Annotated in this window: 36 protein-coding genes and 2 pseudogenes (1 of these 38 cut by a window edge); 17 read left to right on the top strand and 21 right to left on the bottom strand. The window is 71.7% G+C overall.

The features are described 5' to 3' along the window. The 4 genes and pseudogenes from SM450_RS26950 to SM450_RS26935 all read left to right on the top strand — a co-directional run. Positions 1-99: pseudogene (locus tag SM450_RS26950) on the top strand (IS982 family transposase); the annotation flags it as partial. 116 nt (positions 100-215) lie between these two features. Beyond that, the gene (locus SM450_RS26945; RefSeq protein ID WP_474622578.1) at positions 216-431 is read left to right on the top strand and encodes a hypothetical protein; all 216 of its coding nucleotides are present in this window, start codon (positions 216-218) and stop codon (positions 429-431) included. A gap of 446 nt (positions 432-877) precedes the next feature. Next, complete coding sequence (locus tag SM450_RS26940; RefSeq protein ID WP_474622577.1) at positions 878-2,071, top strand: hypothetical protein; 1,194 nt, start codon at positions 878-880, stop codon at positions 2,069-2,071. After that, entirely contained in the window at positions 2,068-4,899 is a 2,832-nt protein-coding gene (locus tag SM450_RS26935; RefSeq protein WP_474622576.1) for a hypothetical protein, read from the top strand. The genes SM450_RS26940 and SM450_RS26935 overlap by 4 nt, the downstream gene beginning before the upstream one ends. A gap of 468 nt (positions 4,900-5,367) precedes the next feature. Here the strand turns inward: SM450_RS26935 and SM450_RS26930 are convergent, their stop codons facing one another. The 4 genes from SM450_RS26930 to SM450_RS26915 all read right to left on the bottom strand — a co-directional run bounded on the left by SM450_RS26930 (position 5,368) and on the right by SM450_RS26915 (position 9,973). Further along, positions 5,368-6,798 (bottom strand): GH1 family beta-glucosidase, encoded by a 1,431-nt coding sequence (locus SM450_RS26930; protein ID WP_474622575.1) that lies wholly within the window; start codon positions 6,796-6,798, stop codon positions 5,368-5,370. Then, positions 6,795-7,694, bottom strand: coding sequence for a carbohydrate ABC transporter permease (locus SM450_RS26925; RefSeq protein ID WP_091427581.1), 900 nt, complete (start codon positions 7,692-7,694; stop codon positions 6,795-6,797). The genes SM450_RS26930 and SM450_RS26925 overlap by 4 nt, the downstream gene beginning before the upstream one ends. Positions 7,695-7,704: 10 nt before the next feature. Continuing rightward, positions 7,705-8,637, bottom strand: a complete 933-nt coding sequence (locus tag SM450_RS26920; protein WP_030500465.1) for a carbohydrate ABC transporter permease — start codon at positions 8,635-8,637, stop codon at positions 7,705-7,707. Positions 8,638-8,701: 64 nt separating this feature from the next. Continuing rightward, positions 8,702-9,973 carry an ABC transporter substrate-binding protein gene (locus SM450_RS26915; protein ID WP_474622574.1) on the bottom strand — a complete coding sequence of 424 codons (1,272 nt, stop codon included), beginning with the start codon at positions 9,971-9,973 and terminating at the stop codon, positions 8,702-8,704. Positions 9,974-10,240: 267 nt separating this feature from the next. Here SM450_RS26915 and SM450_RS26910 point away from each other — a divergent pair, with 267 nt between their 5' ends. From SM450_RS26910 to SM450_RS26895, 4 genes are all read left to right on the top strand, one after another. Beyond that, positions 10,241-11,254, top strand: coding sequence for a LacI family DNA-binding transcriptional regulator (locus SM450_RS26910; RefSeq protein WP_474622573.1), 1,014 nt, complete (start codon positions 10,241-10,243; stop codon positions 11,252-11,254). Positions 11,255-11,800: 546 nt separating this feature from the next. Next, a complete protein-coding gene (locus tag SM450_RS26905) occupies positions 11,801-14,197 on the top strand; it encodes a PEP/pyruvate-binding domain-containing protein (RefSeq protein ID WP_474622572.1) in 2,397 nt (798 codons plus the stop codon). Positions 14,198-14,225: 28 nt separating this feature from the next. After that, positions 14,226-14,780, top strand: a complete 555-nt coding sequence (locus SM450_RS26900; RefSeq protein ID WP_474622571.1) for a PH domain-containing protein — start codon at positions 14,226-14,228, stop codon at positions 14,778-14,780. A 55-nt stretch (positions 14,781-14,835) separates the two neighbouring features. After that, the gene (locus SM450_RS26895; RefSeq protein ID WP_474622570.1) at positions 14,836-15,417 is read left to right on the top strand and encodes a TetR/AcrR family transcriptional regulator; all 582 of its coding nucleotides are present in this window, start codon (positions 14,836-14,838) and stop codon (positions 15,415-15,417) included. A 106-nt stretch (positions 15,418-15,523) separates the two neighbouring features. Here the strand turns inward: SM450_RS26895 and SM450_RS26890 are convergent, their stop codons facing one another. Next, entirely contained in the window at positions 15,524-16,981 is a 1,458-nt protein-coding gene (locus tag SM450_RS26890; RefSeq protein WP_474622569.1) for an SDR family NAD(P)-dependent oxidoreductase, read from the bottom strand. A 185-nt stretch (positions 16,982-17,166) separates the two neighbouring features. On the opposite strand from SM450_RS26890, the gene SM450_RS26885 reads away from it, so the two are divergent. The 3 genes and pseudogenes from SM450_RS26885 (at position 17,167) to SM450_RS26875 (ending at position 19,484) form a co-directional block, all read left to right on the top strand. Then, the gene (locus SM450_RS26885) at positions 17,167-17,658 is read left to right on the top strand and encodes a hypothetical protein (RefSeq protein WP_474622568.1); all 492 of its coding nucleotides are present in this window, start codon (positions 17,167-17,169) and stop codon (positions 17,656-17,658) included. A 64-nt stretch (positions 17,659-17,722) separates the two neighbouring features. Next, positions 17,723-17,908: pseudogene (locus tag SM450_RS26880) on the top strand (RidA family protein); the annotation flags it as partial. A gap of 121 nt (positions 17,909-18,029) precedes the next feature. After that, on the top strand, positions 18,030-19,484 hold the full coding sequence (locus tag SM450_RS26875; protein ID WP_474622567.1) for a family 43 glycosylhydrolase: 1,455 nt from the start codon (positions 18,030-18,032) through the stop codon (positions 19,482-19,484). A gap of 15 nt (positions 19,485-19,499) precedes the next feature. Here the strand turns inward: SM450_RS26875 and SM450_RS26870 are convergent, their stop codons facing one another. Then, positions 19,500-21,743 (bottom strand): HelD family protein, encoded by a 2,244-nt coding sequence (locus SM450_RS26870; protein ID WP_474622566.1) that lies wholly within the window; start codon positions 21,741-21,743, stop codon positions 19,500-19,502. Between the two features lie 324 nt (positions 21,744-22,067). Between SM450_RS26870 and SM450_RS26865 the strand changes: the two genes are divergently transcribed. Continuing rightward, the gene (locus SM450_RS26865) at positions 22,068-23,567 is read left to right on the top strand and encodes a phosphoesterase (protein WP_474622565.1); all 1,500 of its coding nucleotides are present in this window, start codon (positions 22,068-22,070) and stop codon (positions 23,565-23,567) included. A gap of 144 nt (positions 23,568-23,711) precedes the next feature. Further along, positions 23,712-25,892, top strand: coding sequence for a hypothetical protein (locus SM450_RS26860; RefSeq protein WP_474622564.1), 2,181 nt, complete (start codon positions 23,712-23,714; stop codon positions 25,890-25,892). Between the two features lie 44 nt (positions 25,893-25,936). Here SM450_RS26860 and SM450_RS26855 read toward each other — a convergent pair whose 3' ends face one another. After that, positions 25,937-28,276, bottom strand: a complete 2,340-nt coding sequence (locus SM450_RS26855; protein ID WP_474622563.1) for a lysylphosphatidylglycerol synthase domain-containing protein — start codon at positions 28,274-28,276, stop codon at positions 25,937-25,939. Between the two features lie 294 nt (positions 28,277-28,570). On the opposite strand from SM450_RS26855, the gene SM450_RS26850 reads away from it, so the two are divergent. Then, complete coding sequence (locus tag SM450_RS26850) at positions 28,571-29,251, top strand: hemerythrin domain-containing protein (RefSeq protein ID WP_474622562.1); 681 nt, start codon at positions 28,571-28,573, stop codon at positions 29,249-29,251. An 18-nt stretch (positions 29,252-29,269) separates the two neighbouring features. Here the strand turns inward: SM450_RS26850 and SM450_RS26845 are convergent, their stop codons facing one another. Both SM450_RS26845 and SM450_RS26840 read right to left on the bottom strand, forming a co-directional pair. Continuing rightward, positions 29,270-32,578, bottom strand: coding sequence for a BTAD domain-containing putative transcriptional regulator (locus SM450_RS26845; RefSeq protein ID WP_474622561.1), 3,309 nt, complete (start codon positions 32,576-32,578; stop codon positions 29,270-29,272). Between the two features lie 110 nt (positions 32,579-32,688). Continuing rightward, entirely contained in the window at positions 32,689-33,480 is a 792-nt protein-coding gene (locus tag SM450_RS26840) for a hypothetical protein (RefSeq protein ID WP_474622560.1), read from the bottom strand. A 144-nt stretch (positions 33,481-33,624) separates the two neighbouring features. On the opposite strand from SM450_RS26840, the gene SM450_RS26835 reads away from it, so the two are divergent. Continuing rightward, positions 33,625-34,395, top strand: a complete 771-nt coding sequence (locus tag SM450_RS26835; RefSeq protein WP_474622559.1) for an SDR family NAD(P)-dependent oxidoreductase — start codon at positions 33,625-33,627, stop codon at positions 34,393-34,395. Between the two features lie 22 nt (positions 34,396-34,417). Here the strand turns inward: SM450_RS26835 and SM450_RS26830 are convergent, their stop codons facing one another. From SM450_RS26830 to SM450_RS26780, 11 genes are all read right to left on the bottom strand, one after another. After that, positions 34,418-35,605 (bottom strand): dipeptidase, encoded by a 1,188-nt coding sequence (locus SM450_RS26830; RefSeq protein WP_474622558.1) that lies wholly within the window; start codon positions 35,603-35,605, stop codon positions 34,418-34,420. Continuing rightward, positions 35,602-36,438, bottom strand: coding sequence for an alpha/beta hydrolase family protein (locus tag SM450_RS26825; protein WP_474622557.1), 837 nt, complete (start codon positions 36,436-36,438; stop codon positions 35,602-35,604). Before SM450_RS26825 ends, SM450_RS26830 begins: the two co-directional genes overlap by 4 nt. Next, positions 36,435-37,619, bottom strand: coding sequence for a M20 family metallopeptidase (locus SM450_RS26820; RefSeq protein ID WP_474622556.1), 1,185 nt, complete (start codon positions 37,617-37,619; stop codon positions 36,435-36,437). The genes SM450_RS26825 and SM450_RS26820 overlap by 4 nt, the downstream gene beginning before the upstream one ends. Then, on the bottom strand, positions 37,616-38,356 hold the full coding sequence (locus tag SM450_RS26815; protein ID WP_474622555.1) for an SDR family NAD(P)-dependent oxidoreductase: 741 nt from the start codon (positions 38,354-38,356) through the stop codon (positions 37,616-37,618). The genes SM450_RS26820 and SM450_RS26815 overlap by 4 nt, the downstream gene beginning before the upstream one ends. Further along, complete coding sequence (locus SM450_RS26810; protein WP_474622554.1) at positions 38,353-39,030, bottom strand: cysteine hydrolase family protein; 678 nt, start codon at positions 39,028-39,030, stop codon at positions 38,353-38,355. Before SM450_RS26810 ends, SM450_RS26815 begins: the two co-directional genes overlap by 4 nt. A gap of 12 nt (positions 39,031-39,042) precedes the next feature. Then, positions 39,043-39,999, bottom strand: coding sequence for an amidohydrolase family protein (locus SM450_RS26805; RefSeq protein ID WP_474622553.1), 957 nt, complete (start codon positions 39,997-39,999; stop codon positions 39,043-39,045). 2 nt (positions 40,000-40,001) lie between these two features. Next, on the bottom strand, positions 40,002-41,732 hold the full coding sequence (locus SM450_RS26800) for a CocE/NonD family hydrolase (protein ID WP_474622552.1): 1,731 nt from the start codon (positions 41,730-41,732) through the stop codon (positions 40,002-40,004). An 8-nt stretch (positions 41,733-41,740) separates the two neighbouring features. Next, entirely contained in the window at positions 41,741-42,781 is a 1,041-nt protein-coding gene (locus tag SM450_RS26795) for an ABC transporter substrate-binding protein (RefSeq protein WP_474622551.1), read from the bottom strand. A gap of 84 nt (positions 42,782-42,865) precedes the next feature. Then, positions 42,866-43,654 (bottom strand): ABC transporter ATP-binding protein, encoded by a 789-nt coding sequence (locus SM450_RS26790; RefSeq protein WP_474622550.1) that lies wholly within the window; start codon positions 43,652-43,654, stop codon positions 42,866-42,868. Further along, positions 43,651-44,511, bottom strand: a complete 861-nt coding sequence (locus tag SM450_RS26785) for an ABC transporter permease (protein ID WP_474622549.1) — start codon at positions 44,509-44,511, stop codon at positions 43,651-43,653. Before SM450_RS26785 ends, SM450_RS26790 begins: the two co-directional genes overlap by 4 nt. A gap of 298 nt (positions 44,512-44,809) precedes the next feature. After that, the gene (locus tag SM450_RS26780; RefSeq protein ID WP_474622548.1) at positions 44,810-45,493 is read right to left on the bottom strand and encodes a GntR family transcriptional regulator; all 684 of its coding nucleotides are present in this window, start codon (positions 45,491-45,493) and stop codon (positions 44,810-44,812) included. Positions 45,494-45,749: 256 nt separating this feature from the next. Here SM450_RS26780 and SM450_RS26775 point away from each other — a divergent pair, with 256 nt between their 5' ends. Beyond that, positions 45,750-47,705 (top strand): GTP-binding protein, encoded by a 1,956-nt coding sequence (locus SM450_RS26775; protein WP_474622547.1) that lies wholly within the window; start codon positions 45,750-45,752, stop codon positions 47,703-47,705. A gap of 57 nt (positions 47,706-47,762) precedes the next feature. Continuing rightward, on the top strand, positions 47,763-49,223 hold the full coding sequence (locus SM450_RS26770; protein ID WP_474622546.1) for an aminotransferase class V-fold PLP-dependent enzyme: 1,461 nt from the start codon (positions 47,763-47,765) through the stop codon (positions 49,221-49,223). 24 nt (positions 49,224-49,247) lie between these two features. Here the strand turns inward: SM450_RS26770 and SM450_RS26765 are convergent, their stop codons facing one another. Then, positions 49,248-50,517, bottom strand: partial view of an NACHT domain-containing protein gene (locus tag SM450_RS26765; protein WP_474622545.1) — the 3' portion only. 452 nt of this gene lie beyond the right edge of the window; only the last 1,270 of its 1,722 coding nucleotides appear in the window; the start codon falls outside the window, past its right edge; it ends in the stop codon at positions 49,248-49,250.

Genomic DNA, 50,517 nt, shown 5'->3' with positions numbered 1-50,517 from the left:
ATCGCTCCGAAGATCACCGACGCTGAACTGATCACCCTGTCGGTGTTGCAAGCCCTGTCGGGCTACCACAAGGAAGCCCGCTGGATCCGTCACGCCCGCCCGGCCAACCCGTCATGCGCTCCCTCATCGCCTACGACCACTGAACCCTCGGAATAGATCGTCTAGGGGATCTCGGAGACGACGAGTGGAACCTTCGGACGGGCGCCGACGCCGAGGTGGCCCGGGCCTTTGCCGTCCGCCTGCGCGACGACGTCGTCCCAGCAGTCCACGCATCCTGGCATCAGCTCGACGCCACTGCGGCCGAGCTTGCCGCCGCGCGCTCGGCGTTGGTGGAGTTCGCCTACGGCACCACGCGGATCATGCCAGCCGCCGCCAGCCGACTCGAGATAATCGACATGCTCGAGGAGTTGAATCGACAGCTTGGTCGCTGACGCCAACGCCAGTCACGAACTGCTCGACCGGAGGGCGTGGCCGACCCGGGCCGCCGCCCGTGTGGCGATCTTCGAGTGGATCGAGGGTGGTACACCACCCGCCGCCGCCATTCCACCCTCGACTACATGAGTCCGGCCGAGTATGAGGCGACGGCCCGCAGGCCAGCGAGCAAGGTGGCGTGAGATCAACTTACCGACCCTGTCCGTCAAACCGGGTCAACCCCACGCCTTGCCGTTATAAGCCGGCTGCGCCCCGGTGCTAGACGCAAGACGCATACAACACCAAGTATCGGTCCGCTGAACAGGGATGACATGGTGCACTCCCGAAGAGTCGACGACTTCCGGAGTGAGTCTTCACCGAGCGGCGGCATAGGTCGGATCCTTGATCCGGCAGGGATCGGGTTCACGACTGCCTGGGGTGACCGAGGGCTCCTACGCTGAATTTTGTGGAAGATGTCGATGACGCCCGCGAGCTCGTTGAGCAGCGGATGCGCGCCACAGGGTTCGAGGAGGACATCCTCGACAAGGTCTTGGATCTGCTGGAACGCTTCGACACCGATCGGGAAAAGCTGTTCGAGGAGATGCTCTCCAAGCTGGAGCAACCGGGCTATGACGGCCTGACCGACCGGTGGGAGACCAACTGCGAGCAGGCCGAGGCGCTGATGGAGCGCCTCGAATCGGACATCCGGTCGGTGCTGGAGGACAGCCAGGCCAACGCGATGTCCGTCGACGAACGGTGGACCGCGGTCGGCCCGCGTGACTTCCTCGCCGGGGAGCGCAAGATCTGGGCGCAGGTCGCCCGGCTCGACGTCCCCGAGGTCGCCACGCTGATGAGCAAGGTCCTGGAGGCCGACCTCGCGCTCATCAAGAAGTGCGAGGAGGACCTCCAGAACGCGCGCAGCAACGACGCGATCGTCGAGCAGTTGCTCCTCAAGAACTTCGGCTCCATCCAGGACACGGTCAAGAGCCTGCTCGTCAAATATCTCCCGACCTCGGGCGCCCGCCTGATCGTCCTCTTCATGAAGGACCCGTCGTCCAAGGAAGCCGCCAACGAGGCGATCAAGAACTTCGAGAAGCTCACCGCGGAGAACCTCATGGCGGCGAAGCAGAAGCGGGCCGCGAAGCAGACGGTGGTCGACAACATCAAGCTGCTGACCGCGGCCCGCGAACAGCTCGACGAGGACTGGATCGACAAGCTCCTCGCCCGCGGCGCCGAGGCGGCGGGGAACTGGCGCGGCATCGGCGCGTCCGGCGACTACCGGGCCACCGACTGGGACTGGATGAAGGAGAACGTCCTCGACCGAGGGCTCGACACGCGGGCCGAGGCGGCCAAGGAGCAGTCCAGCGAGCTCTACGACGAGCTCTTCCCCACGCTCGTGGAGGAGAGCACCAACGCCTTCGCCCAGCTGACCGATGATCCGGGCACGCTGGCGAAGTTCAACGAGGAGCTGGAGAAGGCCTCGGAATCCCTGGAGTCGCTGCTGGCGACCGAGGAGGAATACGTCAAGGACCTGGCCGAGGGACCCTACAAGCAGACGGGCCTCGCCGCGTTCGCACAGGTCAGAGACGCGGTCAAGGTGGGTTTCAAGCTGCTCGCGGACAAGACGGAGGAAGCCGACGACGAGGTGAAGAAGTCATGACCGACCTCTTCGTCGCGGCGGGCGGCCCGGTCGGCGACGGCACCCGGGCCCGGCCGTTCCACGACCCGTGGCTCGCGCTGCGGCAGGCTGCGCCCGGCGACCGCATCCACATCGCGGCGGGCACCTATACCGGGCGTGGCGAGCGCTCCTCGTGGGTCGTCGACACCCCCGAGCTGACCCTGCTCGGCGGATACAGCCCCGACTTCGCCAGCCGTACCCCCTGGCAGACACCGACGGTCTTCGCGGCAAAGACCGGCCTGCGCGTCCCGAACGAGCCGAACATGCTCCAGGGCATCGGCGGCCACGACGGCCTCGTCCTGGACGGGCTGTTCTTCGACGGGGCCGGGCGCGACGACTACGACGAGCAGGGCGGCCTGCAGCGCGCCTCCTACGGGGACGGCCCGCTGGTGAGCCTGCGCGGCGAGCGCATCACCGTCCGCGACTGCTGCTTCGCCAACGGCAGCTCCGGCGCCGTCGAGCTCGGCGGCGATTCCGTGGTCTTCGAGAACAACATCGTCGTCAACTGCGTCGGCCTCAGCCTGCTCACCGTCCGCGACGGCGCCCCCGAAACCCCGGCCGCGGTCAGTCGCAACACCTTCGCCTTCGCCCACGACGACTCCGACCCGCCGCGCGGCTCCGGCGCCGACCGGGCCGTCGGCGTACGGGTCGACGGCGCTGCCGCGATCGCCGACAACGTGTTCGTCGGCTGCGGCAACGCGGCCGTCGCCTGCCTGCGCGACGTCGGGCAGATCGCCGTCGACCGCAACCTGTTCTTCGCCACACCGCGCGACATCGTGCGCAGCCGGGTGTCGGGCGCGGAGGCCGAGCTCACCGAGGAGTACGCCGCGGAGCTCGAAGATGTCGGCCTGCGCTCGGCGGCCGGCAACACCGTCGGCGACCCACAGCTGACCGGGCTCCCGGCGGCGTGGCTCGACACGTACACGGTGGACGTCGCCGTCACGTACGAGCGCCCGCCGATCGCCGCCCTCAACGCGCTGCGGAAATCGGCCGGCCTCGGCGAACTGCCGTCCACATCAGACCGCGATGTTCAGCGGCCCGTCATGCGCCGGCTCGCCCCGGCCGAGGTGCTCGCCCTCGCGGTCGGCGCGGCGCCGGGCGCGCACCCCGCCGACCTGGCGGCGCCGGAGCCGTTCACCGAGCTCCCGGCCGGTCCGGCATACCAGGCCGTCGACTGGGCGCGGCTCTACGAGGCCGACCCGGCGCTCGCCGGAGCCCCGGTGCAGGTGCGGGCCGGGGTCGGCTTCGACCAGAACACGCAGATCCTCCCCGAGCTCGCGGAGACGCACATCGGCGTCGCCGTCTACGAGCCCGGCACCGACAACAGCCCGTGGTGGGCGCTCGCCCCGCGCTACGGCCTCGTCCATCACCAGACTGAGGAGGCCGTACGGTATTCGCGCGGCCTCGACGTCGAGTCCACGTACCTGCTCCGCGGCACGTATCGCCTCACGCCGCCCGGCGGGCGTCAGAGCGCCACCATCGTCCTCGACTCCCTCGCGCCCGTGCTCGACGTCACGGCCCCCGAGCCGCCCCGGCCGGCCGGCCGCGACTGGTTCGTGCGGGCCGGATCCTCCGGCGGGGACGGCAGCCGCGAGGCGCCGTTCCGCGACCCGTTCCAGGCCCTCGAAAAGGCCGCCGAGGGCGACCGCATCCTCGTCGCCGCAGGTGAGTACACGGGCCGCCTGCGGTCGGGCACGTGGCGCATCCCCGTACGCAACCTGACGCTGCTGGGCGGGTGGGACGCCGAGTTCGCCGCGCGCGACCCCTGGCGACACCCCGTGCGCTTCGTGCTCACTCCGGAGACCAAGGCGAAGGGCATCTTCGGCGATCCGGTGCTCACCGGCGAGGACTCGGGGGAGGGCCTCATCCTTGACGGGTTCATGTTCGACGGGGCGACCTACAACGCGTACGCCGACAGCGGCGCCCTCGACGCGGGCCATTCCCAGTCGGCGGCGCTGCTCGACCTGCGCGGCGGCAGCGGCGGCATCACCGTGCGCAACTGCGTCTTCGCCAACGCGGCGTACTGCGCCGTGCAGCTCAGTGCGGCGTACGGAACGTTCGAGAACAACGTGGTCGTCAACACGAGCGGCACCGCCGTCCGTATCCAGGCACCCGGCGCGGGCCCCTGGACCATCCGCGGCAACACGGTCCTGTTCGCCGCCGACCCCACCGGCCGGGCCTCGACCGGGCAGTCCACGACCGGCTGCCTGCTGGACATCTCCGGCCGGGGTGTCATGCGGGTCGAGGCCAACGTGCTCGCCTTCGCCGACAGCATCGCCGTCCGCGCGACCGTGCCCGGCCAGAACCTGCTGCTCGACGGGAACGTGCTCGCCGCCAACCTGTACGCCGACCTCCACGACGGCCGCCACGTGCTCGTCGACGCCGAGAACCGCGACCGGGTGTTCCGCGACGCCCCGTTCGGCGCTCAGACCGGAACCCGGTTCGAGCTGCCGGCGGTGCCGGTCGACGCCGCGTACGCCGACCAGGCCGTCGGCCGCCTCTCGGCGCTGGCCGCCGCGATGCCGAAGGACGGGCTCAACGCCGCCGCGGCGGCGCTCGGCGTCTCGATCACGGCGCCGAAGACGGAGGCACCCGTCGAGGCGGCGCCCCCGGAGCCGAAGAAGGAACCGTCAGTGGCCGACCTGCTCGCGGACCTCGGCCGGGCCCGCAAGGCGTTCGAGGCGAAGGACGCGGCCCCGCCGGCCACAGACACTCCGCTGTACTGCCCGGTCTATCCGGTCGAGGCGGCGCTGAGGCTGGCCCTCGACGCCCCGCCAGGCGAGCCCGGCGCCCACGCCCCGCCTTCATGATCGAAGAACTTGTTACCTCCTGATCCGCAGCTCATCTGGCTTGCTCCACCCACTCGTTCGAATCCGCGAGTAAGACGCGACGCACGTGGACCGGCAGGTTCGGGTGGCCGGCGACCGCGTGGCGAACCGTGCAGACGTTCTGCCAACTCGACGGGCAGGTCCGGATCGCGGGGAAGGTGAACACGTCGGCCGGACGCCAGCGCGTCTTTTGGTCCGGCCCGAACTCACGGTCGATGCGCGTCGGTCGGCAGTGTCCGCTGCGTGCGGCGGAGTGCCGGAAGCAGATGTATGGCGAGGACACGTGCGGTAGTGGGTCTGCGCTGGCCCAGTCCAGCCGCATCCGTACGGCGTTCGGCAACTGGCGGTTGAGCGCCTGACGAGTCAACCAAACCGACTCCACCGAAACCGGGGCGGTTCGTTGCCGGGTGACCGCGCATACCGTTGCCGCCACGAGCCGCGGGCGGCGCTTCAGGTGGAGGTGCGTTCCCGCCACGCCCGCAAGCGGTCACGCAACCAGTGGTAGCTGGCCTTGGGCGTACGGGATCCGGTGCCGTAGTCGACGTGGGCCATACCGAAGCGGGGCCCGTACCCGCGGGCCCACTCGAAGTTGTCGATGAGCGACCAGTAGAAGTACCCCCGCAGATCGAGCCGGTCGTCGACGGCGGCCGCACGGGCCGCCGTCGCCAGGTGCCCGGCCACGAACGAGATCCGTTCCGGGTCCGGCTCGGGTCCGTCCCGCAGGTCGGCGCAGCCGTTCTCCGTCACGTACACGGCAGGCAGGCCCGGGTAACGGTCCGCGAGCCCGGTCAGGGTGTCGAACAGCCCTTGCGGCTCCACCGGCCAGCCCAGGTCGGTGGTGGGCAACCCGTCCGGCCGTAGCTGCCGGACCCCGATGTCGAATGCGCTGCGCAGCGCCGGGTCGGGCTGCTCGTACGGGGCGTCGGCGACGTGCACCCGGTAGTAGTAGTTGACACCGAGGAAGTCCAGCGGCGTGGAGATCACCGCCAGGTCACCGTCCCGGCGGAACGACAGATCGCTCACCCCGGCGTAGAGCCGCTCGAACCCGGGCGGGTACGCGCCGCCCAGCACCGGATCCGTGAACTGCCGGTTGAGCATGAGGTCCTGCCGATCCGCCGCCGCCCGGTCGGCCTCGGTATCGCTGGCCGGCACGGCGGGGGAGAGGTTGAGCGTGATGCCGACGCGCGACCGCGGGCCGGCGGCGGACCGGACTGCGGCGACCGCCCTGCCGTGCCCGAGCAGCAGGTGGTGGGCGGCGGCCAGGGCACCGTGTCCTTCGGCGGTGCCGGGCGCGTGCCGGCCCTCCGCGTAGCCGACCATCGACGAGCAGTACGGCTCGTTCAGCGTGATCCAGTCCTGGACCCGGTCACCGAGGACGCCCGCCACCGCGGCGGCGTACTCGGCGAACCACTCGGCGGTGTCCCGTACCCGCCAGCCACCCTCGTCCTCGAGCGCCTGGGGCAGATCCCAGTGGTACAGCGTGACGAACGGCCGGATGCCGCGCCCGCACAGGGCGTCGACGAGCCGGTCGTAGTAGTCGAGGCCCCGCCGGTTCACCGCGCCCCGCCCGGCCGGCATGACCCGTGGCCAGGCGACCGAGAAACGGTAGGCGTCCACGCCGAGGCCGGCCAGCAGGTCCACGTCCTCCCGCCAGCGGTGGTAGCTGTCACAGGCGACCGAGCCGGAGGTGCCGTCGTCGACGGCACCGGGGCGACGGCAGAAGGTGTCCCAGATCGACGGCCCGCGGCCGTCCTCGTCGACCGCTCCCTCGATCTGGTACGCCGCGGTGGCCGCGCCCCAGATGAAGCCGGCCGGCAGGTCCGGCAGCTCGGGCAGGTCCGGTCGGGTTGCGGCGGCGGCGCCTTGGGATGTGGTGGTCATCCCTTCACCGCCCCCTGCATGATGCCGTCGACGAGATGCCGGCCGAGGAGCATGAAGACGACGAGGATCGGCAGCGTGGCGAGCAACGTGCCGGTCAGCGTCAGGGTGTAGTCGGTGGTGTAGCCGCTGGCCAGTGCGGAGAGCGCCACCTGCACGGTCGCGTTGTTCTGCAGCACGACCAGCGGCCAGAAGAAGTCGTTCCACGCCTGCATGAAGGTGAACAGCCCGAGCACCGCGGCGGCGGGGCGGGCCGCCGGCAGGACGATGTGCCAGTACAGGCCGAACGTGCTGGACCCGTCGACGCGGCCGGCCTCCAGCAGTTCGTCGGGTACGGCGCGGCCGAGGTACTGGGTCATGAAGAAGACGCCGAACGCGGTTACCAGCCCGGGCACGATCACGGCGGTGAGGCGCCCGGTCCAGCCGAGGTCGGCCATCAGGATGTACAGCGGGATGATGCCGAGCTGGTGCGGCACCATCGAGGTCGCGATGGCCACGACGAGAAGCGCCTTTCGGCCTCGGAACCGCAGTTTGGCGAAGGCGAACCCGGCCAGGGTCGAGAAGAACACCACGGAGACGGTGATCGAGCCGCTGACGATGAAGGAGTTCACCAGGGCTCGGCCGAAGTCGGTCGTGTCGAACACGCGCGCGATGTTGTCGAAGAGGTGCCCGCCGGGCACCAGGGCCGGCGGCACCTTCGTGACGGCGTCGCTGGTCTGCGAGGACACGACGATGGACCAGTAGAGCGGGAAGACCGACCCGGCCACGACCGCCAGCAGGGCGCCGTAGCTCCAGACCGAGCCCTTGCGTGGGTACCCGAAGCTCCGGCGCCGGTGGGACCGGCGTGGCGGCGGCGAGGGTGTGGTGCCGGTCTGAATGGGGTCCGCGAGGGTGGTCACGGCGTTCTCCTCAGTCCTCGTCCTTGGCGATGCGCCGGGTGAGCAGGAAGTTGATGATCGCGAAGATGGCGATGACCAGACAGAGCGTCCAGGCGACCGCCGAGGCGTAGCCGAAGCGGAACTCCCGGAACCCCTGCTCGTACATGAACAGGGCGACGGTCTGGAACTGCCGGTCGGAGCCGCCGGTGGGCGTCTGGGAGCTGGCGAACAGCAGGGGTTCGGCCATGATCTGCAGGCCGCCGATCGTCGAGATCACCGTGGTGAAGATGATCGTCGGCCGCAGCATCGGGACGGTGATCCGCCTGAACTGCTGAGCCTGCGACGCCCCGTCGAGGTCGGCGGCCTCGTACAGGTGGTGCGGAATCGCCTGCATCGAGGCGAGGTAGATGAGGGCGTTGTAGCCGGTCCACCGCCAGGCGACGATGAACGAGATGGCCAGGTGGGAGCTCCAGGTGTTGGCCTGCCAGTCGATCGGGCCGATGCCGACGAGGCCGAGCGCCCAGTTGACCATGCCGAAGTCGCGGCCGAAAAGCTGGGTGAAGACGATCGTCACTGCCACGATCGAGGTGACGTTGGGCAGCAGCACGCCCATCCGTAGCGCGGTGCGGGCCCGCAGCCGATGGTTGAGCAGGTGGGCGATCCAGAGCGCGGCGAGCAGTTGCGGCACGGTGGACAGCACCCAGATGCTGAGTGTGTTGCCCAGGGCGTTCCAGAAGTACGCGTCCTGCAGCATCTCGCGGTAGTTCGCGAGGCCGACCCAGCGGTGCGACCCGGAGTCGAGCAGGTCCCAGTCATTGAACGAGACGTACGCCGTGTACAGCAGCGGGAACAGCCCGAACGCGCCGAACAGCAGGAAGAACGGCAGGATGTAGAGGTAGGGCGAGCCCTTGGTGTCGAGCCGGCTCAGGCCGGCCCGGCGGGCCTGGTGGAGGTAGGTGGCCATCGTCGATCCTTCGTCGCCGGGCGCCGCCGGCGGTCAGGGGCGACCGCCGGCGGCGCGGGTCGAGTTACTTGGCGAGGCGCTCGACGTCGCTGACCATCTGCTTCCAGGACTCGTCGGAGCTTTGCTTGCCCTGTTCGATGCGGACGAGGGCGTCGCGGATGGTGGTCTGCACGTCTCCGGCTCGCGGGCCCTGGTACTGGGGCTTGAGCTGCTTCGCCGCAGTGGTGAAGAGCTGGCCCACCGGTGCGTTGTTGAAGAAGGCGTCCTTGTACTGGGCAATGTCGGGCTTGTCGTACAGAGCCGGGATGGACGGCAGGTTGCCCCGCGCGGTGAACACCTTGGCCTGCTGTTCCGGGGCGGTCAGCCACGCCGCGAGCTTCTTGGCCTCCTCGATGTGCTTGCCCTGCTTGGGAACGGTGAGGTATGAGCCGCCCCAGTTGCCGCCGCCGCCCGGGACGCTCGCCACGTCCCACTTGCCGGCGGCGTGCTTCGCCTGGTCCTTGATCTTGGCCATCATCCAGGCCGGGCACGCGATCGTGGCGAACTGGTCCTTCGCGAAGCCGTTGTTCCACTCCTGTGAGCTGCCGATCAGCCTGGCCGACAGGCTGCTCTGGATCGCCGTCACCGTCAGGTCCCAGGCCTTGCGGACATCGGGGTTGGTGCCCACGACGATGCCGTTGTCCTCGTTGTAGTACCCGACCGGGGCCTGGCCGATGATGGCGTTGAACAGTTGGCCTCCGCCATCGAAGAAGGCGCTGCCGGCCGGGGCCTTCGCCGCGTACTGCTTGCCGAACTCGATGTACTTGTCCCAGCCGCTGCCCCAGGCGGCCGACACCTGGTCGCGGTCGAACGGCATGCCGGCCTTCTCGAACAGGTCACGCCGATAGCAGATGGCCAGGCCGCCGACGTCGGTGCCGTACCCGATCTGCTTGCCGTCCTTGGCCAGCGACGCCGCCCACTTCCAGTCGAGGTACTCGGACTGGCGGTCCTTGCCCAGGTCGACGAAGAGGTTGCCCCGCTCGCGCATCTGCGCGATGAAGCCCGTGTCGACGCCCTCGATGTCGCCCGCGCCGGAGCCGGTGGCCAGGTGGGTGATCAGGTCGCGATGATGGTCGTTGTAGGCGGCCGTGTGCTCCTGGATCGTGATGTTCGGGTGCGACTTCTGGTACTCGGCGTACAGGTCCTGGTACCCGAAGTTGCCGAACAGGTTGACGTTCAGGGTGATCTTTTCGTTGCCGCCGCCGGAGCCTCCCTCGGTGCCGGTGCCACACGCGGTCAGCAGTACTCCGGCGGCCAGGGTGGCCGCCGCCAGTCGCAACAGTCGGTTTGGGTGCATGCCAGGGAACCCTTTCGTGCGATGTAACCGGTTACCTGAAACCGGTTACATTGTCGGCGAAGCGATGGTGGTGGGGGTGGGTGGAGTTGGATGAAGATCGGATGTCGGCCGAGTTACGGGCGACCGCCGGCGAGCGCCTTTCCTGGGAAGTGTGAACGGTTTCGGCTAGGGGGTGTCAAGTTACGAAACGATAACAGTCGATGCGGCTTGACCGGCGGACATGGCTGACGCTACGGTCGTGAAACCGGTTACAGAGAAGGCACCACATTGACCACAATCAGGGAGTTGGCGCGCCGCTCCGGCGTGTCCGTCGCCACCGTGTCCCGCGTCTTCAACACCCCCGAGGTCGTCAGCCAGCACACCCGCCAGCGCATCCTCGACCTGGCCGCCGAGATCGGCTACCTGCCGAACGGGTCCGCACGGACGCTCGCCACGAAGAAATCCAACATGGTGGGCCTGGTGTGGGACACCGACCATCGCCGTCCTGGATGGCGCCACCCGTTCCTGCAGGAGATCCTCGTCGCGCTCAAGACGGCGCTCAGCGCGCACGGGCTGAACCTGCTCATGCTCGCCGGCCATGACGCGGCGGGGCCCGACGACGGGCAGCGATACGTGCGCGCCGTCCGCCAGCACAACCTCGACGGCGCGGTCATCATCGACAACGGCACCCGGGACCCGGCTGTGCTCGCCCTCGTCGAGGCCCAGGTGCCGTGCGTCGCTCTCGACCTGCGGGTCGACGGCCCGACGTCGACCTACATCACCTCGGACAATGCCGGCGGCGCGGCGCTCGCCGTGCGTCACCTCGTCGAACGCGGCCACCGGCGCATCGCCACCATCACCGGCCCGCTGCGAACCTGGCCGGGAGCCGAACGGCTCGTCGGCTTCCGGGCCGCGCTGGCCGGGGCCGGCCTGCCGCTCGTCGACGGCCACGTCATCGAGGGAGACTTCTATCTCGACGGCGGTCACGCCGCGATGGACCGGCTGCTCGCCCTCGACGACCGCCCTACCGCAGTGTTCGTCGCCGGTGACGAGATGGCTGTCGGCGCGATGCGGGCGGCCCAGGCGGCCGGCCTACGGATCCCCGACGACATTGCGATTGTCGGCTTCGACGACATCGAGGTGGCCGCGCTGATCCCGCCCGGGCTCAGCACCGTCGCCCAGAACAAGCCCGGCTTCGGCACGGCCGCCGCCGAGGCGCTGGTCGCCATGCTGCACGGCGGCGACGACCCGCCCAAGCCGACCGTGTTGCCGACGACGCTCGTCGTCCGCGGCACCACCTGACCCGAACCGCGCGACGTCGGCGCCGTCCCGCTCTGGATCGTGCTGCTGCTCGCGGTCGCTGTCGCCGGAGCCGCTGTCACCGACCCCGCAACCGGGCCTGCCTCGAGCGTCGGGATCGCCGGCGTCGCGGGCCGTCAGAACCTCGGCGCGGGTCCGCACCAGCGCGGCCTCCACCGCCTGCGGCCGGTCCGGTCCGACCCGACGCCACAATCCACCGACCGCCTGCTTACCGCTTTCCCACGCGTCCGTCGTCAGCAACCGCACGACGGTGGCGGCGGCGCTCCCGGCGAGCGCCAGCACCTCAGGTTCCAGGGTTCCCCCAGGTGGTCCAGGTCTGCCGGGCGGGTGCCAGGGCGACCGGCATGTCGATGACCGTCACTCGACCTCGGCGTGACGGCCGTGTCACGGCCGGACCGGAACGACTCGGGGGAGTGGCGCAGCGCGCGCTGCCCCGATCCTCCGGGCGCCCGGTTGGCATTGCGATCGTATTGCCAACCGGGTACCGTTCAATGCAATGCGGTTGTATTGCAACGAGGAAGAGGCCCGATGTACGTGATTCCGCTGTCCGGGGCCGCCGTCGACACGGTCGACCTGGTGGGTGGCAAGGCGGCCGGACTGGGCGAGCTGATCCGCCGGGGTGAGCGGGTTCCCGAGGGGTTCTGCGTCACCGCCGAGGCGCACCGTCTCGGCGTCATGCCGCAGGCGGAGATCGTGGCCGCGTACGAGCGACTCGGTGCGGGTCCGGTGGCGGTGCGCTCGAGCGCCACCGCGGAGGATCTGCCTGAGGCAAGCTTCGCCGGGCAGCAGGACACCGTTCTGAACGTCGTCGGCGTCGCCGGGTTGATCGCCGCGATCGCGAAGTGTCGGGATTCGTTGCACAGCGTCCGTGCCACCGCCTACCGCGATGCCCACCAGGTCGGCCATCAAACGGTGTGGATGGCGGTCGTCGTGCAGCGGATGGTCGTTCCCTCGGTGTCCGGAGTGCTGTTCACCGCGAACCCGCTGACCGGCAGGCGCGACGAGATGGCGGTCGACGCTGCGCCGGGCCTCGGCACGACTGTGGTGGACGGGGCGGCGGTGGTGGATCACTACGTCCTGGACGGGGTGACCCGAGCGGAAGCGGGCTGTCTGACGTCGGCGCACCTGGCGGAGCTGCGGGCGGCGGGCGAACGACTGCAGGGTCACTTCGGCTGCCCGCAGGACGTGGAGTGGGCGTTCGACGCGGACGGTGTGCTGTGGTTGCTGCAGTCCCGGCCGGTCACCAGCCTCTTCCCCCTCCCTCCGGAAACCGGGAAGCCGTCCCCTCGGGTCTATGTGGAGTTCGGCCATGTCCAGGGGATGCTGCAGCCGGTCACCCCGATGGGCATGTCGTCCCTGCGGTCGCAGATCGCCGGGATGCTCGCCGCGCTCGGCGTGCGGGTCGAGATCGTCGACATCGGCGGTCGCCTCTACGGTGACCTGACCGATCTGGTCCGGAGCAGGTCGTCCCGCAAGCGGCTCGTCAAGCTCATGGCGGTGGACTTCGGCCCGCGGGCGCAGACGGTGTTGCAGCATGTCCTGACGGACCCGCGGTTCGCGCCGACCGAGGGGGGCGCGGGGCGTGGTGCTCCGGGGCCGGCACTGCGGACGGCGGCCCGCGCGGTGGTGGGGATCCTCCGTGCGCTGGCCGGTCCCGAGGCCGCGCGGACCCGGATGTTCCGAGCGATCGAGGAGCTCAAGGTGCGTTCGGCGGCCCCCGCCGACCTGCGCAGCGCCGCCGACAGGCTACGTTTCCTCCAGGCGCAGGACTCTGCGGACGACGCCGACGCGATCATGTGGCCGATCGTCGCCGGGATGCTCGCCAGCGCGTTGCCGGCTTCGCTGCTCAGGGGCATTGCGAGCCAGGATGAGATCCACACCGTGCTGGCTGGGATGCCGCACAACGTGACCATCGAGATGAATCTCGCGCTCTGGCGGCTCGCCCAGAGGGCGGCCGACCACCGTCGGTTGCTGCTCGACACCCCGCCGTACGAACTGACCGCCCGATATCTGGACGGCACGCTACCCGACGTCGGGATGGTCGACTTCCTGGCCGCCTACGGTCACCGCGGCGTCGCCGAGGTCGACCTCGGCGTACCGCGCTGGGCGGAGGATCCCACCCCGGTCTTCGCGGCGATCGCCAACTACCTGCGGATCACCGACCCGCAACAGGGACCGGACCAGCGCTTCCGACGGGCTGCCGCCACGGCGGAGGCCACTCTGGAGGAGCTGGTCGGGCGGGCTCGCCGTCGACGGCCGCTGCGGGGCACGATCGCCGGGTTCCTGCTGCGCCGAGCCCGTCTGTTGGCCGGCCTGCGCGAGGCCGGCAAGTTCGCAGGGCTGTACCCGTTGCGGGAAAGGCGCCGGCAGCTGCTACTCATCGGCGCCGAGTTGCAGGGGGCGGGGCTCCTGGAGCAGCCCGACGACATCATGTTCCTGACGCTCGACGAGTTGCCCGGCGCGGTGCACGGGAGCATCGATCACCGGCCGACGGTCGCCTCCCGCAGGGCGGTGCACCGCAGGGAACTGCGCCGTAGGGCCGTGCCGGTGGCGCTGCTCTCCGACGGCACCGACGTCGAGACCGTATTACCGGCGGCACCAGCCCTCGGCGGCACCCGGACCGGCGTGGGCGCGTCGGCAGGGCGGGCGACCGGCCCCGCGCGAGTCGTCCACGATCCGGGCACCGCCCGCGTCGAGCCCGGCGAGGTCCTGGTCGCCGCGACCACCGATCCCGGCTGGACCCCGCTGTTCCTCACCGCCGCGGCCCTGGTCACCGAGACCGGAGCGATCATGGCCCACGGCCCGACCGTCGCCCGTGAGTACGGCATCCCCGCCGTCATCTGCGTACCCGACGCCACCCAAACGATCTCCAATGGTCAACTCGTCACCGTCGACGGCGGTGCCGGGACCGTTACCGTTCACTGATCGCCCGACCAGCACCGCGAGGACGACCATGACCGACATGAAGACCCCGGCCGGGGCGAAGGCGGGCCTGCTGCTGCGCAGGGCCGCCGCGATGGAGGCCGCGATGTGGCGCAGCCTGTACGTGTGGGCGCGGCGCAGGCCGCTGCCGCTGGCGCCGGGCGACGAGCCGTTCGGCTACCTGGGCGTGGTGAAACCGATCCTGGGCATCTTCATCGGCCTGTCGGTCGTGGAGATCCCGATCTTCGACCTGGTCGTCGCCAACGTGGTGCCCTGGGAGCCGGCCCGCTGGATCGTGCTCGTCCTCGGGGTCTGGGGCCTGCTCTGGATGACCGGCCTCTACGCGAGCATGCGGATCAACCCACACGTCGTCGGCGACAGGGGCCTTCGGGTCCGGCTGAATTCGAGCGTCGACATCTGGATCCCGTGGACGGATGTCGAGGCCCTGCGGCGCCAACCGACGGCATTCGACCTGCCCAAGGGCCGGTCCGAGCCGATGGACGAGTTGCGGCTGTACGCGGACGACCCCGACGGGCTTCTGCGCAGCGCACGAGGCACGCCCGTGACCGGAGGCGTCGCCCGGTGACCGCCTGCCGCCCGGGCGGGCTGCCCGAGTAACCCACTGTGAAACGATCGAGGCCATGCCCAAGAAGGTCGACCACCGTCAGCGACGCACCCTCATCGCTGACGCGCTGATGCGAGTCGCCGCCGAGCAGGGCCTGGAGGCCGTGAGCCTTCGTCACGTCGCGGCGCAGGCGGGCGTGTCCGCCGGGATGGTCCAGCACTACTTCCGCACCAAGGACGAGATGATGACGTTCGCCCTGGCGGTGGTCCGCGAGCGCAGCCAGGTCCGGGTGACCGAGGCGTTGGCCCGCCTGGGCGGGAACCCCTCCGCTCGGCAGGTGCTTCGCACGATGATCGTCGCCCTGCTACCGCTCGACGAGCGGACCCGCGACGACGGACGGGTGGCGCTGGCCTTCCTCGCCTACACCGCGGTACGGCCGCGGGCCGCGACCGGACTGCGCGAGGGCACCGAGCAGATGACCGGGTTCATCGCCAGCATGCTGCCGGTCAGCAACGCCGCCGATGTCGCGGCCGGCCTGCTGGCGCTTATGGAAGGATTGGGCGTCTACCTCCTCGGTGGGCAGTACACCAGCGAGCAGGCGTTGGTGGCGCTGGATGCTCACCTCGACCTGGTCTTCGGCTCCCCGGTGCACGCCTGACCGGCTGTCCGCCGGCCGGTCATCGTGGCGAAGAGGAGTGGCGCGTCGTCCGGCGGCGAGCGCCAGGTCGGTGTCGGGCGGCCGGTTCGGCCTGGGCGCGCTGTGATCACCAGGCGCAGGGCGCGTAGTCCTTCAGGAAGCAGCCGTACAGGTCTTCGCCCTGTTCGCCGCGAACGATCGGGTCGTAGACCCGGGCCGCGCCGTCGACCAGGTCCAGCGGGGCGTGGAAGCCGGCGTCCGCCAGCCGCATCTTCGTCGGGTGGGGCCGCTCGTCGGTGATCCAGCCGGTGTCGACGCTTGTCATGAGGATGCCGTCGGCAAGCATTTCCTGGGCGCTGGTTCGGGTGAGCATGTTCAGCGCGGCCTTGGCCATGTTGGTGTGCGGGTGCCCCGGCCCCTTGTAGCCGCGGGCGAACTGGCCCTCCATCGCCGACACGTTCACCACGTACTTCCGGCGGGCGGTCGCTGCGGCCATCGCCGGTCGCAGTCGGCTGACCAGCACGAACGGCGCGGTCACGTTGCACAGCTGCACTTCGAGCAGCTCGACCGGGTCCACCTCGTGCACCCGCTGCACCCAACTGTTGACCGGGTCGAGGTCCGGCACCAGGCCGCCGGCGTCGATGGCGCTGGCTGCCGCGATCCGTTCCGGCGAGGCGGAGCCGCCGGTCAGCGCCAACGCGGTGAGCGCCTGCGGGGTGATCGTGGCCGGCTGCGGCGGGGCGATACGGCCCGCCGGGTCGCCCTGGCCGGTGGGTTTGGCGAACGTGATCAGCTCCGGCAAGGGGCCGTCCGGCAGGGCCGCCGCCTCCGCGGCGACGAGTTGCGCGTACGCCCCGGGCGTGCGGCGGACGGTCTGCGCCGCATTGTTGATCAGGATGTCGAGTGGTCCCTGGGCGCTTACCGAGTCGGCGAGGGCGATGACCTGGGCGGGGTCGCGCAGGTCGATCCCGACGATTCGCAGGCGGTGCAGCCAGTCCCCGCTGTCCGGCATCGCGGCGAATCGGCGGACCGCGTCATGGGGAAACCGCGTGGTCACCGTGGTGTGCGCGCCGTCGCGCAGCAGCCGTAGCGCGATGTACATGCCGATCTTGGCTCGGCCGCCGGTGAGCAGCGCGCGCCGGCCGGTCAGGTCGGTGCGGGCGTTCCGGCGCTCCCGGTTGAGCGCGGCGCAGGGCGGGCAGAGCTGATGGTAGAAGGCGTCCACCTCGCGGTAGCGCTGCTTGCAGATGTAGCAGCCGCGCGGATTGTGCAGGAAGCCGGCCGTGGCGCCGGCGGTGGGGGAGGCGAGCGGGATGCCCTGGGTCTCGTCGTCGATCCGGCCCGGGGCGCCGGTGGCGGTGGCCGCCGTCACCGCGCGGTCGGCCGCCGCGATGGCATCCCGCCGTTCCTCGCGTCGCCGCTGCTTGATCACCTTGTAGAGCTTCGCGGTGGCCCGTTGCACCCGCACCACGTCGGGGTGATCGGGAGGCAGGTCCTCCAACGCCTCGAAGACGCTGAGACAGGTCTCCAGCAGCCCGCGGTCAATGCCGTTCTGACCGGTTTCGGTAATTTTGTCCGCCGTCATGCGTCGCTGTCTCGTCCCGTTCCCTGCGCCGGACCTACCCGGCCCACCTCAACTCCGACCCGGAACTGTACGCACCGCACGGCCTCGGACGCATCCCGCGTCTGTTCGCCGGCCGCGCGGTGGAGTCGAATGCGGGCGCATCGCGAGCGCCTCGATCGTCACGTGATCGTCATGGTCCCGCGCTGATGCCGTCACATGCCGGGGAACGTTCCTACCTGCGCGGCGAGGCGGAGGGGGAACCATTGATGGACAGGCGGCGGCACCGTACGCGCCGGGCACTGGTGGCGGTGCCGGTGGCGGTTCTGCTCGTGGCCGGTTGCGCGAGCCGACCGGCCGCGCCGCAGCCCAGCCCCGAGCCGACGTCCACCGTCCGGCTGGGGACGGTCGCGCGGGCCGAGGTGGGTGAGCGGCTGACCGTGACGGCCACCGTCGAACGGGTCATCACCGACACCGCGTTCGTCGTACGCGACGTGGACCTGACCGAAGGCACGTTGCTCGTGTTGTCGACGGGCTCGCCGGCGCCGGAGCCGCCGCAGTTGGTGACCGTGCGCGGGACCGTGGTCGAGTTTGCCCATCGCGACCTCGACGGTCGATTCCGGCTCGGTGCCTCCGGACCGTACCGTGCCTTCGAGGGTAGGCGTGCGCTCGTCGCGGACGAGGTCACGGCCTGGGACTGAGGCCGGCTGGGCGCAGCCGCGGTACTGCAACGCGGCGTCCTTCATGTAGGCCCACTGCGGCAGGCCGTTCCTGGTCCAGGTCACCACCTACCTGGTCGACATGAACGGCTTCGGCGGCTACCACGAGGTCTACGCCGAATACCTCGACGAGACCGGCCCGACCCGCACCACGGTCGCCGTGCACCAACTGCCGCACCCGCACCTGCTCATCGAGATCCCGGCGTTGGGGCGTCGCCGCACGACCCCCTGACGTGCCCGCGCGCTCACGCCTTGACAAGCTTCGATGTTAACGTGAACATTCGTTAACCGGTGTGTAACCACCGCCGAGGGCTGTTCGGCCACGCGAGCTGACGAGGTCGCAGGAGGTTTCCATGGCAGGGACGGGTCGGGCGTCGCGGTCGCGGGGTCGGCGGGTCGTGGCGGTGCTGGGCGCGGTGGGCCTGCTGCTGAGCGCGGGGGTGGCGTACGGGGTGCCGTCCGCCTCGGCGGCGACTGTGGACACGTCGGCGTCGTACGTGTTCGTGAACCGGCACAGTGGCAAGGCGATGGACCTGTACGACTGGTCGACGGCGGAGAACGCGCCTGTCAACCAGTGGACACGTAATGACCTCGCGGTGCAGCAGTGGCAGTTCGTCGATGCCGGTGGTGGGTTCTACAAGGTCCGGTCGCGGCACAGCGGGAAGGTGCTGGAGTTGCCCGGCGGCGGCGACGGCACCCAACTGGTGCAGAGCACCGACCGGTCCTCGCCGACCCAGCAGTTCCGGTTGCAGGATTCCGCGGGTGGGTTCGTGCGGTTCGTGAACCGCCAGTGGAGCAAGGTCATCGACGTGTGGGAGTGGTCGACGGCCGACGGCGGCCGGTTGGCCGGCTACTCCGATCTCGACGGGGCCAACCAGCAGTGGCAGCTGATCCGCCTGGGTGGCGGCACGCCGAGCACCCCGGCGCCGGCCTACCCGCAGCCCATGACGGTCTCCGGGGACATCGGCGTCCACGACCCGACCGTGGTCAAACGACCCGACGGCACCTACCTCGTCGCGCACACCGGTGACAACATCGCCCTGAAGACCTCCACCGACCGGGTCACCTACCGCAACGCGGGCGCCGTCTTCCCCGGAGGCGCACCGTGGACCACCACCTACACCGGCGGCGCGCGTAACCTCTGGGCGCCCGATCTGTCCTACCGAAACGGGCGCTACCACCTGTACTACTCGGCGTCGACCTTCGGGTCCAACCGCTCGGCGATCTTCCTGGCCACCAGCGCCACCGGCGCCTCCGGGAGTTGGACCAACGACGGGCTGGTCATCGAATCGCGGACCTCGGACACCTTCAACGCCATCGACCCGAATCTCACAGTCGACGACCAGGGCCGCCTGTGGCTCAGCTTCGGCTCGTTCTGGTCCGGCATCAAGATGATCCAGATCGACCCGGCCACCGGCCGCCGGCTCGGCAGCGCCATGCACAGCCTCGCCGCCTACGGCCCCGGCATCGAAGCGCCGGTCCTGGTCAAGCGCGGCTCGTGGTACTACCTGTACGTCTCGTTCGACCGTTGCTGCCAGGGCGCCGCCAGCACCTACCGGGTCATGGTCGGTCGCTCGGCGAGCCCGACCGGGCCGTTCGTCGACCGCGCCGGCCGGGACATGCTCTCCAGCGGCGGCACCCAGATCCTGGCCTCGCACGGGAGCGTGCACGGACCCGGCCACCAGGCGGTCCTCGCCGACACCGACGGTGACGTGCTGTTCTACCACTACTACGCCGACAACGGCGCGTCGCTGCTCGGCGTCAACCGCATCGGCTACGACGCCGCCGCCTGGCCCTACGTCTACTGATCCCTCACCGTCGCCTCAAGCGCCGACCGCGCCTCGGCCACGTTCCACCTCGAGTAGTGGCCGTGGTGCCCCGGTACGTGACGACTGGTGCGCGAGTATCAACTGCCCGAGTTCCTGGGTGCATCGGGTCAGCGCGACGTAGAGGCCGTTCCAGCCGCGTGGCTCCGCGGCGATGCCCCGAGGGTCGACGAGGAGCGTCGCGTCCCACTCCAGTCCCTTGGCCTGGGTCGCGGTGAGCACCGGCACATCACGCAGCACGGCCAGGAGTTCGGCGACGCGGTCCGCGGGGGCGATGACGCCGACCGTGCCGCCGTGCCACCGTTGCCGTAGCTGTCGCACGGCTCGGGCGGCGGCGTCGGCGAGCTCGGCGGGCGTGATCGTGAGTTGCCAGGGGGCGATGCCGGAGGAGCGTACCGCCCGTGGTGGCGTGTTGCGGCTGCCCGCCTTCGCCAGGACCGGTTCGGTGAGATCCATGACCTCTCGTGGGGTCCGGTAGCAGATGGTCAGTTCCGCGGCGGTCCAGCGGTCTCCGAGAACAGCGTGCACCGCTTGCGCCCAACTGGTGTGCCGGTGCGCTGCCTCCGCCTGGTCGATGTCGCCGACGGCGGTGATGGATCGACTGGGACAGCGCCGGAGGACCATGTGCCACTGCATCTCGGACAGCTCCTGCGCCTCGTCGATGACGACGTGGCCGTACACCCATCCGCGCTGCCGGCGAGCGCGGTCGGCGACGAACTCGCCCTGCGGTTGCGGGGCGTCGACCTCGCCGAGCAGGTCGGCGAGGGTGTCGAGCAGGGGGATGTCGCTCGATGCCCATCCGGTGGGCTCGGCCGAGACGGCGGCGACCTCCGCCGGGGACAGTTGCGGGGCGAACCGGGCCAGCATCGTGCGGTCGGTCAGGAGATCACCAAGCAGGGTTCCGGCGTCGAGGGTGGGCCACCATGCCTCGATGAACCGGGCGATGGCGGCGTTCGCGGCGATCCGCTCACGGAGGTGGTCGATCTCCTCCTCGGAGAGCAGTCCGTCGATGTCACTTCCGGTCGGCGTCCGGCCGGAGCGGTGGTCGTGCCGCATGCTCCGGTCGACGCGGGCGAGGATGTCCTCGAAGCCCTCCTCCATCTCGTTCATCAGCGCCTCGCGCTGCTCGACGACGACGTCGGCGAGGAGGCGGTGCACCTGCTCGGCGAACGCCGCGCGGGCGCGGTGGTACGGGCGCCCCGGCACCGCGGAGGCGAGCGCCTGCGCCACCGCTTCGGCCGTGATGACGAAGAACTCGCCCTCCCAGCGCAGCTTCAGCTCGCGGGGCCGGGGGAGCAGCGACGTGACGTAGCTTTCGAGCGCGGGTTGCCAGAGGGCGCGGCCCTTGATCTCGGCGAGGAGCCGGCTCTCGTCGCGGCTCACGCGAATCGGGGGCAGCAGGGTGTCGCAGGTCGCCGAGACGACGGCGGTCTCACCGAGCGCGGGTAGCACCTGGGCGATGTAGTCGAGGAACCGCGACGACGGGCCGAGGACCAGGACGGCCTGTTCGGCCATCGTCGGGTGGGCGAACAGCAGGTAGGCGACGCGGTGCAGGGCAACCACTGTCTTGCCGGTGCCGGGACCGCCCTGAACGATGAGCGGACCGGTCGCCTCGGCCCGGATGATGTCGTCCTGTTCGCGTTGCAGCGTGGCGATCGCCGTCGACATGCGGCCGGTGCGCCGCTTGTCGAGGGCGGCCAGCAGAGCGCCTTCGCCGACGAGTTCCGTCGTCGTGGTCCCGTCCAGTGGCTCGTCGTCCACGCCGACGACTGCCGGTCCCGTCGTGCGGATGTGACGGCGCCGCGCCTGGCCCTGTGGGTCGACAGCGGTCGCGGTGTAGAACGGCCGAGCTGCGGGCGCGCGCCAATCGACAAGCAGCGGCTCACCGTCCTCGCGGTCGGTGCGGAGACCGATCCGGCCGATGTGTCGCACGGTGCCGTCAAGGGCGTCGAGGCGGCCGAAAACCAGCCCGTCCCGTGCTCGCCGTAGCTCTTCGTGCCGCTGGCGGAGCATGCGCTGCCGGGCTCGTGCCAACGCGTCCGGGGCGTCTGCCGAAAGCTCGGCCGCCAGGTGGTCGGCGAGTCTGTCGCGCCGGGCCGCGGCCAGGTCGAGGAACGCCTGTTCCTCGTCGATCGCCGACCGGCGCGCGACGCCCGCCGCGGTCGGGGCCGGCGGCTCGCCGTCCGGTGTGGTCTCGTCGACGCTCGCGACGTCGTCGGGCAGGGCAGACTTCCGGCGCATTCGCAAATCCTTTACGGGCGTCCGCTCGGCCCGGATAGGCCGCAGCGCATTCGGCGGCAAGCATAGATTCGGTTTCCCCCGTCGCCCAGGAAATTCGTCGGCAGAGAGGGGAATCTCCATTTATTGCAGTCGCCGGTCATTTGTGGCCTCGCCCGAGTCCGATCTGCCTATTGCGGTTGCGGTCTTCATCTGATCTGCGGATGTTCGAATCCGGCCGGTCTCGGTCCGCTGTTCATCTGCTGCCCGCCGATCATGCAGCCGCAGTTCAGACGGCTCCTCAAGGCTCACCGCAGGACGTGAGACGGACGGAACCGAGGAGTGCTCGTGACGGACAGGGACAGGGACAACGCCGACCGACCGCAGGTGTCCCGGCGGCAGTTGGTCAAGTACGCGGGCGTCGGCGCGACGCTCGCCGCCGCCGGCCCACTTGTCGGCGGCGAGCCCGCGGCGGCCCGGGAGAACAGGAGCGCGGAGGCCCAGCGGGGCGGGAATCGCAATCGGGCGTGGCGGGCCGGTGACCACCACGTCCACTCCGAGTACAGCGGCGAGTTCGACACCTCGACGAACCCGCCGACGTTCCACAAGGGCGCCGACGCGGTGTATCCCATCGTCACCAACGCGATCATGGCGAAGAACTTCGGCCTGAGCTGGGCGATGTGCACCGACCACGGCGGTCCCACCCACTCGAAGGTCAACCTTGAGCAGGCGTACCCCGATCTGCTGCGGTCCCGCAGGCTGGTGCCGGAGGTGTTGCAGTTCTGGGGCATGGAGTTCGACGCGCCGGCGCTGGACCACCACACCCTGATGATCCCGCGCCACGACGACGAGGCGAAGATGCTCTTCGAGCTGGAGAGCCGCTTCGCCAAGCGGGACCCGTTCCCGGCCGACCCGGGCCGCGACACCGAGGCCAAGATGGTCGAGTTCCTCAAGGTGGCCCGCGGCATGCCGCTCAAGCCGCTGGTGATCGCCCACCACACCTCGCGGTCGGCCACCGGTCTCGGCGTCTACGGCCAGGACACCCCGCGGGAGTTCCGCAACGGCCACAACGTCGCGCCCGAGGTGTACGTCGGCTTCGAAGGCGCCCCCGGACACCAGGCCGGGCCGCTCAACGGCGGCAGCCGTGGCGGGTACGGCAACCATCCGACCTACGGCGGCTACGACCAGATGACCGCCCGGGTCGGTGGGCTGTGGGACTCCCTGCTCGGCGAGGGGCGCCGTTGGTGGATCACCGCCACCTCCGACTCGCACGTGCACTGGACCCGCGGCGGCTCCGACTTCTGGCCCGGCGAGTACAGCAAGACCTACGTGCTGGCCCGGCAGGACTACGGCGACATCATGGACGGCCTGCGCAACGGGCGGATCTGGGTCACCACCGGCGACCTCGTCACCGGCCTCGACCTCACCGCCCGGTCCCAGGGCCGCACGGCCGAGACCGGGCAGACCATCACGGTCAGCCGCCGCCAGCGCCGCGACGTCGAGATCGAGATCCGGTTCCGGCCGCTGCACGGCCGCAACGCCAACGGCGACCGTCCCGAGGTCCGCCGCGTCGACCTGATCGTCGGCCGGATCACCGGCCCGAACCCCGACCCGGACGCCGACACCAATCCCACCACAGGCGTCGTCGCCCGTTTCGGTCCCCGCGACTGGCGCCGGCAGGGCGCCGACCACGTCATCCGCCACACCCTGCGGGACGTGGACAGGGACCTGTACGCCCGGGTGCGGGGCACCAGCACCGACGAGGCCGAGCCGCTCGCCGACGGGCTGGAGAGCCCGTGGGAGGACCTGTGGTTCTACTCGAACCCGGTCTTCGTCCACGTCCGCTGATCGCGCCGGGCGACTCCGTGCGCGCCGGACCACGGCGCGACGCTGTTTCCGGCATTTCGGCAGCGGGACAGGGAACGTCTTTGTGAGGCTGTCATCGTGGTGGCGGCGCGCGGTGACGAGGCTGTTGAGCTGCGTGTTCATGGTGTGTCCGGTGCCTCGGCGGAGACGATCGTCGACCATCCGATCGTGGTGCGGGTGGCGGGGAACCGGCACGCCGGCTTCTACCGGGTCCGGGAGGGGCTCGGCACGGCGGGCGGCGCCACCCCCGGCGTGGTGGTGGAGGCGTACCGGTGGGGGGCCCTGACCGCCGGGGTGGCGGTGCGGACGGCGTCGATGCTGCTGTTGTTGCCGTTCATGCTGGGTAACCTCGCGGTATGGCTCCGTCCCACGCTGGCGGACCGGTTCGGCCTGCTCGGCGGGTTGTGTCGCCTGCTCGCCGGCTCGCTGACCATGGCGATCACGCTGGCGCTGGTCGGGGTCACGATGAATCTGCCCGGCTGGCAGTGCGTGCCACACCCGGAGTGTCGGGACGGGCGGCCGTACCTGTCGTGGCTCGTCGCGTTGCCGATGGGCCCGCGCCTGGCGGTGCTGGCGTTGGTGCCGCTGCTGGCGTTGCGTGTGTTCTGGGCCGTCGGGTCGCGATCGGCACGCGCCTTCGAGGGCTTCGGCACGGCGCCGCCGCGCGAGCGGTTCCTGGAGTCGACCGGGAGTCTTGCCGCGCCCGGCATCTGGCACGACGAGCGGATGACCTCATGGCTGCGGCAGATCCACGTCGGCCTGGGCGCCGGCACGGTCGATGTCAGCCTGGTCGTCGCGGTGTCGCACGGCCGGTGGAACGGCGTCGCCGTCGGATTCTTCGGCCTTGCCGCCGGACTCGTGGCGTTCTGCGCCGCGCTGCTGCTGGCGACGGTCCCCTCGGCGTGGGCCGGACCGTTGCGACGCCTGCTGTGGATCTTCGTCGCGGTGGCCACCGTGTCGAGCCTGGGGTATGCCGCGTCCCTGCGGGAGGTTGCCGTGGTGGTCGGGCAGATGCCCGGGTACGAGGGTGCCGTCGCCGGCCTGTTCGCGGCGCAGGGGCTGCTGCTGGTCCTGATCGCCGCCGTGACCCTCGTCCGGCAGCGCACCCGGCCGGCCGGCGCGCGCGCACTGCTCCGCGGACTCGGCACACCGCTCGTGGCGGCGATGTCGGTGACAGTCGCGTCCGCGTACACCACCACGCTTGTGTTCCGGACCGCGGACCAGCTCGACCGGGGCCGCATTCCTGATCCGATCCGGCCCAGCCCGCCCGCGCTGGGCCCGCTGGAGCCGCCGGTGGCGTACTGGTGGGCCGCGCTCGCCGGGCTCGCCGCGTTGCTTGTCGTCACCGCCGCGGTCGCCGTCACCCTGCCGGCCGCCCGACGCCGCCGCCGGGCGTACGCGCGGCGCGTGGTCGAGCGGGACTTTCCGGACGCGCCCGCCTCGGCGGCGCCCCGGCTCGACGCGGTCCGCGAGACGATCGCCAGCTCCTTCGTCACCGAGGAACTCGGGCCGACGCTCGTCGCGTTCTTCGTGGTGTCCTCGCTCGGTCTCGCCACAGTCGCGCTCGATCTCGTCGGGACCGGACCCACCCAGCTCGCCGCACGCCTCAACCGGCGGCATGACGTCCTCGCCGTGCTCACCGCCTACGTCACCGACATCGGTATCTGGATCATCAGCCTCCTCGTCGTCGGACTGCTGATCCTGGGCTACCGGGCGTACCGGTCGCCGGAGACCCGCCGGCTCGTCGGTGTGCTGTGGGACCTGGGCACGTTCTGGCCACGTACGGTGCACCCGTTCGCGCCGCCCTGCTACGCGGCCCGCGCCGTGCCCGAGTTGACCCGCCGGGTGTGCGCGCTCGCCGCCCGGGGGCCGGTGGTGATCTCGGGGCACAGCCACGGCTCCGTGCTGGCCGCCGCCACCGTCCTGCAACTGCCGCCCGAGGCTCTGCCCCGGGTCGCGCTGCTGACGCACGGCAGCCCCCTGTATCGCATCTACGCCCGCCTGTACCCCGCCTTCCTCGGCGAACGGGTGCTGTGCGATCTCGGCGAGCGGATCGACTGGCGGTGGCGCAATCTCTGGCGCGACACCGACCCGATCGGCGCGTCGATCTTCGGACACCCCGACGTGGTGCCTGGCGTGCCGGGGGTGGCCGCGACGGTCGACGTGCGCCTGCGGGATCCGCGCAACGTCACCGTGGAGCCCGCGGACACCGTCCCACCCCCGGTCGAACGCCACTGGCCGTACCACACCCAACCCGAATACCAGGACGCGGTCCGGTTCCTCCTCGAACGGATGAGCAAGCCGTAGGTGTTTTCCGGGAAACACTGCCGAGGACCCGCACCTGCAAGCGTTCACAGCAGCCGGCGGCGGGTCAGGAGCCGGAGAGCGAGATAGCCCGGCGGCACCGGAAGCCAGAACGTCGCGACGCGGTAGATCAGGGTGCCCGCGACGGCGGCGTCCAGCGGTATCCCGTAGAGCAGCAGGCCGGAGACGAGTGCGGCTTCGGTCGCGCCGAGACCACCGGGGGTGGGCGCGGCGGACGAGACACCCTCACCGACGAGGCAGACCAGGATCACCGGGGGCAGGTGTGCGAGGGGGACCGGGCCGGTGGCGAGCAGCGCGAGGTAGAGACAGAGGCCGTAGGTGAGGGTGAGCGCCGTCGACGCCACGACGAGCCACCGCAGGCCGTGCTGGCGGGTCAGGACGCGCAGCGCGGCCACGACCTGGCCGGCCGCCGCGCGTCCGCGCCGCCGGATCCGGGGTACGGCGAGCACGGCCGCCAGGACGAGGAGAACGGCCAGAGCGCCGAGCAACAGCGGTAACGCCCTGGTCGCGGCGTGGGTGAGGATGCGGGCGGGTTGACGGGCGAACGGCAGCAGCACCGGTAGGAGCAGCACGACCGACAACACGCCCGCCGTGCGGGAGACGGCCACGGTGGTGCCCGCGTCGGCGGCGGCGAGCTTCTTCTGGTGCAGGTACCGCAGGCTGAGGGCCGCGCCGCCGAGGCTGCCGGGAGCCAGCCGGTTGGCGAACGACGCGGCGACCTGCACCAGGGTCGCCTCGCCCAGCGGGACCCGCCTGGCCGCGGCCAGCCGGAGCACGATGCCGCTGAGCAGGTAGGTGAGAGCGGAGGCGAGCAGTGCCGCGGCGACCGTGACCGGGTTGGCGTGCACGATGAGACGCGCCGCGGTGCGTACCTCACCGAGCTGGGGGAGCAGCAGGTGCACGATCAACCCCAGCACCAGCAGTTCCAGGACCGAACGGCGGCTGATCCGGACCACCTTCGCCGCCGGGCGGTCCCGGTCGGGGCAGCGCCGCAGGATCTCCCGGTGCAGGTGGGCCAGCATGCCGGGGTGGCCGCGTGCGGCGCTACGGCCGGCGCGGGAGAGCACCGCGGGCTGCAGGAAGGGCACGCTGTCCGCCACCGCAGCCGCCCCCAGGCCGTCGATCGCGGCGGCGACCACGCTTGCCGGCTCGGCCCGTGTGGACAGGGCGACCATCAGCTCGACGACGTCGCGGGCCCGCTGCTCGGCCGTGGCGTCGTCGGCGCCGAAGCCCAGGTCCACCAGGTGGGCGCGGTCCCGGCCGACGAGCAGGTTCGCGGCGCGCAGGTCACGGTGCGCGATGCCCGCCCGGTGCAGGCGCGCCACCTGGTCCCAGGCGTCGCGCACGGCGGCGATCGGGACCGGCCCGACGGCGGCGTGCAGCGGGACGGCGTCGACGAACTCCTGCACCAGGACGGCGTCACCGCCGGGCATGGCGGCGGTGGTGACGACCGCCGGCACCCGGACGCCGGCGCGTTCGGCCAGCAGCGTCAGGCAGGTCTCGTGCTCGCTCTGCTGCCCGGCGCTCAGGTACGGCGGCGCGTCCGCCACGTGGCGGTAGCGTACCCGTCGGTAGAGCTTGTAGATCCAGTCCGCGTCGCGTTGCTCACCGCCGGTCACCTTGACGAACAGTCGACGCCCGTCGGTGGTGACCGCCTGCCACGGCTGCGACCCGCGGGCGTCGCCGTGGATCGGCGCGAGCCGCGCCACCTCGATCCCGCGTCGGCCGAGCGCGGCCCGCAGGGCGGGCGTCGACAGTTGCGGGCCTACCTCGCCGGACACGAGCCGGGTCAGACACACCGCGAGCCAGCCGACGAGGGCGCCGCCGACCACGTCGACCGGCAGGTGCGCCCCGACGTGGATCCGCGCGACGGCGACCAGCCCGATCACCACCCAGGCCGCCCGGCGCCACCGGTCGCCGCCGGCCCGCGCCGCGACGAGCGCCAGGGCGGTGGCGACCGCGACGTGTCCCGAGGGGTATCCGAACCGCCCGGTGATCGTCTCGCGCAGGACCACGTCGGTGAGCAGCGCCGCCGGCCGCTGCCGGGCGACCGCGGCCTTGACGACGACCGCGAGCCAGTACGCCAGGTTCCCGGCCAGCAGGAGACCCCACGCGGCGTTGATCCGGCGGGCGACGACGGCTGCCGCGGCGGCGACGAACACCGCGGGGTACGAGCCGAGCTGCATGATCAGGACCAGGACCGGAGTCAGCCCGGCGGGAAGGTGATTGAGCAGGGCGAACAGGTCCCGCTCCCAGGGCGGCACCCGACCGCTCCGGATGGCCGCGCTCAGCGCCGCCAGCAGGCCGGTCGAGACGGTCAGGCTGACAAGCAACGCCGGCGACGGGCGATGCGTGCGCGCTCCCACCGGTCCTCGGCCGCCCCTCATCCGGCGCTCTGCCTGCTGCCGACCCGAACCCTACGGATCACCGGGCCACCTGATGGCCTTCTTCGTCGCCGGTCAACCCGTTCGGGCGGCCCGGGTTCCGTTCCCGGCCACCGGTGCCCGCTCCGGAAGGGGCGGCGGCGTGCCGAGGCGCAGCCGGAGCGGGAGCACGACCAAGTCGGCGCCAAGTGGGCGCCATGCGTGGGGCCGGAGACTCGGGGCACGAGATCGCACCGAGCGGGCCGCCGACCGAGGCGGCTGGAGGAGAACATGAGCATGACCGGATCCGAGACCGGGCCGAACCTCGTCGGCTTCCGGATCAACCACCGCACCATGCGGGCCGACACGCGGCGGCTGGCCGACCTGGCGGACCGCGTGGCCGCCGGCCAGATCAGGTACGACCGCCGCCGGGCGGGGGCCCTGCGGACGTACGTCCGGCTGCTCTGCGACGGCATCCACCATCACCACCGGATGGAGGACGAGGTCCTCTGGCCGGTGCTGGAGCGCTCCGCCTCGGACGAGATCGACCTGCGGGAGCTCAGCGACGACCACGCGTCACTGGATCCGGTGCTGGACGAGGCACGCGCGGCCGTGGACGACCTGGTCGCCGTGTTCGCCTCCGGCGCCGCGGGGGGTGAGCGGGCGCGGGTCGCCGCGGGTCGGCTCGCCACGGTCCTGGCCCACCTGCGTGACCTCCTGGACGAGCACATCGAGGAGGAGGAGCGACTGGTCTTCCCGGTGATCCGGCGATACGTGAGCGTGGCGGACTGGAACGCGGTGGAGCGGGCGGTGCGCAAGGGTGGCGCGCTGCGTTTCGAACTGCCCCGGATCGAGCGGTACGCGCAGCCGGAGGAGTTGGCCGAGCTGAAGCGGACCGCGGGACCGGTGCTGCGGCTGACGCTCGCGGCGTTGCGACCGGGCTTCCGTCGCCGGGAGGCGCGGGTCTTCGGCGGGTGAGCGGGCCGGTGGACCGGCTCAGGCCGGCGCCACCACGTAGGCCGAGTCGTCGCGCCACGGCACCGCGTCGACGGCGCGGGCCAGCCGCAGCCCGGCGTCCCGGTGCGCGGTGGCGACCGCCGGTTCGCCGAGCGCGGCGGCGAGTTCGGCGAGGGTCTGGTCCACCGGGCCGAGCGAGATCGACCCGCACTCCAGCCCGGCGAAGCGCCCGGCCCACGGCGTCAGCTCCCGGTAGCAGCGCCGGGCGGCCGGGCGGTCGCCGAGCCGGGCCGCGACCTGACCGCGCAGGGTCATCCAGTACAGCCACAGGTAGTCCGGGCGCACCGGCGCGTCCGGCCGCCACACCGCCCGGGCCGCGTCGTGGTCACCCGCGGAGAGCAGGGCGTGGGCCAGCACGTCGTGGGCGTCGTCCGGCACCCGCGCGTACACCTGTCGAAGCTCGTCGATCACCTCGTGTCCGCGTCCGGCCACGCTCAGCACGGTGAAACGGCCCATCAGGCCCATCGCCGCCGCGTTCGGGCCGCCGATGCGGCTCATCCGGTCACTGACCTCCGCGTAGCGTCGGGACGCCTCGTCCAGGTCGCCCCGGAACAGGGCGCGCAGGCCGGTGAACCAGCCCATGACGGCGAGGATCAGGCCGAGCTGCCCGGTGGTCGCCTCCGCCACGGCGCGGTCGACGTGGTGGCGGGCCCGGTCGAAGTCGGCGTCGGCGAGCGCCGCCTGGTAGAGGATGTGGTGGGCCTGGCAGCGGTACGCGGTCAGCCCCGCCGCTTCGGCCGCCGCGAGCAGTTCCCGGCCCACCGTGGGCAGTTCGGCGCGGTGCGCCGGAGCGACGGTGACGAAGTAGCGGGCGTTGAGCGCGCGGCAGAGCACGCCCGGGTCGCTCTGGCGGCGGGCCAGCGTAACGGCCTCCCGGGTGACCTCGCCGGCGCGGTCCAGGTCGGCGCCCTCGATCTCGAACGCGAGTGTGCTCAGCAGTTGTGAGCGCAGCGTCGGACGGTCCTGGCCGACCCGGGTCAGCTCCCGTTCCAGCAGCCGCACCAGCGGCTCGTCGACCATCCGGTCGGGTCTGATGGTCCAGGTGACCGGGGCGTCGATGCAGGTGAGCGCGGCGTGCACGGCCTCCTGATCGCCGAGGTCGGCGGCCAGCCGCAGCGCCTGCGCGCGGGCGGCGCGGGCGGTGAGCACGTCCCCGGCGAGCGCGCTGGCGGCGGCCAGTTCACGGTGCAGGTCCAGACGTGTCCGGACGGCGGTGGCCGGGGCCAGGTCGGCGGCGCGCAGCGCGCCGGCCCAGAGCGCGGCGGCCTCCCGTGGCGCGCCGAGGTCGCCGGCGCGGCGGGCGGCAGCGGTGAGGTGGACGACCGCCTCCGCGGCGGTGGACCGGGTGAGGGCCGCGAGCGCGTGCCGGCCCAGCGCCGCCACGTCGTCGGCGCGCTGCTCGCGCAGCACGGCGAGGATGCGGCTGTGGATCCGGGTACGGCGCAGCAGGGGAACGCTGTGGTAGAGCGCGTCACGCATCAGCGCGTGGGCGAACCGCACCCGGCCCGGCGCGGGCTCGACGAGCAGGCCCGCGGTCACGCCCGCTTCCAGGCCGTCGAGGATCGGCTCCTCCGGGCCGCCCTCGATCGCGAGCAGGATGTCGACGTCGGCCTCCGGGCCGCAGACCGCCGCGTGCCGCAGCACGGTGCGGGCGCCGGCCGGCAGCCGTGCCAGTCGGCGGGCCAGCACGTGGCCGAGTCCGGCGGGCACGCCGTCGAGCGCCGCCGCCGGCCCCTCGGCCGCGACCAGTTTGGCCAGCTCGATGGTGAGCAGGGGATTACCGCCCGAGCGTGTCCCGACCGTGTGCGGCAGTTCCGGATCGGCGCTGTCCACACCGTGACGACGCAGCAGCTCGGCGACGGCGTCCGTGTCCAGGCCGCCGAGTTCGAGGTCGACCGCCGGCACCCCCGCCAGCGCCGCCCGCGCCCCCACCAGGTCGTCGGTGACCTCGTCCGGCCGGTACGTCGCGACGACGAGCGCCGGCGCCTCGGCGAGGGCGGCGGCGAGGTGCCGGAGGATCCGCAGCGTCTCCCCGTCGGCGCGGTGCACGTCCTCGATCACCAGCAGCAGGGGCGCCCGGCCGGCCAGCCGGGCCAGGTAGGCGGCCAGCGCCAGGCGGAGGTGGAACTCGTCGTACCCGCCGTGCGCGCTGCCGGGCGTGTCGGTGTCCAGCAGCAGACGCAGGCCGTGTGCCTCGGCCTCGTCGAGGGGGAGGAGCCGGCGGGCGGCGGTGACCACCTCGCGCCAGGCCCAGGCCGGCGGTGCGCCCTCGACCTGTGGGCAGTTCCCGACGACCGGCTGCCAGCCGTCGGCGGCGAGGGAGCCGGCGAGCTGCTGTGCAAGCGTCGACTTGCCTGCCCCCGCGTCGGCGCCGACCCAGCAGATGCCGAGACCGGATCCGGTGGCGCGGGCAGCCGCGGCCCGCAGTCGGGCCAGTTCGGTCTCGCGGCCCAACGGGTGCGTCGCGGGTGCCGGGGCGGTGGCGGCGGGCCGGGACGTGGCCGCCGGCGCGGCAGCGGTGGCCTCCAGACGCGGGCTCTGGCGCAGCAGATCCGTCTCCAGCGTCCGCAGCTCGCGGCTGGGATCGATGCCCAACTGCTCGGCCAACGTGGCACGGACGGCGCGCAGCACGTCGAGCGCGTCGGCCTGCCGCCCGAGTCGGTAGAGCGCGACCGCGAGCAGCATGGCGCCGCGTTCCCGCAGCGGGTGCTCGCGCACGTGCGGGTCGAGGTCGCGGACGACCTCGTCCGGCCGGTTCAGGTCGAGCAGGAGTTTAGCCCGCTGCTCGACGGCGCTCAGCCGGAGCTGGGCCAGCCGCTCGCTCTCCCGCTCCGCCCACGGCTCCCCGCCGAACTCGGCGTACGGGGTGCCCTCGTGCCAGCAGGCAAGCGCCGCGTCGAGGCCGTCGACCGCGGCGTCGGGCCGCCGCCCGGCGTCCGGCGTGACCGCCCGCAGCGCCGCCTCGAACCGCCAGGCGTCCACGTCCGAGGTCGGCAGCCGCAGGGCGTATCCGGGGGCGGCGGTGACGAGGACCCGGGCCGGGGTGCGCGGCGGGCGGTCCGGTTCCAGCGCCCGCCGCAGGTTCGACACGTACACCTGAAGCGCCGCCTGGGCGCGTGGCGGTGGGTCTCCCGACCAGAGGTCCTCGACGAGCCGGTCGACCGACACCGCGTGGCCGCCGCCGGCGACGAGCCGGGCCAGCACCGCCCGTTGCCGGGGCGCGCCGAGGCTGATCGTGGCGTCGCCGCGGGCGGCCCGCACCGGACCGAACACGCCGATCGTCGTCACGCTGCGACCCTAGTCGGGCGGGCCGGCCCGGCAGATCCCACGTTCGACGGTCCCGGCCGGTCCGCTCGGGTTCCGGCCCGCCGCCGGTCAGCGGGTGGAGACGCCGCCGGTCAGCGGGTGGAGACGCCCCCGGTGAGCGCGTCGGACGTCAGGCCGGCCTCGTTCCCGACCACCACGACGTGCACGAAGGCCTGGGGCATGCCGGTGAAGTGCCAGGTGCGCCGGCCGGTGTCCGACGTGCCGGGGACGGTCGCCCGGGCGCTGCCGACCTCGGTGGTCGGGTAGTCCTCGCCCGGCGTGGTCCGCAACCAGCTCAGGTCGATCCGGTAGTTGTCCTCCCGGACCGAGTCGTCGGTGAAGGTGACGTCCAGGGTGCGCTCGCCCGCGTGGTACCCGGGGGTCAGCGTCAGGTCACCGGGCGGCACCGGCTTGACGGTGTACTGCGGGCAGGACAGCGGGGCGACCTCGGGCACCGGTTGACTGCCGTCGGGCACGTTGTTCGCGGTGACACAGAACCGGTGCGTCCCGGCCGCTGCCGAACTGGGCACCGTGAAGGAGAAGCCGACGAAGGCGCCCCGTCCGGCGTGCCACAGGTCCGCCGGGCGGGTCACCGCGGGTGGCACGTCGGTCCCCACCGTCACCCGCACCGGGCCGCCGTTGGGGTCGCTGGCCCAGCCGCTGACCCGCACCGCCCCGCCGATGTACTCCGCTGACTCCAGCGCGCCCATCGGGTACTTGTCGCTGCCCACCGGAGGCGGTGGCGGCTCCGTCGGGCTGTCGTCACAGGCGGGCGGCGGACTGGGTACGTCGCAGTAGGGCCGGGCGAGCGCGGTTCCGGCCGTGACCGCGACAAGCCCGGCGCTGACGGTGAGCGCCAGGCCGGCGGCGAGAAGTTTCTTCATGGACGCAGCACAGCAGGCGCCACTTGGGCCCGACTTGGCGCCTGGCCGGGCGCGCGTTTAGCCGCCACCAAGCTGTCCGGGAGAGCTTTCCCGCCGAGTTCCACGCGGCGCCGGGGTGGGCCGCACGACGACGGAGGAAACGACATGGGCAGCATTCTGGTCACCGGCTCGGTGGACGGCATCGGCCGGCGGACCGCGGCGCAACTACTCGCCCGGGGGCATCGGGTGGTGCTGCACGCCCGCGACGAGGAGCGGGCGGCGGTCGCCAAGGCGGCGCTTCCGGCGGCGGAGGCCATCGTGGTCGGCGACCTGGGTTCGATCGAGGAGACCACGGCGCTCGCCAGGTCGCTGTCCGGGTTCGGCCCGCTTGACGCCGTTGTGCACAACGCGGGGATCGCCCGGCTGGACGCCCCGGCACGGGAGTTGACCCGGGACGGGCTGGAGTCGACGTTCCAGGTCAACGTGCTCGCGCCGTACCTGTTGACGGCCCTGTTGCCCCGGCCCGGGCGGCTGGTGTTCGTGTCGTCGGCGATGGCCGCCGACGGTGTGTCCGACCTGACCGACCTGCGGTACGACGCGCGTCCCTGGAACGGGGTCGAGGCGTACTCCACCTCGAAGCTGCTGGACCTGGCGCTCGCGTTCGCCGTGGCCCGACGGTGGCCCGGCGTCCTGAGCAACGCGGTCGACCCCGGCTGGGTACGCACCAGGATGGGTGGCGACGCCGCGCCGACGAGCCCCGACGACGCCGCGCGGGCCCAGGTGCGGCTCGCCGTGGGCACCGACCCGGACGCCCTGGTCAGCGGGCGTTACGTGAGTGAGCGCGACTGGCGACCGGAGCGCGGGCGGATCGACCCGGTGGGGGACGAGCTGCTCGTGCGGTGCGCGGCCCTCACCGGCGTCGGGTTGCCCGCCTGACGCTCGCGGCGGCTCGGCCGGGTCACCAGGTCTGTTCGAGCACCCGCAGCACGTTGCCGCCGGTGACGGCCGTGATGTCGGAGTCGGAGTAGCCCTCGCGGACCAGCCAGCCGATGATGTTGGCGAGGCCCTCGGTCGGGTTCTCCACCCCGGCGACGTACTCGACCGGCTCGAACGGCGCGACGAGCGGCGGTTCCGTGAACCCGGGCGTCCGGGCCAGTTCCCGGTGCAGCGCGACGTGATCGCCGTACAGGGTGTCCGGGCCGAAGGTGACGTGTTCGACGCCGATCAGGTCGACGCAGTAGCGGAAGTGGTCCATCACCGAGTTGATGTCGTGCCGCGGGTGGGCGGCGGAGATTGTGGTGTGCGGCGCGGCCTCGATGCCGATCAACCCGCCGCGTTCGGCGCAGGCCACCAGGACCTCGTCGGGTTTCATCCGGGAGGTCGGCCACACCGCACGGGCGCCGGCGTGGGTGATCAGCACCGGCGCGGCGGACTCGGCGATGGTGTCCAGGCAGGTGCGGTCGCCGGAGTGCGAGATGTCGATGGCGATGCCGAGGCGGTTCATCCGTTCCACCGCGCGCCGGCCGAAGGCGGTCAGCCCGCCGTCGCGCCGCTCCTTGAGACCGCCACCGAGCGTGTTGGCCTCCGAGTAGGCGATGCCCATCTGCCGGATGCCGAGCCCGTAGAGGATGTCGATCCGGTCGACCTGGTTCTCGATCGGGGTGGCGGCCTCCAGCGACAGGACGATGCCGACGGTCCCGTCCCGGTGGGCCCGTTCGATGTCGCTGAGGTCGTGCACGACGTGGGCGTACGACTGCTTGGCGAGGTCGGCCCGGCGCATGCCGATGTCGTAGACGGTGTCCTCCCAGCTCCAGCCGGTGTGGCTGACGATGCAGCCGGTGCCGTCCATCAGGTTGTCGAACACCGCGGTGAGCCCGGACGCGGCCAGCCCCTCGTAGCTGGTGAACTGGCGTCCGGCCCGGTTGTACTCGCCGAGCCGATCCATGTCGGCGGGAAAGTTCTGGGGGTGCTCGTGCAGGCTGATCACGATGTTGTCGCGCAGCAGCCGGGCCGCGCGCTCCGCCTGGTCGGGGGTGAGGCCGAGGTCGTACGCCGGGACCCGGCCGAAGGTCGGGGCCAGTTCGATCCGCGGATAGTCCACGCCCGGTCGCAGGAAGGAGAAGGGCTGGTAGCCGTCGTAGGTCATGGTGACACCCATCGGTGAAGGAAGTCGGCGACGATCGTGGTCACCTGGGCCTCGCGTCCGTTGTAGAAGTGGTCGCATCCGGGCACCACCACCGATTCGCACGGACCCGCGGTCAGTTCCCGGAACCGGCCGCCGGGGAATGTCGCCTCGGGCTCCGCGTCACCGCGCAGGTAGAGCGTCGGGCAGGTGATCGCCGGCGCGTACGCCAGCAGGTCCGGCACGGTGGTGATCCGGTCGAGGAAGCTGCGCGCGGTGATCACGTACCACCAGCCGGGCATCAGCATCAGCTCGTCGCCGCGCCCGGCCGCCGCCATCGCCTCGGCCCGGCGGCGCATCTCGGGCAGCCGTGATCCGGCGAGCAATCCGTCCCGCTGGGTCCGTGCCGGGCCGCCGCGTCCGGCGGAGAGCAACACGAGGGCGGGTGTGTCGGGCCGCTCGGCGACGTGCGGCGCGGCCATCATGCCGCCGTTGCTGTGCCCGATCACGACGGGCGCGGGATATCCCCGTCCGGCCAGCCAGTGCGCGGCGGTCGTGTGGTCGGCAAGCGCCTCGGCGGTGGTCTGGAAGGCGCCGCCCTCCATCCGCTCCTTGTCCCCGCGGACGCTCAGCACGTCGTGGGAACGCCTGTTGAAGGTCAGGCAGGTGAATCCCATGGAGATCAGCGTGGGTGGCAGGAACCGGGGCGGTCCGACGTAGAAGTTCATCGTGTTGCCGTGGAAGAAGATCACTGCCCCGGCGCGGGCGCCGCCCTCCGGTTCGTACAGGAGGCCGTCGAGTGGGGTGGTGTCGGTGGGGATGCTCACCAGTTCGCCGCGCGGCGTCGCCCCGGTCACTGCGCGAACAGACAGATCAGGCCGGCCACCAGCGCGGTCCGGGCGATCGTCGGCTCGACCAGGATGTGTTCGCCGCGGGCGTGCGCGCCGTCGCCGACGGCGCCGATCCCGTCCAGCACGGGCAGTCCGAGCGCGGCCAGGAAGTTGGCGTCGCTGCCGCCGCCGGCCGCGCACTCGCCGAGGTCCTCCCCGCTCCCGGCGGCAAGCGCCCGGGCCAGGTCGTACATCGCCGCGATGCCGGGTGTGCGGGGCATCGGCGGCCGGTTCCAGCCGCCGCTGATCCGGACGGTGAGCTTCTCGTGCGTCGGCCGCAGGGCGGCGACCGCGGTCTCGATCCGGGCCGCCTCCTCAGGTGTGGTCACCCGGACGTCGAGCATCGCGCGGGCCCGCCCGGCGATCACGTTGGTCCGGGAGCCCCCGGTCACGGTGCCGATGTTGACGCTGGTTCCCCGGTCGAGGTCTTCGAGCGCGCGCAGCCGCAGGACGACGCGGGCCATCTCGTCGATGGCGCTCACCCCGCGTTCGGGGTCGAGGCCCGCGTGCGCCTCCACGCCGTCCACCTCGATCCGGAAGATGCCGACACCCTTCCGGGCGGTCTTCACCGCACCGTGCACGCCCGGCTCCAGCACCAGGGCGGCGTCGACCCCGTCCGCGGACGCCTCCACCGTCGGGCGGGAGAAGACACTGCCCAGCTCTTCGTCGCCGTTGAGGACGATCCGCAGGGGCGGCCGGGGCAGTCCGACCGCGTCGAGCGCCCGGATCGCCCAGAGGCCCTGGATGAGGCCGGCCTTCATGTCGAAGATGCCCGGCCCGGTGGCGGTCGGCCCGGACCGGGAGTACGGCCAGTCGGCGAGCGTGCCGGCGCTCCACACGGTGTCGTAGTGGCAGAGCAGCAGCAGCCGTCGCGGTCCGAGGCCGGGGAAGTCGGCGACGAGCGTGTCGCCGAGGGCGCCGCCGTCGTGCCGGGTCGACGACTCCGGCGGGCCGAGCGTCGCGGTCACCTGGTCGGTGAGCCACCGCAGGCCCTCGTCCAGGTGCGGCTTGCTGTCGCTCGGCGTCTCCAGTGACACGTACGCGGCCAGGTCGGCCAGCAGGTCGTCGGCGTTCTCCGCCAGCCACCGCCGGACCTTGCCGAGGTCGACGTCGGCCGCGCGCCCGGGACTGGGCAGATTGGTGTTCACATCTGGCTCCCGCCGTTGATGCCGAGCATCTGACCGGTCATGAAGTCGCCGGCCGCCGATGCCAGGAACACCGCCACGCCTGCCACGTCGGCGGGTGTGCCCAGCCGGCGCAGCGGCAGTTCGGCGGCCTTCGCCTGTTCGGCCGCGGGGTCGGGAAAGATGTCCTTGTTCATGTCGGTGACGATGGAGCCGGGCCCGATCGCGTTGACCGTGACACCGTGCGGTCCGGCCTCCGCGGCCAGTGACTTGGTCCAGCTCAGCAGGAAACCCTTGGTCCCGGCGTAGACGGCGCCACGGTCCCAGGGGCGCAGGGCGAGCTGGGACGAAATGTTGATGATCTTGCCGTGGCCCTGGGCGATCATCGACGGCAGCAGGGCATGGGTGACCCGCAGCGGCGCCCAGATGTTCAGGCCGATGTCGGTGGCCCACTGCTTCTCGGTGGATTCGGCGAACGAGCCGACCGCCATCACGCCGGCGTTGTTGACCAGGATCTCCACCGAGCCGAGGGCGGCAAGCGCATCCGCGGCGAGTTGCCGGGTGGCCTCCGGGTCGGTGAGGTCGGCCCGCAGCGCCGAGGCCCGGTCGGGGAACCTGTCGGTCAGGTCCGTCACCGGTGTGCGGTGGTGGTGCAGCGCCACGGCTGCGCCCTCGTCGAGGAACGCCTCCGCGATGGCGCGGCCGAAGCCCCGCCCCGCGCCGGTGATCAGCGCGGTCCGGCCGGCGAGCCGGCCGCTCACGACGCCACCGCCACGCCCAGGAGGCCGGTCAGTTCATCCACCGTGGACAACCACCCGACCGACGTCTCGATCTGGCGCAACCCCATGCGGTGCAACTCGTCGCCGTTCATGCTGCCGCAGCAGTCGGAGAGCAGCACCACCCCGAAGTCACGGGCCTGCGCGTCGAAGGAGGTGTGCAGGACGCAGTTGTTGGTGTTCACGCCGGCGACCACGAGGGTGCGGACGCCGAGTTCCCGCAGCACGAGTTCGAGTTCGGTGGCGTAGAAACCGCTGTAGCGGTGCTTGACCACCACCGGCTCGGACGCCAGCGGCTCGGTGGCCGGCATGAACTCGGCGTACGGGCTGCCCTCGACGCACTTGCCGTCCTGCCGCAGGAACGACGCGCCGACGATCGGCTTGCCGTTCTGCCAGGCCATGAACGGATTCCGGTGCTGGCGTGGCGCGTCCAGCCCGGCCGCCTTCTTCCAGGTCGCCACGTGCACCACGGGCATACCGGCGGCCCGGGCGACGGTGAGCGCCTCGCCGGTGCGCGCCGTGACCTCGCGCGCCTTCTCCGGCGGGAGCGTGTGGTAGCCGACACCCTCCACGTCCAGGTGTCGCCGTTGCATGTCGATGACGAGCAGCGCGGTGTCCCGCACGGTGATGCGGTCGGCCACCTCGGGCGGTAGTGCCACGTGTGGCTCCTCTCAGGTCAAGCCGGGCAGAACCCGGGCAGCGGCGTGCAGGACGGTCTCGGTGACGGGGTGGGGCAGGTCCGCCGAGGCGACGAACCCGACCGGGTCCCCGTCGGCCATGTCGAAGGGGTAGTCGCTGCCCACGACGAGGCGGTCGAAGCCGACGATCTCCCCGACATGGCGCAGCACGGTCGGGTCGAAGACCACCGAGTCGTAGTGGAAACGACGGAGTTGGGCGCGCGGTCCGGTCGGCAGGTCGGCGAGTTCGGCGCGGTGCCGGTGTCCGTGTTCGAGCCGGCCGACCAGGTGGGGCAGGGCGCCGCCACCGTGGGCGAGCACGACCGTCAGCGCGGGGTGCCGGTCGAGCAGCCCACCGAAGAGCATCTGCGCTCCGGTGAGCGCCGTCTCGGTCGGATTGCCGACCAGGTTGCGCAGGTGGAAGCGGGACATCCGGGCGGCGCCGGAGACGAAGTGCGGGTGGACGAAGACCGGGACGCCGAGTTCGGCGGCGGCGGCCCAGAACGGTTCCAGTTCCGGTGCGTCGATGGGCTCGCCGCCGACACTCGTCAGCACCTCGACCCCGGACATGCCCTGACCCCGGACGGCCGCGACGAGTTCCGCCGCGGCGGCCTCCCCGCCGGCCTGTAGGGGCACCACCGCGAATCCGATCAGGTGCCGGGGGTACGCCTGGACGGCGTCGGCGATGCCGTCGTTGAGCCGGCGGGACCAGTCCACGCCGGCACGTGGCGCGAGTTCGTACCGGACGGCGAACGGGGGAACGAGCAGGACCCGACGGTCGAGCCCCTGCCGCTGCGCGTCGGTGACCTGCTGCTCCGCGTTCAACAACGCCTGCGGCACCTGGTAGTCGGCGCCGTCGAAGCTCAGGACTGTCTGCCCCGTGGCCGGGCCCGGCGAGCCCGACCCGACGGCCGACGGCGGGAGGTAGTGACTGTGCAGGTCGACGATCACGGCTACTGCGGGATGACCGGGAGGAGCAGGTACGACTCCTGCCCGTCGGCGAAGTGCAGGACGTTGGTCCCGCCGAAGACGTCCGCCGGGCGGTCCCGCTCGTCGTCGTGGCGGAACGGTCCGATGCCGCGCAGCGGGTAGCGGGCGCCGGGCGTGGCCTCGGCCCCGTTGTCGTAGTCGCGCCCACGGATCAGCAGACCGATCCGGCAGCCGGGCGGGATCACCAGGCAGGTTGGCCAGATCTCGATGTCCAGCTCGACCGGCTCACCGGGGGTCAGCGGCTGGATCTCGTCGTGGGTGTGCCACGGCCGGTACGGCAACGAGCGTCGCGGGTCCAGCTTGCGGTGCGAGGCGCGCAGCCAGCCCAGCCCGATCGGCGTACGTGGATCGTTGGAGCCCTGGAAGGTGATCTCGTTGCCGTCCGGGTCGAAGACCTGGAGGCAGGCGAACACGTCGGCGTCGGCGGTGTCCGAGGAGAGGAACAGCTTGGCCGCCACCGGCCCGGTGATCTCGGTCTGCTCGGCCAGCGGCGCGCTCAGGAAGGTGACCCCGTCGCCTGTCGTCGGGTAGCTGACCGCGTCGCCTGGGATGAAGTCGGCGCCCAGGGTGCGGTCCCCGGCGTTCAGGTAGAACTTCGTCCACCGCGTCCGGGCCAGCGGCCACTCCTGCTCGCCGCGGTCGACGAACACCTCGCCCGGGTGGCGCACGCGCAGCGCCACCTGTGGCTGCTTCTCCCATCCGGTGTCGGCGCCCTTAAGGAAGTGTCCGAAGAACCGCTTCTGCAGGGCCACGCCGTAGTCGGTGTAGAAGCCCGACGAGTGCGTGTCGCCGTGCATCTCCAGCCACTTCTGCGTCGACGCGGCGCCCAGGTAGCCCTCGATGTTGCCGCGCGGGTGCAGGCCCTGCCCGCCCCAGTTGCCGCAGGACAGGAACGGCGTGACGACCTTCGACAGGTCAGCGGTGCGGTCGGTGGAGAACGAGTCGATCAACGGGTGCTCGACCGCCGTCTCGTACGGGTCGACCCGGTTCCGGGCCAGTTCCTCCGGGGTGAGCGTCTCCGGGCCGGCGACCGGCTCGCCTGTCACCCGGCTGACCGGGCCGTTGTCGCCGAGACCGTGCTGCACCTGCTTGATCAGACCCTGGAACCACCCGCCGAGGAAGCGGCTGAGGATGCCGCCGTGCCGGCAGAACTCGCGGTAGAAGTCGGCGGCGCCCTCCTGGACGAGCATCGCGGTCAGGTGCGGGGGTTGCAACGCGGCGACGTGCCACTGGTTCATGGCGTAGTAGGAGATGCCGCTGAGCCCCACCTTGCCGTTCGACCAGGGCTGCACCCCGGCCCATTCGATGCACTCGTAGAAGTCCCTGGTCTCCCGGGGCGACCACGGATCCAGCACGCCTGCCGAACGCCCGGCGCCGCGGGAGTCCACCCGGACGCAGACGTAGCCGTCCGGCACCCACTTCTCCGGGTCGACGGTCTCCCAGTTGGCGTACGCGTTCGAGGTTCCCTCGGCCACTTCGGGAAAGTCCCGGACCAGCTTGTCCCAGTTGAACTTCCAGCCCTCCTGGAAGGCCAGGCCCTTGGCGTACGGGCCCATGGTCATCAGCACCGGGTAACGGCCCTCGGCCTCCGGAGCGAACACGTCGGCGTAGAGCACCAGGCCGTCGTCCATCTCGATGGGCACGTCGAAGCTGATCCGCATGCCGTCCCGCAGGACGGTCCGGTCGGTGTCCATGCCGCCCCTCACTTCCCGGCCGATGTCTCGGCGTACTGGTTGTCGTAGAGCTTGGGCAGTTCGGCCGCGGTGAACCCGGCGAGATCCTTGATCTTGTCTTCCTGGGCGTTCTCAAGCGTCTGGACGAGGTTCTCCTCGTGGATGGCCCCGGACCGGTCGGCGTCCTTGGTGAAGTCGTTGATCCAGTAGTCCCACACCTTCTCCGCGGCGGCCTTGTCCACCTTCAGCTCCTTGGTGATCACCGCCGTGACCGCGTCCTTGTTGGCGGGATCGTGCATGAAGTCCTGGGTGGCCTTGTAGCCCTTGGCGAACCGGGCCGCCGCGTCCTGGTTGGCGTCCAGCCAGCTCCGCTTGCCGACGATCACGTACGAGGCCGCCTTCTGCAGCTTCGGCACGCTGTTCGCCGCGCCGATGACCGTGGCACCGGTGGCGGTGAGCCGGTCCACGTCCGGCGGGGAGCAGAGCACGACATCCACGGCGCCGGAGATGAGCGCGCTCACCCGGGCGCTCGTGGCGCCGCCGGTGACGAACTTGACCTCGTCCAGGCCGATGCCGTTGGCTTCGAGGAACGCGGTCGCCGAGTGGTAGTCCTCGCTGGAACCGACCGAGTTCACGCTGATGGTGCGACCTTTGAGATCGTTCACCGAGGTGATCCCCTTGCCGCCCACGACGCTCAGCGGGCTGCCGTTCATCGGGTTGAGCACCATGACCAGGCTCGACTCCTTCTGGTAGGCGATCATGGTCTGCTGGGCGCTGGCGATGCCGAACTGGGTGGAGGCGCCCAGCACCGACGGCAGCACCTGGGCCGCGCCGCCCTGGAACACCACCGGCTCGAAGTCGATGTCGAACTTGTCGAAAATCTTCTGGTCGCGGGCCACCGCGACCCACAGGTGCGAGGCGTTGATGGCGCTCAGCCCGAGCTTGATCTTCACGCGGTCGCCGGCGGAGGAGCCGGTGGAGGCCGAGTCGTCCTCGCCGCCGCAGGCGCTGAGACCAGTCAGCGCGAGCACGGTCGCGGTCACGGCGGCGATGGTGCGGATGGGTCGCATGTACTGCCCCTTCTTCACAACGGTGTTAGGGCGTGCGGAATCCGTCGGCCGGCGGGGCGCCGGTCACGGGCAGGGCGATGCCGGTCAGGTCATCGCCATCGAGGCGCGGACCTCCTCCTCGATGGTCTTCCAGATGCGGTCGTAGATGGCGCTGAACTCGGGCGACCGCTTCAGGTCCAGGCTGCGCGGACGCGCGAAGGGGACCTCGATGATCTCTTTGACGCGCCCGGGTCGGGCGGTCATCACGACGATCCGGTCGGCGAGGTAGATGGCCTCGTCGATCTGGTGGGTGACGAACATGACCGTGCGGCCGTCGGTCTGCTGCCACATGCGCAGAAGCTCGGTCTGCATCACCTCGCGGGTCTGCGCGTCGAGTGCGGCGAACGGCTCGTCCATGAGCAGGATGTCCGGCCGGATGGTGAACGCCCGGGCCAGGTTGACCCGTTGACGCATGCCGCCGGAGAGCTCGTGGGGGTAGTACTTCTCGAAACCCTTCAACCCGACCAGTTCCAGGTATTCGGTGGCCTGCTGCTGCGCCGTCCGGCGGTTGACCCCCTGCAACTCCAGCCCGAAGGTGACGTTGCGCAGCACGGTCCGCCAGGGCAGGAGATTGTCCTGCTGGAAGACGAAGCCACGATCGGTGCCGGGCGCGTTTTGCGGCCGGCCGTCGATCAGAAGTTGGCCCTCGCTCGCCGTCTCCAGACCGTCGACGATGCGCAGCAGGGTGGTCTTGCCGCAGCCGCTGGCGCCGAGCAGGGCCACGAACTCACCGGCCCGGACGGTCAGGTTGATGTCGTTGAGGGCGGTGGTGCGGGTCTCGCCCCGGTGGAACGTCTTGAACAGGTGGCGCGCTTCGACCTTCGGCGTCGTCACAGGATCTTGCCTCCGTTCTTGCCGTTCTGCCGCCACGGTGCGATGCGGGTCTCCAAGACGTACATGGCGCGGATGAACACCACGCCGATCGCGGCGAGGACGAAGACGCCCATCCACACCGCGGCGGTGTCGAAGTTCTGCGAGGAGATGAAGACCCGATGGCCCAGGCCGGAGGTGGAGCCGAAGAACTCGGCGACCACCACGCCCATGAGCCCACGGCCGACGGCCAACCGCAGGCCGGTCACGACGAACGGAACGGACCAGGGCAAGAGGATCTTGGTGAACCGCTGCATCTTGCTCGCGCCGAAGGCACGCGCCGTCTCGATCAGGTTCGGGTCGGTGGTGCGGATGCCGGCCGTCGTGTTCAGCACGATGGGGAAGACCGCCAGGGTGAACACGACCGCCACCCGGGCGGTCATCCCGATCCCGAAGACCAGGATGTAGAGCGGCGCCAGGGCGATGAGCGGCGTCGAGTAGAGCGCCGACATCCACGGGTCGAGGAAGTCGAAGATGACCTTGTTGATCGCCATCAGGACGCCGATCAGGATGCCGACCAGGGCGGCCAGGAGGAAGCCCTGGGCGAAACCGGACAGGCTCTCGCGGAAGTCGAGCCAGAGTTCGCCGTTCTGCGCCGAGGTGCGGAACGCCGCCCCGATGTCGCCGAGCGGCACGATCACCAGCGCGCTGGTGTTCGCGGCGATCACCTGCCACAGCACGCAGCCCAGGACCAGCGTGGTGATGGTGTGCAGCACGGTGGAGTGGGACTTGTAGAACCGCCGGAGGCGATTGCCGGACGTCCGCCCGGGTGGGTCGCCGGCCCGGGTGTCGTCGGCGGTCCGTTCCGTCGTGATGGTCACGGGTTCTCCTCGGTCACGTCACCGGGTAGCGCCGGACTGGAAGCCGACGGGCGCTCACGCGGCGCCCAAGGGCCGCGGCGCGGCGGCCCGACGACAGGCGAAATCGGACCGCACAGGCGGCCCGTCCGCCGCCAGCGGCTGTGTTTCTCCTGTTCAGAGGAGTGTTCGCCGCTGGACGTGTACGAATTTTGGATCCAAAAAATCAGGGTGTCAACGGCTGTACCAGAATTTGTTCACGATCGGTCGGCCGGAGTGCGCCCGCTTGGGGCTGTCTGTCCAGATTGTGAAGCGGCCCGGCTCAGCGCGGCATGGCCTCCGGCCCGCGCTCGCGGACCGCCTTCTCGAACGCGTCCCGGGACAGCCGCACGTGTGACCGTGCGGCACGCTCCGCCCGGCTCGGATCGCCGGAGACGATCGCGTCCATGATCAGCTGGTGTTCCCGCAGCGCCCGCAGCATGCCGCCGGCCACCTGCCACTGCCAGGCCAGGCGGCTCTGCCCACCGAGATTGTCGGTGACCTGCGCGAGCCGCGCGTTGCCACACCGATGCCAGATCGCCCGGTGGAAGGCGGTGTCCAGGTCACGCAGCCCGGCCAGGTCACCCGCCGCCACACACTCGTGCTGGCGCTCCAGGATCGGCTGCAACTCGTTCCGCACGAAGTCGGCCCCCGCCCCGGCCTCGGTCACCTTGCGCGCCGCGATGCCGTCCAGCGCCTCCCGCAACTCGTAGATCTCCCGCATGTCGCGCAGCCCGATCTCCGGCACGTAGAACCCGCGGTGCGGGATGGCGACCAGGAAGCCGTCCCGTTCGAGGGCGGCGAGCGCCGACTTGATCGGGGTGGCGGACAGGTCGAGTCGCTCGGAGAGCATGCGGACGATGAGCTTGCGACCACCCGCCAACTCACCGTTGACGATCATCGCCCGGATCTCGTCGTAGGCACACTGGGCGAGCGTGCGGTGATTGGGCACACGGAATGATGACACGGTTGCGCCTCGGGCGAGGAACGCGAGCGGCAGGGCGCGGTTCGGGTCCCGGCAAAGTCGGGTGCGACCCGGCCGCCGCGTGGACGGACGCCCGAAATCGGTCGCGGCGGTCGCCGTGGGCGTGCGAGCCTCAAAGGCGGCACACCGCCGCGCCCCGATGCAGGGGGCGCCAGCCGGCACGATCACGACGAGGGAGCGACAATGCGAGCAGATTCCACGCTTCGGACCCTGGACCGTCCTACCGTGGAGTTCTGCCGTGACCTTGTTGAACCTCGGAATCGTCGCCCATGTTGACGCCGGAAAGACCAGCCTGACCGAACGCCTGCTCTACGAGGCGGGCGCCGTGTCGAAGCTCGGCAGCGTCGACGCCGGCACGACCCGCACCGACTCGATGGAGTTGGAGCGTCGGCGCGGCATCACCATCCGGGCGGCCGTCACGTCGATCACCATCGGTGATCTGGGCATCAACCTGCTGGACACCCCCGGCCACCCCGACTTCATCGCGGAGGTCGAGCGGTCGCTCGCCGTGCTGGACGCCGCCGTGCTCGTGGTGTCGAGCGTGGAGGGGGTGCAGCCGCAGACCGTCGCCATCTGGCGGGCGCTGCGGCGCATCGACGTACCGACGATGCTCTTCCTCAACAAGGTGGACCGGCGCGGCGCCGACGTCGACCGGGCGGTGGCCCAGGTCCGCCGGCGGCTCGGGGCGCGGCCGGTCATGCTCACCACTGTCGTCGGCCAGGGCACGTCCGACGCCCGGGTGCGGGTCGTGGGCCTCGACACCGAACCGGTGGTGGAGGCGGTGGCGGACGTCGACGACGCGGTGGCGGCGCGATGGCTTACCGACGGGCCGGTGCGCGTGCGCGACGTCCGGCGCGCGATCCGGCACGCGGTACGCCGTGGCACGCTCAGCCCGGTGGCGTGCGGCTCGGCGATCACCGGCGCCGGGGTGCGGCAACTGTGCCACCTCCTGGCCGACCTGCTGCCCCGGGGCGAGCAGCGGGACGGTCCGCCGGTCGGCACCGTCTTCGCCGTCGACCGGGACGGACACGGCCGGCGGACCTGGCTGCGGCTGTGGTCCGGGCGGCTGCGTGTCCGGGACCGGGTCCGGCTCGCCGGAGCCCGCCCCGAGACGGTGACCCAGATCGCCGTCATCGAGCCCGCCGGCGTCCTGGTCCGTCCCTCGGCGTCCGCCGGGCAGATCGCCGCGGTGCGCGGCCTGTCGGCCCGGATCGGCCAGCACATCGGGGAGCCGCCGCGGCGGCACGCCTACCGGTTCCCGCCGCCGACCCGGCAGGCGGTCGTCGAGCCGGTCGAACCGGAGCAGCGCCTGGCGATGTTCGCCGGCCTGGCCGAGCTGGCCGACGAGGATCCCCTTGTGGACCTGCGGCTCGACGAGCACCAGGCGGAGGCGGTGATCCGCCTGCACGGCGAGGTCCAGAAAGAGGTTCTCGCCGCGCTCATGGCGGACCGGTACGGCGTCCGGGTGCGGTTCTCCGGCACGCTGACGGCCTGCATCGAACGGGTCGCCGGCACCGGAGCAGCCGACGAGCGGGTGCGCGAGCGCGGCAACCCGTACCTGGCCGGGCTGGGGTTGCGCATCGAAGCCGCCCCGGTCGGGCACGGCATCGAGTTCCGCCCCGGTGTCGAACCCGGCCGGCTCCCGCCGGCGTTCGTCGCCGCCACGGAGGAGGGCGTACGGGCCGCGCTCCGGCACGGCCGGCACGGCTGGCCGGTCACCGACTGCACGGTCACCATGACGGCCTCCCAGTACTGGCCACGGCAGAGCAGGCCGCACCAGAAGTTCGACAAGTCCATCTCGACAGTCGCGGCGGACTTCCGCAACCTCGCCCCGGTCGTGGTCGCCGAGACGCTGCGCCAGGCCGGTACCCGGGTGTGCCAACCGATCGAGCGGTTCGACCTCAACCTTCCGCAACACGCGGTGGAGACCGTGATGGCGCTGCTCGGCCGGCTCGGAGCGGCAGTACACGACGTCGCCGGCGCCGACGGGTATCTCGACGTGGGCGGCACCCTGCCGTCGGCGCGGGTGCCGCAGGTGGTCGCCGCGCTGCCCGACCTCACCGGTGGCGAGGCCGTGCTGAGCACCACCTTCGACCACTACGCGCCGCTCACCGGCGAGGAGCCCGCCACGCTGCCCCGGCGCGGACCCGATCCGGGCGATCGGGAGGCCTGGTTCCGGGCCGTACCGCGGTAGGCCGGCCGCAACCGCGGCCTCGATCGACGGTCGCCGCTGCCTGATAGCGTACGCGGTGTGCGCCGAAGCGGTGACCCAGAGCGACGGGCGTCGGCGGCCGGTCCCACCGCGACCGCCGCCTACGCGAGCACTGCCCGGATCGACGACCTGCGCGCCACGGAATACCGGCACCTCGACCGCGACGGCCGCGTCTATCTCGACTACACCGGCGCCGGGGTGGCCGCGCGGGCACAGGTCGTCGCCCACCACGACCGGTTGCTCTCCGGCCCGTACCGCAACCCGCACTCGGAGCAGTCCGCCGCCGAGGCCACCGGCGCGCTCGTCGAGTCGGCCCGGCGCGCGGTGCTCGACTTCTTCCGCGCCGACCCGTCCGAATACGCCGTCGTCTTCACCCCGAACGCCAGCGGCGCGTGCCGCCTGGTCGGCGAGGCGTACGACTTCGGCCCGGCCCGCCCGCTCGTGCTGACCTGGGACAACCACAACTCGGTGAACGGCATCCGGGAGTTCGCCCGCTCCGCCGGAGCGCCGGTGCGCTACGTGCCGGTGACCGGACCGGAGCTGCGGGTGGCCGAGGCCGACGTGGTCGCCGCGCTGGCGGCCCGGCCGGGCGGGTCCGGTTCGGCGGGACTCCTCGCGTATCCGGCGCAGAGCAACTTCACAGGCGTGCAGCATCCGCTCGAATGGGTGGACCTGGCCCACCGGCAGGGGTACGACGTGCTGCTCGACGCCGCCGCGTTCGCCCCGACGAACCGGCTGGACCTGAGCACGGTGCGGCCGGACTTCGTCTGCCTGAGCTGGTACAAGCTCTTCGGCTATCCCACCGGCGTGGGGGCGCTGCTCGCCCGGCGCGACGCGCTGACCCGGCTACGCCGTCCCTGGTTCGCCGGTGGCACCGTCCGCGCGGTGAGCGTCCAGGGTGACTGGCACCAGCCGATGGGGGACGAGTCGGGGTTCGAGGACGGCACCCTCAACTTCCTCAGCATCCCCGACGTGGAGTTCGGGCTGCGCTGGCTGGACTCGATCGGCGTCGACCTCGTCCACACCCGGGTCAGCCTGCTCACCGAGTGGCTGCTGGACCGGTTGACCGGGTTGCGGCACCGCAACGGCCGGCCGCTGGTCCGGGTCTACGGTCCGCCGACGGGCGCCGGTCGCGGCGCCACCGTGGCGTTCAACCTCCACCGTCCCGACGGCTCGCTCGTCGACGAGCGGCTCGTCGCGATCGAGTCGTCGGCCGCCGGGATCGCGCTGCGTACCGGCTGCTTCTGCAACCCCGGAGCGGCCGAGGCCGCGTTCGACATCAGCCGCGACTCGCTGCGCCGGACGAACGCCGCGCACGCCGGCACGATCGACGAGCACCTCGCCGCGCTGCGGCTGCCGACCGGCGGAGCGGTACGCGTCTCCTTCGGGCTGGCCTCCACCGCGGCCGACGCGGAACGCCTCCTGGCCTTCGCCGAGTCGACCTACCTGGACCGCGACGGCGCGCCCGACGTCCGGCTGGCGCCCCGGACCCGGTGCTGACCCGCGACAGCGCCCCGACCCGCGTCACGGCAGCCGGACGTCGTCTTCGGGTCGGACGCCGTCTCCGGGCCGGGGGACGGACGACGGGTCGCGGTCGGCGCGGAAGAAGCGCGTGACGGCCAGCCGGGTCGCCCGGGGCCGGCTGCCGTCCGCGCCGATCTCGATCAGCAGGTCCCGATCGGCGCGGTCCGCGGCAAGCGTGCTCAGCAGTGACAGGCAGGTCCGGCCGGTGTCGCCGGTCGGGTCGGCCGCCCAGTGCGCCAGCAGCGCCGCCAGCACATCGGCCCGCAGCCCCGGGTCGTCGGTGCTCCACAGCGTCCCCGTGGTGACAAGCAGTTGCCCGACGGCGACGGCCCAGCCCGGCTCCACCAGCCGGCTCCGCAGCAGCGCGGGTGGCACCCCCGCCCGCTGGAACACGTGCGCCCCGACGAACGGAGATCCGGTGGTGTTCATCAGGGACATCCAGCCGTCGGGGCTCAACTGCCGGGTCAGCGGTCCCGCCGCCAGGTGGTCGACCAGGCTGGGCCATACCGGGACCAGGGCGTGCCGGTCGGCGCGGAACAGGTCGGTGGCGAGCAGCAGGTCGCGGATCCGCTGCCGCCAGTCGGCGAGCTGCCGGGCCGGCGGGTGGGGCGCGTGGGTCGCCGTCCAGTCCGCCACCGCGGCGACCGGGTCGTCGCCCGCCACGGCCGCGGTCGCGGCGACCTCGACCAGATCGGTGTGCCGCCCGGCCAGCCAGTCGGCGATCGCCGGGCCCTCCGGGGGATGGTCGCGCAGCGCCCCGCAGGTGGCGTCGAGACGGTCCCGGCCGCCGCGCAGCAGGGCCCGCACGAAGTTGTCGAGCAGCGCCGCCGGGCCGGGCGGGCCGACCGGAGCGTCGCGCCGGTCGCGCCACACAAGCGCGGCGACGGTGGCGATAAGCGGGTTGCGCACCGGGTTGGTGATCCGCTGGGTGTGGGTCCAGGCCAGGAAGCCCTGGGCTTCGTCGTGCTCCGGGAACCACCTGTGGGCAAGCGCGGTGACGTCGGCGCGGGTGAACGGCGCGAGCTGGTAGGCGGGATAGGCATCCCCGAGCGTGGCCAGCTCGTTGGCGTCCAACGGCCGGGTGGTGACCAGGATCCGGTACGGCGGCGCGGGGGAGCGGCCCGCCGCGGCGAGCCGGTTGAGCACGTCGCTCCGCTCGTCCGGGTCGGCGACCGCGTCCACCCCGTCCACGCAGACCAGCCAGCGTACGCCGGGCGGCGCCTGGCGGAGGTCCGGCGACGACTCGCCGTACGTGGCGGCCAGCGCGTCG

The organism is Micromonospora marincola, assembly GCF_056150385.1.
Note: the sequence above shows the minus strand (reverse complement) of the source record. Positions and strands in the feature narration are given on the sequence as shown.

Coding starts and splice junctions, on each gene's coding strand:
- SM450_RS26935 (WP_474622576.1), top strand. CDS start 2,068: ATGACCGACCTCTTCGTCGCGGCGGGCGGCCCGGTCGGCGACGGCACC.
- SM450_RS26930 (WP_474622575.1), bottom strand. CDS start 6,798: ATGACCACCACATCCCAAGGCGCCGCCGCCGCAACCCGACCGGACCTG.
- SM450_RS26920 (WP_030500465.1), bottom strand. CDS start 8,637: ATGGCCACCTACCTCCACCAGGCCCGCCGGGCCGGCCTGAGCCGGCTC.
- SM450_RS26915 (WP_474622574.1), bottom strand. CDS start 9,973: ATGCACCCAAACCGACTGTTGCGACTGGCGGCGGCCACCCTGGCCGCC.
- SM450_RS26905 (WP_474622572.1), top strand. CDS start 11,801: ATGTACGTGATTCCGCTGTCCGGGGCCGCCGTCGACACGGTCGACCTG.
- SM450_RS26900 (WP_474622571.1), top strand. CDS start 14,226: ATGACCGACATGAAGACCCCGGCCGGGGCGAAGGCGGGCCTGCTGCTG.
- SM450_RS26895 (WP_474622570.1), top strand. CDS start 14,836: ATGCCCAAGAAGGTCGACCACCGTCAGCGACGCACCCTCATCGCTGAC.
- SM450_RS26890 (WP_474622569.1), bottom strand. CDS start 16,981: ATGACGGCGGACAAAATTACCGAAACCGGTCAGAACGGCATTGACCGC.
- SM450_RS26885 (WP_474622568.1), top strand. CDS start 17,167: ATGCCGTCACATGCCGGGGAACGTTCCTACCTGCGCGGCGAGGCGGAG.
- SM450_RS26875 (WP_474622567.1), top strand. CDS start 18,030: ATGGCAGGGACGGGTCGGGCGTCGCGGTCGCGGGGTCGGCGGGTCGTG.
- SM450_RS26870 (WP_474622566.1), bottom strand. CDS start 21,743: ATGCGCCGGAAGTCTGCCCTGCCCGACGACGTCGCGAGCGTCGACGAG.
- SM450_RS26850 (WP_474622562.1), top strand. CDS start 28,571: ATGACCGGATCCGAGACCGGGCCGAACCTCGTCGGCTTCCGGATCAAC.
- SM450_RS26840 (WP_474622560.1), bottom strand. CDS start 33,480: ATGAAGAAACTTCTCGCCGCCGGCCTGGCGCTCACCGTCAGCGCCGGG.
- SM450_RS26835 (WP_474622559.1), top strand. CDS start 33,625: ATGGGCAGCATTCTGGTCACCGGCTCGGTGGACGGCATCGGCCGGCGG.
- SM450_RS26830 (WP_474622558.1), bottom strand. CDS start 35,605: ATGACCTACGACGGCTACCAGCCCTTCTCCTTCCTGCGACCGGGCGTG.
- SM450_RS26800 (WP_474622552.1), bottom strand. CDS start 41,732: ATGGACACCGACCGGACCGTCCTGCGGGACGGCATGCGGATCAGCTTC.
- SM450_RS26795 (WP_474622551.1), bottom strand. CDS start 42,781: ATGCGACCCATCCGCACCATCGCCGCCGTGACCGCGACCGTGCTCGCG.